Origin of the sequence: Neoalteromonas facilis (assembly GCF_002807665.1) — a bacterium.
In the GTDB taxonomy this organism is placed as follows: domain Bacteria; phylum Pseudomonadota; class Gammaproteobacteria; order Enterobacterales; family Alteromonadaceae; genus Alteromonas_E; species Alteromonas_E facilis.
This window is the reverse complement of sequence record NZ_PEAY01000003.1, coordinates 230687-288357: the sequence shown is the minus strand read 5'-3', so window position 1 is coordinate 288357 and position 57671 is coordinate 230687. Positions and strand designations below refer to the sequence as shown.

Sequence of the window (57671 nt, the reverse complement as noted above, 5' to 3'; positions counted from 1 at the left end):
AACTTGGTAATCATATTGTTTACCTGCTGGAATAGTCGCTTGCAAAAATGAAGAGCCTTCGGTTGGGTTCTCTTGAAACTGCAGCAGACTAGCTGACGTGATTTCACCATCGACTCCCATCAGCCACTGCATGGTGTCATCAACATCAAACTGCAAGCTGGACTGTAAGCCTAAGCTGCGTTGATCATTCTCTTCTAGCGGCTGTCCCGGTAAAAAATGCATTTTGAACTGCATATCTTGCCAACGAACATAAGGCGTCAACTGCCATTTTGCTTCATAGCTCGATAGCGCAGTATCACCGCTCAACTTTGTCCACACTCTTACAGAGCGAGCCTTTCTAAACGCTTCTGGGTTGCTGTTTGATTGCGCAAGCTCAGCATCTTTATAAGCGTCAAGCCCTACAATATAGCCTGCTGTATTCTGATCAAGGTTACTAAAACTAATCCCAGACTCAATGTTTACCCCACCTAAAGCATTGCGGTAACGGGCATGCAGCTTTTGTTGTTTGTAGCCTTCATCATCACGATATCCACTATCGTCGGTCACCGATGCATTGACGCCAACACCATGCTGAGATTGATTATTGCCGGTGGAAAATTTCAAACGAGCATAGCCAAAAGAGCCCCACTCCAAGCCGATTCGTTCATCATTCTCTATAGGGTCTTGGGTGACAACATTAACAACGCCATGAATCGCGTTGGAGCCATAGATCACCGTACCCGGCCCTTTTAATACTTCAATCGCGCTGGCATATTCAGTACCGGCTTCAAACAGTTCATTCACATTGCAAAAGCCCGCGGCCCGCAACGGAATATTGTCTTCTGTGGTCAACAATTCACCACAAGCACCTGCTCCCGTAAAAACAGGAGAACGAATAGCAGGTAAATACTCCTGACCATTGCCACGTTGTAAGTTAACACCCGCTATGCGGTTTGATACTTGCTGCACGTGTTGCGGACTCACCAATCCAATGGCTTGTTGATCTAACCAACCTATTGAACCATCATAATCATTCGCCACCGATGCAAAGCGGGAAGACGTTGTCGTGATCCGTTCGATCGATGAATTTTCATCTGAGGATTGAGCTTGTACTACAGTAGCGGAGACTAAAAAGGCTAATAAAAACTTTGCTTTCATTACATTCTCTAACGAAAAATCACATCAAACTCTAATGCGTGAAATAATAACAATGACAGAAAATTCAATGTGTGAATTCGTCTCAGGTCTAAGTGAGTTAGTCTACGAAGCAACCACCATTAATGATCAGTCTTTTAAAACCGCTCAGGTGAGAAACGGGCATGGTTTTTAGCGCCCCATTCCAGCGACGAGTGAATAGCCGTTGAAATGGGGTAAGGGTTTACTAGAACCTCAAGTTTGATGTTACACCGCAACTGCAGCATCGACTTCCAGTTCACCTTGATGATCTTTTGCTAATGTTTCATACAGCAACGGCAGCACAACAAGCGTAAAGAACGTGCCTATGAGCATGCCAGCCACTAAGATGATACCGATGCTGTTTCTCGCTTCTGCTCCCGCACCGGTCACCAGCACTAATGGGAAGTGACCCAATACTGTCGCACCTGTGGTCATCAAGATAGGACGTAAACGTGTTGCTGCAGCGCTCTTTACTGCCTCTAGCTTAGCAAGCCCTTGTAATTGTAATTGATTCGCAAATTCCACAATTAAAATACCATTTTTGGCTATCAAACCAATAAGCGTAATTAAGCCAATCTGACTGTAGATGTTGATTGAGGTTAGCGCCAAGAACGGCAACATTAACGCGCCAGCCAACGCGAGGGGTGCGCAGCCTAGCAACACAACCAATGGGTCACGGAAGCTGTTAAATTGTACCGTCAACAAGAAATACACAACCAATAAAGCCACCAGCAAAACACCTATCATGGTATTGCCTTCTTTGCGCAACTGACGGGATTCTCCAGCATAATCTACCGAATAGTTGGCCGGCAATAGTTCAGCGGCGATTTCCTCAATGGCAGCGAGTCCTTGCTCTTTGGTAATGTGCGGCAATACGCCCGCCAGAATACGAAATGAGCTTTGCTGATTAAACGAACCCAACACTCGAGGACTGGTAAAAGCCTCTAGCGTCGCGAAAGCAGAGACAGGTACCAACTCATTGTTATCAGTACGAACTTTCATGTTTAGGATATCTTCAGGGTTGTAGCGTTGCTGGTCGCCCACAATTGGGATCACGCGGTATGCTTTACCCTCTTTGTTAAAATAGTTGGCAAAATTACTCGACATCAGCACACTGAGTTGGTCATTGACCGATTGTAAGTTGAGCCCCAGATCGGCAAGCAATGACTTATCAATATTAAGCTCTGCTTGTGGCAAATCTATCTTCAGATCTGTATTCACAAACATAAAATTCCCCGTCGCAACCGCGCGCTGCAAAATTTCATCGGCGTATTGCTTCATGCTAACGGGATCTTCGTTTGCTCGAAAAACCACTTCAACATCAAACTGGCCAGCTGTCGGCAATGACGCCGGTAAAATTGGGAATAAAGTCAATCCAGTTACACTGCCCAAACGCCCAAATAGTTCCGGCAGCAATTCGTGCACAGATTTATCTCGTTGCTCAAAGGGGACCAACTCGACGCCACCAAAGCCAGCGGCCGCTGTAATAATTTGCCAGGTAAACTGCCCGCCTTCAGTTGCATTCATCACTGCCGCAGCATCATTCATTTTGGTAGATGTGTATTGCAGCGATGACTCAGGTGGCGCTTCCACCACCATCTGAATTGAGCTTTGGTCTTCAATAGGCGCTAACTCTTTTTGTGACAACACGTAAAAAGGCACGCTGAGCAACGAAAATACGATTGCGATAAAGAAAACCTGTGGGCGTAATGCAAACAACTTATCGAGGATACCCGTGTACCAAACTTGCAAACGATCAAAGACACCGTTTACTCTTTGGGTAAGCCGTCCCTCTTTGCCCCCTTCAGGATTCACATAGGCGCTCATAATAGGTGATAGCGTGACAGCAACGACGCCAGAGATTAAGACAGCAATTGCCAAGGTGAAGGCAAACTCTCTGAAGAGAAAGCCCGTCAATCCCGTTAAGAAACCTATTGGCGCATAGACTGCTGCTAAGGTGAGGGTCATGGCAATGACAGGTACCAGCAATTGTCTTGAACTTATCAAAGCCGCATTAAAACGAGATCTGCCAGCTCGCATGTGACGCGCGACATTTTCAACCACCACGATAGCATCATCCACCACCAAGCCGACCGACAATACAATGGCCAGAATGGTTAGAAGATTAAGGGAAAACCCCATCATCGAAATAACCGCTATCGCACCAAGGATAGAGATTGGAATGGTGATCAGCGGAACTAAAGCAGTACGAAACGAGCCCATCATAGCGAGGATGACGATACCGACTAACAAGACGGTTTCGACCAATGTGGTAAATATTTCTTTGATTGAATCGCGCATGTACAACGTACCATCGTAGCCTGTCGTGATGGCCATTCCGTCAGGCAGTACTTGATTAATTTGGTCCAGTTTTACATACAGTGCGTCGCCAATTTCGATTTCATTTGCACCCGGTAGTGCCCAAACCGCCAGAAATACCGTGTCACGATAGTCAAGTCTTGCTGTGACTAAGCCTTCGGCCTCACCAAGGGCAACGTCTGCCACGGCACCCAAGCGCAATTGCATACCGTCAGTTTCTCGGATGATCAGATTGTTAAAGTCCTCAACACTGCTCAGGCTCGTATTCGCTCTCAGGTCGATGCGTTGACGCCCATTTTCACTGTAACCAATTGTCGCGATGGTATTATTGGCTTGAAGTGCTGCAAATACTTCCGATGCGCTAACGTTATAGACCGCTAACTTATCAGGGTCGAGCCAGATGCGCATAGCAGGATTTCGACCACCTTCTAAAGTCACTTTTTGCACTCCGCTGATATCACTCAAAACGGGCACAACATTTCGTGTTAAATAATCACTGACTTCGCTTCTTGGCATTCCTTCTGATGCCACATCTAAGTAAAACACGGCAAAAGGGCTGTCAGCTCTAACAATTTGAATGGCTGGATCTTCTGTACCCGTTGGTAACTCAAATTTAATCTGATTCAACTTAGTGGTTAGATCAGCCAAAGCATCCGTCGTGTCATGATTTAGTTCTAACCAAGCGGTTACCTTGCTCAAGCCTGCTGTGGTGATTGAGTCGACATAATCAACGCCGGGAACGGTTGATGTAACCCGCTCAATGGGTTCAGTAACATACCCTTTTACTACCTCGGCAGATGCGCCGGTGTAGACGGTATCAATCACCAAAGATGCACTTTCAATTTTGGGATATTGCTGGACCGAAATGGTTCGTGCCGCGTTCACCCCTGCTAACACAATGATCAGTGACAACACGATCGCAAGTGCTGGACGGGAAACGAAAATATCCATCACCGATGGTTTATGTTCATGCAGTGCACTCATCCTTCACCTCCAAGCGTTGGATCAAGCTGATCGTCTGCGTCAGTGAAAACCAGTAAGCCTTTTGAAAGCTTGAACGCACCCTCTGTTGCAATAAATTCTCCGCCAGATAATCCGCCAAGTACGATATGCATATCTTCAACACGCTCACCCACTTCAACTTGGACTGGCTTGGCTCGCCAGTTCTGCTGCTCATCTTGTTCTAGCTCATACACAAAATAACCATCATGACTGCGAGTAATAGCATTTGTCGGCACAGCAACAGTGCTTTGAGGCATAGACGAAACACTAACGCTAACCACTTGATTGTGACTGTACAAACGCTCATTGTTAGGTAATAAAGCGCGATAACTGTGCTGGCGAGAGTTCGCATTTACTGTTGGCTGCTTGGCGATGATCTTAGCTTGGCCAATGGCACTATTTGACTGCATGAACTTTACGTTCACAGTCTCACCGATAGTCGGTTGTTTAAGTGTTTGGGGGACCGCAAAGTCGACCCAAATATACTCATCTATGCCCACTAATGTCGTGATAGGATTGTTTGCCATTAACATCTGACCGACTTGAAACTGCTCCAAACCCACAGCCCCCTCAAATGGAGCGATGACTGTCTTTTTGGCAATAACCGACGTAAGGTTATCGACTTCGGCTTCGGCAATGGTCACATCGGCTTCTGAAGCATCCACTTCGTTCTCACTCACGCGCTTCTCGCGAAACAGTTGGGCCAATCTTTGATAGTTGGTTTGAGCAAGCTTAAGTCGAGCTTTCGCTGCTTTCAGATTAGCTTGCTCTAGGCTCACATCTTGTCGTAATAGTACTTGCCCCTGTTGTACAACATCACCAGGGTTGAAACCTACATACGTTATCGGGCCATTGTATTCAGCCGTAATAGTCAGTAATTTTGGTGCGACCAGTTGGCCAACGACTTCATTGACTTGACTGTATTGCATAGTCTCCACATAGGTGCTTTTCACACTCGCTGATGGCTCAGGAAACGACTCCCCATACGCGATCGCTGCCTGAATTTGATTAAACTTCACAAAGCCGAGTGAGAACATTACGGCGAGTACAATGACGATGCTAATAAGCCAACGTTTGATATTCATAGTATTAATCCTTTGTTATCGAAGGTTGAGTTTGGCTAACTGAGACTCAACATTGAGCAGCGAATCTGGTGTTAAAGGCTGCTTCCATGGATAGCTATTAATGAGACGCACAAGGCTGCGGATCATGGGGTCATTTATGCTGAGAGGCTCCAACAAAGATGACGTCCCTTCGTTGATTTGACGTGTTTGCTTAATTCGAATGACCTGTTCATACCCCGATGTCATTGCCCACCCGCTGATGGTGATTTCTTCAATGAACTCGTGAACATTTGGAATTTCGCCAAGCTCACCCGACGTAATGCCTTCGGTTAGGGCCAGCTTGAAGGATTGTTCACAACTTTCACTCGCTTCAATTACCTTATTCGTCCACATTGGGGACGCTTTTCTGATAACCGCTTCGTTTGTTGCATATGATTCAAGCTCATAGGCGAATGGATACAGTTGTAATTTTTTGGGTGATATCAGGCAAACCGCGACAAACTTTTCTGGCGTACTAATAGGCAAATCTAATACTTGAGAAAACACACGAGAAATATGCTTAAACGAGCGATTCGCCAACGCCAATACAATATCTTCTTTGCATTGAAAAAACTTATAGATCGATCCCATCGACAGCCCTGCCATTCTGGCAATTTTCGCCATTGGAAAATCCGTCACAGACGTTTCTTGAATGCACTCAATTGCTGCATCAAGGATCATTTCCTGTTGCTTTTCAGCGCTAAACTTAGGTGCAGGGGCCATACTAGCTTCCTCATAATGTTGCTTCGAACAACGACGAACGCCATTCGAATACTATTCGAATGGCGTTACCATAATGATTTTCGACGCAGTGTCAATGGTTACATTTTGATCAATCACTTATATTTTGGTAGTTCAGCTTGTTGGAAAAGCGGGTATTTTGAACATATCCTGTAATGCGTGATTTTCGGCCATTCCTGCTAACGACGGGAGTCTCAGCGTTAGACAACTTTCTGCTCGTCATCCTCGAATGATCGAGGATCTCCTGAAGACAAAGAGCGAGCATTGACTTTGCTCTTTTTTAATTGGCATCTAAAAAGTGTGCAGGTGAAACCTACATTCATCTGCACACAATTTCTTTAAGACTCTTTAATGACAACCGCCATTTCGTCGGCATCTTCTTGCGGAGTACCGCAAAGATCCTTGTAGAAAGACACAATAGAAAGCCCATGTGCTTCAATTTCAGTTTTCAGCGTTTCCTGACTGAAGTGTTGAAGCCAATTGTACACATCCCATTGCCTACATTTCTCAATAACTGTGAACTTATCAAGCCACACTCGTTCATCTGTGTATCCATGAGACGTGTGAATACACCAATATTCATTGTCGCTCCAAAACCCTTCCATATAACCTTTTTGTAAGGTAATACTTTCTTGTAGCCCTTTAAATCTAGAATCTGTAAAGACATCGAGGGCAATAGCACCATTAGGTTTAAGCATGCTTTTAAATTTCTTAAGCAGATGACTTCGTTGTGAGGGACTCAATGCGCAAAAATCACACATTACTAATGTGATTAAGTCGTATTTACTATCGCTTTCAAAGTCCAAATAGTTTGCAAGGTGATACTCAACATCAAGCGCATCTTCCTGAGCGCGCTCTTTGGCGTAACTAATTGAGGACTGCGAAAAGTCCACTCCAACTACTTTACCTATGCCTTGCTGCTTAAATCGGTGGGTATAGAGGCCAGGCCCGCAACCAAAGTCGATGACCTTTGATTTCTTCCCTAAATTGAACTCTTCAATCATCCAATTCACAGACCTATTGATAAAGTTAAATGAACGTGAGGCCGCATTAATTTCTGGGTTAAGGTGGAAAGACAGCATTTGCTTGGCTATGTAAGCATCAGTCCAAAGCTTATCAGCGGTGTAACAATTCCACACTTTAGGTTTGGCGGTAGCGCCGTTTAATTCTTTGTACATATCGTAATTCCGACAAATAAATAAAAATGTCGTCCCTACGAGCTATGATTCTAAGAGTTGCTTTCTAAAACAGATAGACAAGTAAGGACGGTGTAAATTTTGATTTTGTTGATGAACGATACATACAAGACACCTCCTTAATAAGTGATTAGATACTTTACGGATCATACATCTTAACCCAGTAAATGCAAATTGCGAGGGGCCGCTTTAAGTGAATAGCTAAAGCATGGCTTTGTCTGGCAACAACAGACAATTACCGGTCGTTCATATTACTAGGGCTTTGATTGCTGTTTTAACAGGTTACACAGAACGGCGGACAGCTGAGTTCATTGCTCTTTTGAATTGAGAGCAGACTTTCTTACTTTCGTCTAATATCAATACTGGAAACACTATAAGTTGTAACAAAGAAGATTAAAATGAGTAGCCAAGAGCTCGACCTAAGATCAGAAATTGAACAGTTACGGATACAACTAAAAAGTACTAAGGCTGAAAACGCTAAGTACAAAAAACTATTTGAAGTCTCAGGTGATGCTCTTTCTATTATTGACTTGGAAACGGGACGGTTCATTGAGTGCAATCAATCCGCCGTTAACCTCCATGGTGTCAAAAGCAAAAACAATTTCCTACTCCTTACTCCTGCAGATATCTCCCCTGAATACCAACCATGTGGCAGAACATCACAAGAAATGGCAAGCGAGTACATTAGTCGTGCTTTTAAAGAGGGGCCGCAGCTGTTTGACTGGGTCCATTCGCGACTCGACGGCTCAACATTTCAGTGCCTAGTTTCTTTGACAGCTTTCGTATCAGGTAACGAGAGACTCATATTAGCAATAGGCCGCGATATAAGTGAGCTAATGCTTGCCAACGATAACTTAGATACCGCAAACCTAGAAATTGAAAAAATCAAATTAGCCTATCTAAAAGAAAAGGAAAAGTTCGAAGAATTTGTCAACCTAGCGCCTGTTGGAATTGCAATTAACAGGCTCAGTGATGGCTCGTTTGATTACGTAAATCAGGAGTTAAGTCGCTTTAGCGGCTATGGCATTGATGAACTCAATAAAATGGATTACTGGCAACTAACCCCAAAGAAGTACGAGCGGCAAGAACAGGAACAATTAGAATCCCTTTTAGAAACTGGTCGCTATGGTCCGTACTTTAAAGAATATATACATAAGACGGGATATACCTACCCTGTTCAATTATCTGGTGTAAAAATCACTAATACATCTGGCGAAGAATTTATCTGTTCTGTTATTCAGGACATATCACAGCAAAAAGCCATTGAGGAAAAACTAAGACAAGCTAAAGCTGAAGCCGAGACAAGCTCTTTAAGAACTAAGTTGGCGAACGACTCTGCAGAAATTGGTATTTGGGAGTGGGACGTTATTACTAATCAGCTTGTTTGGGATGAATGGATGTACAAGCTTTACGGCATCTCAGAGGATAGTTTTTCAGGTGCATATGAGGCTTGGGAGCAGTGCGTGCATCCAGAAGACATAGAGAAATCAAAGCAATTATTAGCAGATGCTGTGAAAGGAATTGCTACTTTCGACCCGGAGTTTCGAGTTGTGCATCCTGATGGGCAAGTTCGAACAATAAAGGCTAGCGCCGAGGTAATTAGAAACGAAAATGAACAAGCGGTCAAAGTGATCGGTGTAAATTATGACATTACAGAGAAAGTGAACGTCATAAGAGAACTTGAGTCCGCAAAACTCGTGGCTGAGCAAGCTAATAAGGCTAAAAGTGAATTTCTTGCCAACATGAGCCACGAGATCCGCACTCCCATGAATGCAATCTTAGGCGGCCTCCAGTTAGTTAATCGAGCTAAGTTAGATACAAAATCAGCAATTATGCTTGAGAATGCATTGTCTTCCGCAAGTTCATTGTTGACCATTATCAACGATATTCTCGACTACTCTAAGATTGAAGATAACAAATTGGATTTAGAACTAGAGCCTTTTGCGATGCTGGAAGTATTGAAGTCTGTTGAATTTGAGGTCAATAGCATAGTTAGCAACAAAGGTATTCAATTAATTAGTAGAGTTGATGACAACTTCATAGATGGTTGGCTTGGCGACATTGTTAGGGTAAAGCAAATATTATTGAATTTAGTTTCAAACGCGGTGAAGTTCACTGATAAAGGCAGCGTTAACATTAATTTGTCCACTATTGAAAGCAGTGGTATTGATTCGGTCTGCATAGATGTTGTTGATACTGGTATCGGTATGAGTAAAGAAGCCCAAGAAAAAATATTTGAGCGATTTTCACAGGCTGATAGCTCCATGACGAGAAGGTTCGGTGGTACAGGTCTGGGAATGTCTATAACGCTGAGCTTAATTCATATGATGCAAGGAACAATTCAAGTCAAAAGTAAAGCGAACAAAGGAACAGCTATAAGAGTCGTTTTACCACTTAAAAAAACAAATGAAAAAGCGCGTGCAGCCACTCAAAAGACATTGATGGCGCCTAAATTGAACGGGAAAAGAGTCTTAATAGCCGAAGACAATGAAATCAACCAAGTTATCATTCAATCGATGTTGGAAGACACAAATGCCGAGCTTATAACGGTAGACAACGGTAAATTAGCTGTTGAACTTGCTAAAAAAGAAAGGTTTGATTTAATCCTAATGGATATTCAGATGCCAATAATGGACGGTGTAACGGCAATGAAAGAAATTAAAAAACTAAGTAACGCTGCTCCAATAGTTGCGCTAACAGCAAATGCAATGCTGGAAGATGTGTCAAATTATTTGGAACATGGCTTCACGGCACATATTGGTAAACCAATTGACATGGCCACCTTGTATGGTCTGTTAGCTTCTTTGTTTGATAAAAGCACTGATTAAAATGCGACATTATCAAGAGCGATATAATGTTTGACTGCTATTTTTGCTTTAGCGGCCATTCACAATCAATATCTAGAGCGACAACCATCTACTCACTTTTCTTACTTGCAAGTTCTTTACCCGATGACTGCTATACGTGCCAAGAAGGTCCTGACTTTCATCAGGACGACGTGCTGAATTTGCCACAAACCTATTCCTTATTTTCGAGCAAATAGGAATACAGCGCATTTTTCTTAACGCCATAATGTGAAGCTACCACTGCTGCTGCCTTCTTCGGTGGCAGCAATGCCACCAGTTCAGAGAGCAAGTTTATTGCCTCAGAGGGTAATTCCTCTTCGCTGGTTTGGCGCGGCGAAATCATCAAAACGAATTCGCCTTTTTGACGGCGTTCATCTTCAAGCAACCACTCTTTAACTTCCTGCGGCGTACCGCTTGCGTAGTGTTCAAAGGTTTTGGAAAGTTCTTTTGCCAGCACAATTTTTTGGCTTTCGTGCAATGCGTCGCAGCAGGCTGTTATGGTTGCCAAAACACGTCGCGGCGCTTCGTAACAAACGGTAGTGCATTCAGATTCTGCGACCTCACGCAAAGCCGAAGTTAATGCCGCCTGCTTAACCGGCAAAAAGCCAATAAATTGAAACTTATCCGTCGGTAATCCCGAGCCACTTAATGCGGTGATCGCAGCACAAGCACCTGGCAGTGCAACGACGCGGATCCCTTTATCACGACAATGACTAACAAGCACATAACCAGGATCGCTGATCAGCGGCGTTCCTGCGTCGGATATCAGCGCAATACTTTGTCCGCCGAGTAAACGCTGGCTCAACATTTCTGCTCGCTGAGATTCGTTATGTTGATGCATCGATACCATTTTGGTCGAAATATCAAAGTGCTCAAACAAACGTTTGCTATGGCGGGTGTCTTCAGCCGCCACAACATCTACCGATGCCAGAATTGCCAATGCACGCTGAGTTATATCAGAGAGATTCCCAATAGGCGTTGGCACAATATACAAGGTGCCTCCTTCCGCCTGTTGAGACATTGGGGTATCTGAAGTTACGTCTGTAGACATATGAACGCTCATTTACTTGTTTGTAGACAATATTTTAGCGCGAGTGTAGCACGTGATACACATGACCCGAGCAGAATATAGCGGTTCTACCTGATCTTTGAGCCATTTTGCAGCATAGACTGTGGAACACTTTCAATACGTAGTGTTAAACTGCGTGAAAACGCTCTTTTAATGGCCGCTATGAATTTCGCAACAACACGCCCAACAGGAAAATTTCAAACGCTCTCTGCATTAGCGTTAATGTTAGGCTTGAGTGCGTGCGGCTCCACACCAACGCATACAACATCAAGAGCGGTTATAGCGCCTCCCCCTGTTGAAACGAAAGCCCAAGAAATAGCCACTACCCCAGAAAGCTTAATAGAAACAGCTAAAATCGCGTGGCAAAACAACCAATCAGAACCTGAAGTAGTCAGCCAACTATTAACGGCGGCTGATGCCTATCGTGCAGAAGAGCAATGCGACAAAACGCTGGCTTTGTTGAAGGCCATTAAAGACACTTTCTCAGTTCCACCGTCTGCCCACTTTAATTTGCTGTTGGTGGAATGCGCGGAAGAAAATGCGATTGATAATAAGACACGTATTGAATTGCTACAGAGCGTAACCAGTGATACCAATTTACGTGCACGCCAACAGCAAATGCTGGCAGCTGCCTACGCGAATGCAGGACAGTATGTAAATGCTGCCGGCACTTTAGCCCTTGGCCAAGCGTTGAGCAGTGAAGCGAATCACGCAATCTGGCAATGGCTAAATAGAGCGTCATTAGAAGAACGAACTCAAGCGTTCGATAATTCACCTCAACTCCGGCCTTGGCTTGCCGTAATCGCTATGCTGCGCAATTACGGCGATCAGCCACAGCGTCTATTGGCAACGTTTCAAGCTTTTTCGCAACAACATCCAAGTCACCCGATTGTAATGGAACCACCCGCAGAATTAGCCAGTGGGGTCCAAGTGCAGCAACAAGTGCCGCAAAAAGTGGCCGTCATATTGCCTTTTACGGGACGTTTGTCGGCGCAAGCCAACGCGATTAAGCAAGGGTTGTTGGCGGCCTACATGCAACAAAAACAACCCAATGGCGCATTTGCTGAACCTATTGAACTGCTATTCTTTGACACAGCTGAGGTTAATCCTGAGGTAGCTGCAACAGCATTAGCTGACGTTGATATCGTCATTGGCCCATTGTTACGCGAAGAGATTATTCGAGTTCAGGGTTTGCTCGGCCCACAAACACAATTGCTGGCGTTAAACAGAGTAACCGATGTTTTAGATAACGCAGTTGTACCGTCGCCAGCTCCCCCCATTGAAAACGATGAAAGTCGGGTAGTCAGTGAGACAACTAACACAATATCGCCTGATATTAAGCCTCATTACTTCTTTGCGTTAGCGCCTGAAGATGAAGCTCAGCAATTAGCCCAGCATGTTTTCGCGCAAGGCTATCGATTCCCAATCATGGTACATGCACAGGATACGATTAATCAGCGCATGGCCGCAGCTTTTCTGGCAAAGTGGCGAGAATTAAACGGGCTTACTGAAAATCAAGGTATCACCATTGTCAGCTATGACAGCATCAACAGTATGCGTGAAGGTGTTGGAGCTGCGCTTGATGTAGAACAAAGTAAGGAGCGGATCAAAACGCTAGAGCGTATTTTAATTCCTGAACTCTATAACGTTCCTCGCAACAGGCGAGATATTGACGCCATCGTTGCGTTTTCATCACCGGATCAAACGGAGTTACTAAACCCTGTTATCGAAGCGAGCCTTAGTCCATTCACCGATAAAGATGTACCGGTATACGTGACATCTCGCAGTATTCGATTTGATAGCAGTAAAAACCTGTTGCGTGATTTACAAAATATCCACTTTATCGATATGCCGTGGATGATGCCGAATAATCAGTGGCAAGCCTTATCCAATGAATACACTGCTCTTTACCCCAATCAGCGTGAATCTCTGAAACGCCTTTTTGCACTTGGCTTTGATGCATATCAGCAAATGACAAACATGCCACACATGGCAGTCGTTCCTCAGTTAAGCAAACAAAGCTTGTCGGGTACTTTGCATTTGAATGAAGCGCACGAAGTGGTGCGTGAATTGCCGCTGGCCGTTATCGACAATGAACAGGTTCGTGTGATTGCCAGCCCGCGGTAATAGCAATAAATCGATTGGGGATGAAGCCGAATCTCGCGCGCTAAATTACCTACAATCGAAAGGTTTAGAGTTTGTCGTTCGCAACTATCGCTGCAAATGCGGAGAAATCGACCTTATTCTTAGGGAACAAGAGACCTGGATATTTGTCGAAGTGAAATTCAGACAATCTGAGGACTACGGACTGTCTGTTGAACAATTAACGCCAAAAAAACAACGCCGCGTGCTTAATGCAGTGAGAGTGTTTTTAGTAGATAATCATCTTAATGAATTCCATACCCCCATTCGAATTGACTTGGTAGCGCTAACTGACTCATCGATCGAATGGATAAAAAATGTGACAGGATAAGCATGTTAGAAAAAATTAAAGCCAATTTTACCGAAAGTGTGCAAACGAAACTATCCGCACTGGAGGTTTTACCTGAGTCCATAGAAAAAGCTGCGATGATGATGACGCAATGCCTGATCAACGGGAATAAAATATTGAGCTGTGGAAATGGCGGTTCGGCTGGCGATGCCCAACACTTTTCATCTGAGCTGCTCAATCGGTATGAGCGCGATCGCCCAAGCTTACCCGCGATTGCGCTTTCAACCGATACGTCTACCATTACCTCAATCGCAAACGATTACAGTTACGATGAAGTGTTTGCCAAGCAAGTGCGTGCGCTGGGTCAACCGGGAGACATATTGCTGGCAATTTCAACCAGCGGTAATTCTCGCAATGTGATCAATGCTATGCAGGCAGCACTTTCCCGAGACATGACCATTGTTGCGTTAACAGGCAAAGATGGCGGTGAGATGGCAGGCTTCTTTGGTCCAAATGATGTAGAAATACGCGTTCCATCATCACGTACTGCGCGCATTCAAGAAGTACATTTGTTGGTTATCCATAACCTTTGCGAATGTATCGACGATACGTTGTTCCCTATCAGCTCGGACAACTGATCATGGGTAAAATAGGGAAGCAGGTTTTATTATCAGGATTGATCGCAACGGCACTTGTTATACAAAGTGGTTGTGCCGTTGTGGCTGTTGGTGCCGCTGGCACCGTTGCAGCGGTCAGCGCAAATGATCGTCGAACAGTTGGCACCCAACTCGATGATACGACATTGCAAGGGCGTATCGCGTTTGAGTTAGCGAAACAAGAAGCGTTGCGCAATGAAGCTAACATTCAGGTTAATGTGTACAACTCTGTTGTATTGTTAACGGGCCAAGCGCCAAGCCAAGCGTTGAGACAAATGGCGGTTGATGCGACTCAGCAAGTACCCAACATCAGCAAGATCCACAATCAAATCAGGCAAACACAACCCATTGGCGCAACAACGCAAGCAAATGATATTTGGTTAGCTTCAAAGATCCGCGCAAAGTTTGTGACTGATGACCGAGTCCCGACGTTGAATGTCTCGGTGATCGTTGAAAACAGTGAAGTATTTCTAATGGGCCGCCTGTCGATGCAGGAAGCCAACGCAGCTGTAGACATTGCTCGCAATGTGGAAGGTGTCAGCAAAGTAGTGCGCGCATTTGATTTGAAAAATTAGCGACAAATCCATTGAAAGTAACCAATATACCGTTACGAAATGTAAAGGGCATCAATACATCGGATGCCCTTTTTTGTGCTAGCCACTAACGCTTATATAGCGCTTCCAATGTAACGGATGCCAATGCGTGAGCATTCACCATAAAACCCGCCACAGCAGACGAAGCACCTTCCGGGATATCCAACTTGTCAGATAAAGCAAATACGGTAAATTGATATCGATGAGCAATATGTCCTTCAGGTGGACATGCACCACCAAAGCCAACCGTGCCGTAATCATTCGTCTTTTGAAAACTGCCCTCGGGGATATTAGCCGAGTCGCTGCTACCCGCACCAGTAGCCAGTTCGGTTACCGAGGCTGGAATGTTGATCAGTTGCCAATGCCAAAATCCACTGCATGTCGGTGCGTCAGGATCAAAACAAAATACGGCATAGGCTTTAGTCCCCTCTGGCGCACCAGACCATGAAAGATGCGGGGAAACATTATCGCCGTCTCCACCAAACACATCGGCCTCATGGCGCTTACTCATAAATTCGCCATGCTTAATATCTCGACTTTCTATTGTCATGGTCCCTGGCATTACTGATTTCAATAAAGCTGTCATTGGTTATCCTCGTTGAGTCTTGACGACAAATCTGAAAATGGTCTTTGTTAGTATTTAGGTCACAGTAGTGACCGTCAAGTCGCAAACCCTCGCCAAGCTAAAAAATCGGCCAAGCAAGCTTGCCATTCGACTATCACAACGCAAAAGGTATATTTTGATATACCAATGTATGAGCCTGGTTATTTTTTAATCATTCAACATACGGTTTAATTCGTCTGGTCAAACACATTAACTTTTAATTAATTCGAGGAATTAACCATGTTGAAAATAGTTAAAACTTCTATCGCTATCGCTGCCGCTTCTTTCGTTTTCTCTGGTACAGCTCACGCTGACGTTAACGAGGCTTTGGCTAACATCTGTAATATCGTACAAGCTGACGACAAAGGTGAGCTTCGTAAGAAAATGAAAATGGTTCAGTCTGATTACAACCTTCGTTTATCTGACTACTACACAGGTGTTTCTTGTGGCGGTAACAGCCTTATCCGTACGGCTATCCTTAACAACGCGGTTGAAGCCGGTGAGTTGTTGGTGAAGAAAATGCCTAAGAGCGCGTTAAACNTTAACGAGGCTTTGGCTAACATCTGTAACATCGTACAAGCTGACGACAAAGGTGAGCTTCGTAAGAAAATGAAAATGGTTCAGTCTGATTACAACCTTCGTTTATCTGACTACTACACAGGTGTTTCATGTGGCGGTAACAGCCTTATCCGTACGGCAATCCTTAACAACGCGGTTGAAGCCGGTGAGTTGTTGGTGAAGAAAATGCCTAAGAGCGCGTTAAACGAGCCAGAAGCTGACGGTAAAACGCTTCAGGCGTGGATCACTGAGCAAGGCCTTGCTGCTAACCCAGTAGCGTCTGTTCTAGTGGAACGCATCTAAACCAAAGAATTCGGTAGCCCCGGCTACCACCATGTTTCAACATGGTCGGCAGAGAAATCTGCTTCCTCAGAAAGGCTCCTTCGGGAGCCTTTTTGTTTTACTCCATTTAATTGGCAATTTAAAAGCAATCGCTTTGCATACGTATGTTAAATGCTTTGGCTAATATTTGTGCTATACCTGTGGCATAGATTGATGTTCACTATGCGGAGCGATTAAAAGAATGTTGATAAAAGCATGCGTTACTCGCACACTTTTAATTGTGCTGTTCGCTGCGCATATCGCTTCATCGTTCGCAACCGTTGCTCATGCTGAGCCTTTTCGTCCCTCTAACCATTTTACGCCTGAACGCGGATGGATGAATGATCCTAACGGCATGGTTTACTACCAAGGGCAATACCACTTATTTTATCAATATTACCCCGATGATACTGTTTGGGGCCCCATGCACTGGGGACACGCCACATCAAAAGACTTAGTGAATTGGATACACCAACCTGTCGCGCTTGAGCCAGATAACCTTGGCTACATATTTTCGGGCAGTACCGTTGTAGATTGGGAAAATAGCAGTGGTTTAGGATCCAGAGATAATCCACCTTTGGTTGCTTTGTTTACCTACCATAATCCAGAGCGCGCGAAGCGAAATACTCGAGATCACGAATATCAAGGATTAGCCTACAGCGTTAATAACGGTCAAACATGGATAAAGCATGCTAAAAACCCTGTACTGCCAAACCCGGGAGGTTTACAAGATTTTCGCGACCCAAAAGTGTTTTGGCACAAAGCCAGTAACAAATGGGTGATGGCACTTTCGGTAACTGATCATGTTCAATTTTGGTCATCGCCTAACTTACTTGATTGGCACTACATGAGCAGTTTCGGCCAAAATGTAGGCGCACACGGCGGCGTATGGGAGTGCCCCGATCTGTTTGAGCTTCCCGTGCAAGGCACCAATCAAACAAAATGGGTTTTGCTATTGAACTTGAATCCAGGAGGTCCACAAGGAGGCTCTGGCGTACAATATTTTGTCGGAGACTTTGATGGCCAATCCTTTACGCTCGATAAATCCTTTGCCACAACCTTGCAACAGCAAACCGCTCTCTGGTTAGATGTCGGGAGTGACAATTATGCAGCGGTTTCATGGTCTGATATTCCTGAAACAGACGGCAGACGACTCATTATCGGATGGATGAGCAACTGGGATTACGCGCAACAAGTACCCACTCAACGTTGGCGTAGTGCGATGACTATTCCTAGAGAACTCGCGCTTGCTCACACTCAAAAAGGTTATCGTGTCGTCTCTCGCCCGGTACAAGAGTTAGCCGTTTTGCGACAGCCACCGCTACAGGTGACAGCAAAGGATTTGAACGATGACGGCAAATTGGCGCTTCCTCAAGCGATTAACCTGATGCGCAGTGAGTTCATTCTTGAGTTTAATCTAAAAGATAATGACTCAACGGTTGGTTTTTCGCTTTCTAACGAGCAAGGCGAGCACTTTCGCTTTAGTTATGATCGCCAGCTAAACACCTTTATCAGTGATAGAACCCACGCCGGTATTGCCGATTTTTCTGATACGTTTGCTCAACCGCACCGTGCAATACGCGAGGACAGTGAAAACGATAAACTCAAAATTCACGCATTTGTCGATAGTGCCTCTATCGAGCTTTTTATTGATAACGGTCTAACAACCGTAACCGAAACGTTTTTTCCACACACGCCTTATCAACATTTAACGATCGAAGGAGAGGAATCGTTCCAACACGCAAGCGTATTTGCGCTAAAACCAGCCCAATTTTCCGCCCGTTAGCCATCTCAGATAAAGCAATAAACCAATTGCGGTTTGGCCACCCCCTAGTATTGGCGGGCCATTGCAGTGATAAGGCTTATTTACGCAGATATTTTAAGTATTATTTAAAATACCTATGTATCACCCCGGCTGTTTTTTAATCACCCAACATGGGCTTTAATTCATCTCGTCAAACACATTAACTTTTAATTAATTCGAGGAATTAACCATGTTGAAAATAGTTAAAACTTCTATCGCTATCGCTGCAGCTTCTTTCGTTTTCTCTGGTACAGCTCACGCTGACGTTAACGAGGCTTTGGCTAACATCTGTAACATCGTACAAGCTGACGACAAAGGTGAGCTTCGTAAGAAAATGAAAATGGTTCAGTCTGATTACAACCTTCGTTTATCTGACTACTACACAGGTGTTTCTTGTGGCGGTAACAGCCTTATCCGTACGGCTATCCTTAACAACGCGGTTGAAGCCGGTGAGTTGTTGGTGAAGAAAATGCCTAAGAGCGCGTTAAACGAGCCAGAAGCTGACGGTAAGACACTTCAGGCGTGGATCACTGAGCAAGGCCTTGCTGCTAACCCAGTAGCGTCTGTTCTAGCGGAACGCATCTAAACCAAAGAATTCGGTAGCCTCGGCTACCACCATGTTTCAACATGGTCGGCAGAGAAATCTGCTTCCTCAGAAAGGCTCCTTCGGGAGCCTTTTTGTTTTGGCAAGCACACTGCCCCCGGATGTCGGCGCTTAAATTATCCATAATTTACGCGAATTAAACCGCATACTTTTAAACTATGCACTATAGTCAACCGTAGGAGTATGTGTATCTCATAAGTGTTCCACAAGGATCGTTATGCATGTTGATATAGAACTTAACAAATCATGGGCTTACGTATCTGCTGCGCTTAGGATTAGCCGGAAGCTTGGCAGTATTGCGTTGTTTGTAGGTTTGGTTGTTATGATTGGATACTCCCTCGGTATCTCATTCCTCTATCGCCCAATTGAAGCAGGCGTCGCAACTCACCCCATTAGCGGCTGCTTGATGATTTTATTAGGTGTATTGTTGTCACTGGATCTGAGACATCAATTCCACAAACCGGTTATTTTCATAGTGTGTTGTGCGGCGATCTTGATTTCAATTACGCCTGTCCTTGACCATGTATTAAATACATCATTGCGTGATTACATCACGCCGTTTTTAAATACGGTTGTAAATGAACGCTCCACGCAAAACTACAACGATATTGGTATCAACACAGCGATCATGATGCTGTGTTTAGCCAGCTCAGTATTGGCATTTCTTTTAAGACATGGACGTATCGCTCAAGGGCTTGCCTTATTAGCAGTGATGTTTCCGTTGCTAGCTATATACGGATACGCATTCTCGCTCACCGACTATTATGGCTATATGTCATTAACAACCGCTACTGGGGGTTTCTTATTATCTTTTAGTTTATTATGCCTCACCGCAGAATATGGCATTGTCAAGGCCATTTTAAGCCCCTATTTCGGTGGTCGCGTAGCCCGACTGCAAATTGTATTAATTATTTCGCTGACCCTCATTATTTCATTCTTATTTATTAAGACTATCCAAAGTGTTAGCGGCGACATCGTCGGTGCAATGTTTGCGGCTTTTTACTGGTTTATGCTGTGCTTAGTAGGATTGACTGCCGTTGCGATTGAAAAAGTTGATAAAAGTCGCCGTGAGAAGTCTGAAATGCTGATAAATCTAGCCTCTACCGATTTCCTAACAGGGTTATCCAATCGGCGTGATTTCTTTGAAGAAGCCGAATATCTAATGAGCCACAACAAACGCAGTAAAGAACAAATGTGGTGCCTATTTATTGATGCCGACAACTTTAAAAGCATCAACGATAACTATGGTCATGACATTGGCGACCATGTGCTGAGGCAAATCGCCAAAATTATCACGCGAAATATTAGAGAAACGGATATAGCCGCAAGATTAGGCGGAGAAGAATTTGCAATTTTACTCACTCACACAGACAGAAGCGGCGCGCTATCAGTAGCGGAATTGATAAGGCGCAGTATAGAAGAGTACTCATTTAATGACAGTGACGGAAATTCATTTTCTGTCACTGTTTCAATTGGAGTTAGCTTATTCAAGGTAACGGAGCACTTCAAACATGCATTGGCCGCAGCCGATAGAGCGCTTTATCTAGCCAAAAGCAGTGGTAAAAACACCATACAAAGCGCTGAGTAATAATCCGTGACTCTATTTTCAACCGTTTCAATACCTCTCAATTGAATGCGACTTCCCCTCTTCACTTTTACAACGCTGCAAACATTAACCTAAATTAAAACAAATAGTTAAATCTACTATCGAGTTGATCTAGTCAGTTAGATAATCCTTACCACATTGACCTTTGGTATTATTTCACATACCTACGTATACAGCTGGTTATTTTCTAAACAATTTAATTCGTGTTTAATTCGCGCCGTCAAAAACGCACTGTTAAATTTTACGAGGTTACAATCATGTTGAAAATCATCAAAACTACACTTGCTATCACTGCTGCTTCTTTTGTTTTTTCTGGTACGGCTCATGCTGACCTAAATGAAGCGTTAGCAAACATTTGTAATATCGTAGAGGCTGATGATAAAGGTGAATTGCGTAAAAAAATGAAGCTTGTTCAGTCTGACTTTAATCTACGTTTATCTGACTACTATGCAGGCGTATCTTGCGGTGGTAATAGCCTTATTCGCACTGCAATTTTAAACAATGCAGTAGAATCGGGTGAGTTATTAGTCAAGAAAATGTCTAAAAGCGCATTGAATGAACCAGAAGCTGATGGCAAAACACTACAAGCGTGGATTGCGGAGCAAGGATTGGCTGCAAGCCCAGTTGCGTCAGTACTAGCGGAACGCATCTAATTTAAAGAATTGGGTAGCGCTGCGCTACCACCATGTTTCAACATGGAAAGCGAGCATTGCTCGTGAGAAAGCTCCCAATTAGGGAGCTTTTTTTATCCCCTTTCCCCAAAATTGCAATACACTTAACTGCATATACATCTATATTGATTTTGAATTCCAAAGTTGGTTATGCTGTATTCCACAATATTTGTCGCTATGGACCGGCGCGTAAATGCGTAATGGGGTGTAGATGCAACGTAAAGTCCATCAGTCTGGTTTAGTAGGCATAATATTCGTCATCTTAATACAGACGCCTTTCAGTAGCGTCGTTGCCAGAGCAAACGACACGCTCAGTGTCAACTTCTGTGTCCCGAATGCTGATGTTTACCCCTTTTTTATATACCAAGATGCCACATTAACTGGCACAAACCCTGACATAATGAAACGTGTATTTCAGCAAGAGACGCTGTCAAACGTGAATCTTGAATTTGTACCCCGTCCTTGGAAACGCTGCGATATCGAACTTAAAGCGGGGACTGTAGATATGATCGTCGGCAGTTATCGAGAGAGTAGAGATTCTGTTGGCATTTATCCAAAAGAGATTGGCGCTCCCTATGACAAGGCCGTATTTTCTACCGTCGAAGTCTGTTTAACCACCTTAAACAATACTGCCCATATCGAAAAGGTTCGAGCTGGTCTGAATGGAGAAGATAAGCTCACCGTTGGCGTAGAAGCCGGTTTTTCACAGCAACACAAAGAAAATGTAGTGTTCGAATGGCTCGTCTTATACAACTACTTAGAAAAATTTCGGTTGCTTGAAAAAGGGCGCGTTGATGCCATTGCGCAAGTGTGCAGTATTGACAACACCCCGATCAAAACCAAAGCCGAGGATGCTGGTTTACAAAACATTATCACCCTCTATCCACCGTACTTATCAAGTGAAGGGTATGTGATTTTTAGTGAACAATTCATGGCTCAGCATGCGGACATTGCGAAAACAATATTAGATGAACTGGGGCGCATCGATAAACAGGCCATTTTCCAAAACTATAGGCCGTCACAACCCAGTCAAGAGTAGCCAATAGCACTAGCTAGGCACAAAACCATGCCTAGCCAGTCATTGAGTTACTAAGGCTTCAATACCATTTTACCGCGTACTGAACGGCCCATCACTTTTTCCAGGGCCAGTTTAGCATCGGCCAGTGGTATGCATTCATCGACGATAACTTTGACCTTGCCTTGAACGTACCATCCCAGCAACTCCTGCATGTTCTGGGCAAAGTCTTTTGGCTGATGCTGGGTAAATGAACCCCAAAACACCCCCATCACTGAATATCCTTTAACTAACGCTAAATTGACCGGAAACTCAGGGATCTCTCCACCTGCAAAACCAATCACAAGCAAACGTCCATTCCAGCCCATTGCCCGGCTACACGCATGGAACGTATCACCACCTACACATTCGTACACAACATCAGCGCCCTTTCCATCTGTGGCTGTCTTTATTGCTTCTTTAAGGTCTTGCTCGGTGTAATTGATAAGTACATCCGCACCGTTTTGCCTTGCCGTTTCTAACTTTTCCGCTGTCGAACAAACCGCAATAACTTTTGCGCCCATTAGCTTACCAATCTGAACAGCAGCCAATCCTGTACCACCTGCTGCGCCTGTTACAACAAGCGTTTCACCCGGTTTGATTTGCGCTCTTTGCTTCAATGCATGATGTGCAGTTGCATGGGCAGTAACCAAAGCCGCCGCTTCCGTAGAAGGAATTCCATCCGGTAACGGCATGATGTGGGTTTGTGGCACTAACACCTGCTCTGCATAACCACCCAGCATACACAACGCAATCACACGCTGCCCTACTTGCCACCCTTGTACACCCTCTCCTACCTCTATGATAGTGCCTGCAACTTCATTACCAGGTACAAAAGGTCGTTCAGGTCGCATTTGATACAACCCTTGAACCAGCAAGCCATCTGGGAAATTTACGCCAGCGGCCTCTACTTGCACAACAACGTGACCTTTCTTTGCTTTTAAGTCTTCGATGTCTTGGTACACCAAATCGTCAACTGGCCCAAATTCATTACACACAATGGCTTTCATTTTTATTGTTCCTCATCTATTAGTGTTACCGCATGTGCGGCCAGCGGACGCATCATCGCCTCCAGAGAAGCGGCTTGTTTATTTGACGCGTTGCCCATTTTTGATCGTTTTACAACGCCTTGAACGATGGAGGCTAAGCGGAAAAAACTAAATGCTAGGTAAAACGGCCAATTATCAATCTTCTCTATTCCTCGGCGTTTACAATATGCCTCGATATAGGCTTTCTCATCTGGAATACCCAATGCGTGTCTATCCAACCCACCTAATCCAGGCGCATGGCCCATATTGGAGGGTAAGCGCAATTGCATGCATTGATAGGCCAAATCGGCAAATGGATGTCCCAAGGTCGACAGCTCCCAATCCAGTACTGCAATCACGCTAGGTGAATCGTCAGCAAACATAAGATTGTCCATGCGGAAATCACCGTGAACAAGAGACACCTGTCCATCATCGTCTGGTAATTCCTGTGCTAACCATTTGATCAATCTTTCCATATCTTCGATATGTTCGGTTTCGGCAGCCCGATATTGTTTTGTCCAACGCTCTAATTGGCGAGCGAAGTAGTTACCGGGCTTACCGTAATCACTTAAGCCAACTGCTTGGATATCGACGTTGTGCAAGTCTGCCATGGTTTTATTCATCGCATCATACATGGCGCTGCGTTCTTCATTATTGGAAATCTCAGGCAATGCGCTATTCCAAAAAATACGCCCCTTTTTGAATTCCATGATGTAAAACATCGCGCCTAGTACATCGACGTCGGTGCAAAGGTGAATGGCATTTGGCACAGGCACCGGCGTTTGCTGCAATGCTGATATGACCTTAAATTCGCGATCAACTGCGTGAGCAGATTTCAACAATGTGCCAGGCGGTTGTCGCCTTAGCACATATTGTGTGCCTGAATCTGACGTTATAAGAAACGTAGGGTTTGACTGCCCACCACTGAACTTTTCAGCCCCCACGATCTGCCCGACATCAGGCGCATTCGCCGCCAAATAGGGGTTTAACTTCTCTAATGAGACCAGAGATTGACTATCCATAAGCTTACTTGCCCAGTGTTGCGCTTGTTTCTGCAATAAGATTCCGCCCTAGCTGCATCATATGAACCTGATCCGGTCCGTCAGCTAGCCTAACCGTACGCGCATAAGCGTAGGCAGCAGCCAAGGTTGTATCTTGACTAGTCCCCATTGCACCATGCATTTGAATAGCATTATCAATAACGTTACAGGCCATACGCGGGGCAACAATTTTTATCGCCGCAATAATATTTTTTGCGACTTTATTGCCGTACTTGTCCATGCTATCTGCTGCTTTTAATGTCAATAAACGCGCTTGCTCAATGTCGCAGTGCATCTGAGCAATAGTTTCGCGAACAGATTGTTGTTTACTCAAGGGCTGACCAAACGCCACACGCTGCTCAACCCGCAGACATGCTTCATCTAGGGCACGCTGAGCAACCCCAATCAATCGCATACAATGGTGGATACGACCCGGTCCCAAGCGTCCCTGAGCTATCTCAAAGCCTTTCCCTTCGCCAACCAATAAATTCTCTGCTGGCACTCGAACGTTTTCAAATAACACCTCTGCATGGCCGACTGGCTCATCATAAAAGCCCATAGCGGCCATTGGACGCACTACGGTCACCCCTGGTGTATTCATCGGAACCAGTATCTGGCTTTGTTGTTGATGGCGAGCGGCCGATTTATCTGTTTTGCCCATCACGATCATGATTTGGCAATTCTCATTCATAGCGCCACTGGTATACCATTTGCGGCCGGTAATGACGTATTCATCACCGTCGCGCGTGATATCAGTTTCAATATTTGTCGCATCAGAAGAGGCAACCGCCGGCTCTGTCATGGCAAACGCAGAACGAATTTTGCCTTCCAGTAATGGTACTAACCATTGTTGCTTGTGTGCCTCAGAGCCATACTTCGCGAGTACTTCCATATTGCCAGTATCGGGGGCACTACAATTGAAAATTTCAGCGCTCCAAGGCACTCGCCCCATAATTTCGCATAACGGTGCATACTCTAAGTTGGTCAACCCTGCACCATAGGGTTTATATTCCTCAGGTAAAAATAGATTCCATAGCCCAGCTTGTTGTGCTTTTAGCTTAAGCGAATCCATCATTTCAGGGGTTTTCCAGCGATTTTCGCCATGTTCAACGGCGTGAATGTATTCTTGCTCAATTGGATAAACATGTGCTTCCATAAACGCCTGCATTTTGGCGATCATGGCTTGCGTTCTTTCGGTGTAATCAAAGTTCATAAAGGCTCCTGTGACTGCGATTAACTATAGCTAATTGCAGACAATTTGCTTGGCGTTTCCAAGTGTGGAATCGCATTGAATTGGTGTAAATGTGCGCCGCTCTGATTGGCAAACAGGCGTGACACGCTGGTATTTCTTATCTGAAGGTTCAAATTCACCATAGTTGCGGCATTTGCCCCAACAACTTGACTGATCATCATGGCAATAGCACCGCCGGAGGTTGCCATCAAAATGCGCTTATGTGGGCTCGCGATCGCGGCTTCTAAAACAGCCATCACGCGCGATTGAAACTCGCTCCATGATTCGGGTAATGTGCTGTCGTTTAACTCACCTTCTGACCACGAAAGCATGGATTTTCGTAGCAACCGGTAAAACACTTCAGGTTTCGCATTCGCCTCAGGTTTTTCATCAGGATATAGAGTGACAAAGGCATCCGCCACGGCTTTAAAGTCAAACTCATTGAGACCGGGGTATACACCTATCTCATCGATATGAGCGTAATTTGCCGACACTTGATTGAGCCCCTGCACAATCCCGTCTGCCGTTTCCTTATGTCGCACCATATCACCGCGCCATATGCTATCTACCTCGGCATTGTTTGTGGCCAAATGCTCACCTAACCATTGCGATTGCTGGATACCCAATTCACTCAATTTGTCATAATTCGCTTTACCAAAAGAGGCCTGACCGTGACGCACTAAGATGATTTCAGCCATAATGTTAACTGTTAATATTTTGTAATTACCTGATGGTATGGATAAGTGTTATATAATTGTAATTAATTATTTTGATGAATTTTTATCACAGTAACTAATAATCAAGCAGCCCCCTATAAAGCAGTACCTGCACCCCACTTTATTGAATGAGATCAATATTTCGTTTGGTTATTTGGAATAAGATGTCAGCACATCAATCGCAAAGGTTTATGCAGTGTCTACATTATTCGATGAAAGTTTGATAGCAAAATACAATACCAGCGGCCCTCGCTATACGTCCTATCCGACGGCGTTGGAATTTGACGTAGAGCTGCCTGATAGTCCCCTGCACAATGCTGTTCTCACCAGCGCTGGCAATGCATTATCACTTTACGTTCACATTCCTTTCTGCCACCAGCTTTGCTATTACTGTGGGTGCAATAAAATCGTCACTCGTCACCAAGATAAGGCTGACCGATATTTAGATTATGTACAAAAGGAAATTGCCATAAACCACACATGGTTTGAGCATCAAAAAGTTGAGCAATGCCACCTGGGTGGCGGTACCCCAAGCTTTCTGACGCCTGAGCAAATGCAGCGCTTAGTCGCCATGTTAAAACAAGCCTACACATTCCATCCAGAATGCGAATTTAGCATTGAAATCGATCCTCGCAGTGTTGATGAAAGCTATCTAGCCATGCTAAAAGCTGAAGGATTCAATCGCATCAGCATTGGTGTCCAAGATGTTGATGAAAACGTTCAGGAGGCGATCAACCGCCGACAATCCACTGCTCATATCCAATCGCTGGTTAGAACAGCAAAGCAACTCGGATTTTCATCGGTAAATCTCGACTTAATTTACGGACTCCCCCACCAAACACAAGAGAGTTTCAAACAAACTCTAGACGCCACCTTGGAGATGGATCCTGAACGTATATCGCTATTTAGTTACGCTCATCTACCGTCTCGTTTTGCCGCTCAACGTAAAATTAAAGATGATTGGCTGCCTGCACCTCATGCCAAATTTGAGCTGATGAAATTAGCCATTGAAACATTAACTTCCGCTGGCTATGTCATGATCGGCATGGATCATTTTGCTAAACCAAACGATGAGCTTGCAGTGGCACAACAACAAGGAACGTTGCACCGAAACTTTCAGGGCTACACCACCCGCGCCGATCTGGACATGTTAGGCTTGGGCGTGTCGTCTATCAGTTTCATTGGTGATTGGTATTTGCAAAATGCCAAAACACTGAACGATTATTATGGCGCTTTGGATGAGCATCAATTGGCGATTGAAAAAGGCGTGGGTATTAGTACTGACGATGCCATAAGACGTGCAGTGATAATGTCGTTGATGTGCAACCTGAAGGTTGATAAGGAGATTATCAATCAAACTTACGAAATTGATTTTGACCACTATTTCAAGGCAGAAGTAGCACTGTTGCAACCGTTTATTGATGATGGTCTGGTGACGATTAGTAACAGTCAAATAAGCGTTGTCGCGAGTGCAAGACTATTGATCCGCACAATCTGCATGGTATTTGATGCCTACATGGGATTAGCGAAAAACCATCAACGCTTTTCCCGTGTTATCTGACAGTGTTTAAATCAATCAATGGGCTTTAAAGCAGGCAAAAAGTTTAATGCCTGCTTTGATGTCGTTCTGCTCAATAAATGATTGAGATACATTCACAAACAGTTGTTGTTGTGAATCAGCAATATCCAACTTAATCCGACAGCTTGCTTGCTGAATCTCTTCAATTTCTACAACCGTTACAGGCAATTGATTATGAAGACTACTACTCGGTAGAAAATCTTTTGATAGAGAGACATGCTCAGCGTTGATACTCAGTCTCACTCGTTGATGCCCTATACAGTAGGAACGGCTGTAGACCTGGTGTCCAGCCAGCTCAAATACTTTTGTTGGTTGGGGAAAACTGATTTCGTCGTTACTGGGGACATCGTCAACCTCAATGACACTGTATAGCATTGGCTCGCTGTTTGCCGTGATGTTTGGCAATGCACGACTTGATAGCCAAGTTGATAGTGATTTTGTAGGGCCAGCTTGCATTACCTCACCCTGATCCATCATCAGCATAAAATCAGACAGCAACGCTAATTCTTGAATGTCGTGTGACACCATGATCACACGAACACCCATGCTAGGTAGTTTAGCAATATAAAACAGTATTTTTTCACGCAACCGTTTATCTAAAGCCGATAATGATTCATCTAATAGCAAAGTCTTAGGCTGATGCAACAATGCCCTGACAATAGCCACCCGCTGCACTTCCCCGCCTGACAAAGTTTCAACCGGCTGATTCAACAATTCACCCAGTTCAAACCAATCAATTAAATGCGACTGAGATAATGCTTGTACTTCATTCTGCCCTGCCGGTAAACCCGCATGTCGAGCGGCAAATGCGAGGTTGTTTCTCACGTTTAAATGCGGCAATAAGTGCGTTCGTTGAAAAACGAGACTAAGGCGTGAATGTACTGCTCTGTCATCGTTATCAGGCCCTACTTTAATACGTCCGTCCATATCCTTTTCAAGACCAGCAATGCAGCGCAGCAAAGTCGTTTTTCCCGCACCTGAAGGACCATAAACACCAATAAAATCAGCTTCATCAGGAATACGACAATCAACACTCAGGAGTTGCTTTGCGTTTTTATGCAGGCGAACATTTATATCCATGAACGCCCTCGCACAGCATTGCGTTTATACAAAAAGGTCAGTAGCACAAACGAAAATATAAGCAGTAGTAAAGCTAATTGATGGGCACTTGCATAATCCATAGATTCAACATGATCAAATAATGCAATTGAGACCACGCGCGTTTCGCCTGGAATATTACCGCCAATCATCAGAACGACACCAAACTCGCCCAGAGTATGAGCAAAGCTCAATCCCATTGCCGTCACAAAACCTGGTTTCGTTAAAGGCAGTATGATCTCGCGCCAACATTGCAACTTAGTCAAACCGATCGTTTTAGCATATTCCAAATGTTGCTTTTCTAGTCCAGCAAACGCATTCACCAGCGGCTGCACAGCAAAAGGCAATGAATATATCACTGAGCCTACCAATATCCCCCAAAAGCTAAATGCCAACGTAGTCCCCGTTACTGACAACCAAGCATGGCCTAAGGCATAGTTTGGTGAAAACGCGACGAGTAAATAAAAACCTAGCACTGTCGGTGGCAAAACCAATGGCAATGCAATTACAGCATACACAACACTTTTCGCTCGACTTTGCCAGTGAACCAACCACCACGCTAGCGGCGTTGCAATCCCGATTAAGATAACGGTTGTCATGACAGCTAACTTCAATGTTAGCCATATTGACTGCCAATCCATCCCTTGCATCACTGACTGAATCCTCGATTATGCAGATCGGCACGCACACTATTTGAGAGCAAATACTCCGCCAGCGCAAAGGATTCTGCTTGGTATTTAGAGCGCTTCAAAACCACGAGCTGTTGTTCAATGGGTAAATACAGATGGGTCGGTAATAATACCACGCCTTGTTTATCCTTAACCAAATGATAGGCCACTAGACTGCGGCGGGCATTGCCAGAGTCTATGTATTGAACCGCCTGCATAACGTTATTCGCTTGTACTAATTGCGTGATGGCGTCAGTTTCAATGTCTAAATGCTGCAATACCTGCAGCGCAGCTGCTCCATATGGCGCCGTAATCACGTTCGCGATCACCAAACGTTCAGAGCTGCGTAACCAATGTGCTATTTGTGCTTCTTCTAAACTGCTGGGTAGTCCATCCTGTGACCAAATCGCTAACAGCCCTTGTGCATAGGTCACACGGCTATTGGGTGCGATAAGGTCTTTTTGTTCAAGTGCTGCAGGACGCTTTGTGTCGGCAGCCAAAAACAGGTCAAATGGCGCACCGTGTATAATTTGAGCATATAGCGCACCAGTGGAGCCTATCGAAATTTCAATAGTAATCTCTCGCTGTTGAGTAAAACGGCTAAAAATGTCGTTCGCAACAGGCGCAAAATTGGCTGCTACCGCGACTCTAAGCGTTTCAGCTTGGGCCAAGGAAATATTCAACACACAGATTAATGGCAAAAGCCAAACCCAAAACTTTACCATTTACTTGCCGCTTGCTTGTCCGATCCTTTCATCGAGACCCAATCACTCTCTCCGCTCTGATAGTTCTCTTTCTTCCACAACGGCACGTCGGTTTTCAACCGATCCATAACAAACATAGTGGCATCAAACGCATCTTTTCGGTGCTGAGTCGCACATCCTACATAGACAATTTGCTCATTGGCAAGAATATGCCCCACCCTGTGGATTAACATAATCGCATTCAATGAAAAACGCCTTTTCGCTTGCTCTGCCAACTGTCTAAGCGCAGGTAGGGTCATTTCGGGATAATGTTCAAGATACAAAGACTCTATACGTCGTTCATTATGCATATCTCGAACCAGTCCAGAGAAGCTGACAATTGCGCCTGTTCCGGCAGCTTGTCTTAACCATTGATAACACTTCTCGATATCAAAATCCGTTGGCTGGACACTGACTTGGATCATAGGCTATCCCCCGGTTACAGGAGGCAACAATGCTAACTCGTCACCCGACTGAAGGCTATGCTCCATTCCGACTAACTTATGGTTAACGGCACAGAGCAACTGGCCCACTTGAACGTGCTCGGCTATGGCTGGGTTTTGCTGATATAAACCGTTTAATACATCTTCAACACGGCTGCCCGTTGCACATGTGAACTGCATGCTGTCGATGCCAAGGCGCTCACGAAAAAGCGCAAAAAATCGAACTTGAATGTCAATCATGCGGCGTCCAATGCCCCGACTTTCCGCCCTGTTTTTCTAGTACTCGGATCCCATCAATTGTCATGTCCGCCTGTACCGCTTTACACATATCAAATAAGGTTAAAGCGGCAACGCTGACTGCCGTCAGTGCTTCCATTTCAACACCGGTTTTGCCCGACAACTTACATTCACTTTCAATGCGAATACGCTGTCTTTCATGTTCAAAGGTAAATCGAACATCCACCTTAGTTAACGCCAGCGGATGGCACAATGGGATCAAGTCACTGGTGCGCTTCGCGGCTTGAATACCCGCAATGCGAGCCACTCCCAATACGTCCCCTTTAGCCATAGCGTTTGCCTCGACAAGCTGAAGTGTGTCAGGCGACATATGAACATACCCTTCTGCTATGGCGATTCGCAGCGAGTCGGCCTTGTCCGAGACATCGACCATTCTGGCTTGACCCTGTTCATCAGTATGAGAAAACGCCATGTATTAATGCTCTCCCTTGCCCGTCATTAAATGGTTAACAAAATTACACGGCTTATGTGTACTATCCAGTTGCTGTTCAATTATATTGCTCCAACCGGTTTTACATGCGCCCGTTGAGCCTGGCAAACAAAAAATGACGGTATGATTAGCAAAACCAGCAATCGCCCTTGACTGAATAGTCGAGCTGCCTATCTCATCAAACGATATCGCACGAAAAAGCTCACCAAAGCCTTCTACCTGCTTGTCGAATAACACGCTTACAGCTTCAGGGGTAGAATCACGCGAACCAAACCCAGTACCACCGTTTATCACAATTGCGTGGATCTGACTGTCAGCTATCCACTTAGAAATAACCGCTCGAATCGCGTAAATATCATCTTTAACGATACACTTGTCACTGTTGTTATGACCCGCGTCAGCAATTGCCTGGCACAAGAAAGCACCGGAGCGGTCTGATAACTCATCTCGAGTATCAGATACCGTTAATACTGCAATATTGAGTGAATGTTTATCCACAATGCTCTCTCTTATCGTTGTTCAGCGTGTTTTTATCGTAAAGTGCCCAAAAGCTCAACCCACGCCAGCAGAGATCCGTCGCCTGTACGATGACGAACATACAAAAGCGCAGTACTATAACCCTATAACCACTTACAAGGACCGCTTGGTTTGACAAACTCTTTCAGCAAAGAATACCTCGTCGTGGCTCAAAATGCCTCCGGACGAAACATGCAGGTACCTGTTTATCGCTTCAAAGGCGAACAACAAGGTCCCACGGTATACATTCAAAGCTCTATACACGGTGCTGAGGTACAGGGAAACGTCGTTATATATCATCTCATTCAGTGGCTGCAACGGCTCGACATTCGAGGTGAAATTATTTTAGTCCCCAATTGCAATCCTGTGGGCACAAATATTAAAGCGGGTGAATATACACTCGGCCGTTTTGATCCTGTAAACGGAACCAACTGGAATCGAGGTTACCATTTTGATCAAGAAGCCGTTCTTCGTTTCGCCGCGACTGTCGGTAAGGAAGAATCCGTCAATTCCATTAAACAACGTTTCCGTGAATGCTTGTCGCAGCAATTAGAAGCTAAGTTTGATGGTACCTGGGGCTTAGGTCTGGCAAACCAATTAAACCTAAAACTACAACGCCTGGCTGTTAACGCCGACCTCGTTTTAGATCTGCACAATGGTCCGGTCTCAACACGACATATCTATGTGCCAGAGTACGCAGCGTCTGCAGGTCAAATGTTTAATATTCCGCATATTATCTATATGCCCAACCGTTTCGCAGGGGCCTTAGATGAAGCCACTTTCTGCCCATGGTGGACATTGGCGGAAGAACTGGCTAAACGCCACCAGCGTGAGGTTAACTTTGCTGTCGAAGCGTTTACGGTTGAAATGGGTTCGCAAGAAGTCGTGGACTTCGCTGAAGGAGAAGAAGATGCCCAAGGTATTCTAAGTTACCTAAATAGCCGGGGCGTTTTAATCGACAGCGAAATAGCCCCCAAAATCATGAAACGTTATGCCACCCCACTGAGCCATTACAAGACTCTTTTCACCAAAACCGGTGGCATCGTTGAATACTGTGTTAAACCCGGCCAACAGGTGAAGCAAGGTGAATGTCTAGCAAAGGTACTGAATGTTGATGAATTGGAAAATGAGCGCGCAGTAGAGCTTATTTTAGCTCCCTGCGACCTCATTCCCATCTTACATTTTCCGTCCGCCTCAGTCTTGAGTGGAACTCAGTTGTACAAGTGCTTCACTGAATACCAGGTTCTAGATGGGTGAACCTGGTGGCAAGGCGACTGGCGTAAACTGACCTCGCCACTCGCCGGTTTGCCATAACAATTTCAAATTCGCTAGCAAGCCTTTCTCAACAAAGGAATCGTCCTTACGCTCTAACCAACGTGTAAAATCACGTAGTTTACCCTCTAGCATAAATTTGTTTTCTGGGCTCAATGACGCATGCTGCATCACACTGACCAGATTGTGCACAGTGACTAACCTGACGCGCATGTTGATTTGTTTAGCCTGCTCATCAGTGAGGTCGTTGCTGCCGTGAATACGCGTTTTCCAGGTAGCATCGATTAATGCATCAACCAGCTCTGACACGTTGGGAATATCGTCATCGAGTGCATGTTGCCAATTCAATCGATTGAGTCTTTCTGGGTGGAGTAGCAATGAAATGCTATTATGCGCTGCTGCCTCTGCCGCTGACAGAGGATCAAACATCAAACCATTACGTCCGTTAAAAGATTCTCGGCTTCTGCTACTACCGTAGACTTTAGGGATGATTAATTGGGTTACATCAGACGGAATAGACAGGAACTCCGGTCGCACGGTCGCAAGGATTGCATCAATAGCCGCACGCTGACGATCTGCGTCAACCATTGACTGCCCCTGAACAGGCTTATCCGATTTCACTTCATATTGATAATCAATCCCACCGATCAGCTTTACAACGGCGTCAACTTGATATCGGTGAGCAAAATATAATGGTGCGAGATATTCCTCTAATGCCGACAACGGCGTGTCATCTGGGATACTGTCTAGGCCAAACTTTGATAACGCTTTGGCTCGGACCGCAGTAATACGCGCTAACTCTTGCATAGCATCTGCACCGTTATCCCATAAATGACCGTCAGCACTCGGATGGCGTGCGCTGCGAGAATCAGGATCGGATTTGTAACCTATACCACTGGCATAACCGGCCTCAATCGTGGCTGCCAATCCTTCCATTTCAGTTTGCTCTGATGCGTAATCCTGATAGCCATAGGCAACCGTGTGAAGGTCCCATTTACCCATGCCGGTCGCATAGGCGTTTTGCAACGAGATCTCACCGTTTACTATCTCTGCTTTAGGGTGCGGATAATCCATTACAGAATCTCGCCCCGTTTCACTGGCAGCAAAATTATGGGCAATTCCGAGGGTATGTCCTACTTCGTGGGCTGACAATTGACGGATGCGCGCTAGCGCCATATCGAGCTGTGGCTGCGTATCGGTATTCCCTTCAGCAAAAGGACTGGTTAAGCCCAGTGCGATTAAATAGTCTTGTCTGACACGCAAAGATCCTAACGTCACATGGCCTTTGATAATTTCGCCAGTGCGTGGGTCAATGACGGAGGAACCATATGACCAGCCGCGCGTCGCGCGATGTACCCATTGAATAACGTTATAGCGAACATCCATTGGGTCTGCATCTTCAGGCAGTACTTCAACCCTAAACGCTTGTTTGTAGCCAATCGCTGCAAACGCCTCATCCCACCATTGTGCTCCTTCACGCAGTGCAGACATAACAGGTTCAGGGATACCTGGATCTAAATAATAAACAATGGGATCTTTTGCTTCACTGATCGCCGCCGTTGGGTCCACTTTTTCTAAACGATGACGTGGAATAAACTTCTGTTCCATATCGGCGGTAATCGGTGCCGAATAATCAATATAACTGTGTTTCCAAAAGCCACTAAATGGATGAAATACTCTTGGTGTGTAGCCATCATCGGGTAATTCAATAAAGCTGTGATGAGAATGTACAGAGATAATCTCTGCATCTGGCGATACCTGCCTCACATATTGCCCTGGCTTGCTGCCGGCGAAGGTCAACAATGCTTCGAGCTCGGTATTTTTGGGGAAAGCTTTAGAACGAGGCGTGAAAACACCACTGCGTTTCGGATCAGGCTTGAAGCTGCCTTGTTTGGTATCATCCAAACGCTTGCTGATGCCATGAATATCGCTGATCAAGAAATCGGTATAGTCGACTAATACTTTGCCTTCAGTTTCGGCCACCACGGGTAAACCCGCAATTACTGAATCAGCAAAGGCTTCATCTATGCTGGCGCGCTCTGCAGGGTTTTCAGATGAAGCTCTAAACGTGGTGTTCAACTGTTTTATAAATACCTGTTTTCCAAAACGTTCAAATTCAATCAGCCTAGTTTCCCCTAATTGCCCTCTATCAAGGCCAATATCGTTGGATCCAACGCCTTGTGGCAAACTGCTTTGGAACAGCATTTGCTGATCAAATTGAGTTATTGTGAGGTAAATCTTCCCCTCTTTCGCATCATAGTAAAATGGGACAAACCCATCTTGATGCTGCATACCTGCAGTAAATTCTGCGATGGTTTTCGCAACGATCATCGGGCTAAATAACAGCATGCCCATAACAAAAAGTATTCGTGTCACGTAGGTACTCCAGTTTGATTAGCATCACGCCGCAAGCGACAAGTTAAGATTAGTAGTATGACAAGCAACGCGGGTGAAACACAATGCCATTCGTTCGATTGATCCAAGTCAATGAGAATACTCAAGAATTGTATAGGCTAGCCTTATCGAATTTTGAGTGTGATCAACATGGGTCAGTCAATTCATCACCAAGCATTTTCAGCAGAGCATTACCATCAGTTTCATCAGAGGTTAGAAACTGAATTAGCGCTACTTAGACCGTTGTTAGAGGAGCCACAATTTGACCGTGTGGCACCATCATTGGGCGCAGAACTTGAAATGTACCTTGTTGATAGCGATTGGTTGCCCACACCACGCAACCAATGGTTGCTTGACCAACGTAAAAACCCGTTGGTTCAGCCTGAACTCAATCAATACAATATAGAGTTTAATTTAGCACCGGTGTCTGCCAATGGTCGTTCACTGCATGCATTGCATGAACAGCTGGAAAATGAATTGGCAGCACTGCGCACTATTGCGCATCAACAGCAAGTTCGAATTGTCCCTATTGGCGTGCTGCCAACCTTGGATGAGCGCCATCTTAGCCATGAGTACCTAACAAATAGACCTCGCTATCATGTGTTGGCTGATCAGCTACACAACCTCAAAGGCTCTGCATTTGATGTGGACATCAATGGGATCGATAATTTAAAGATGCGTTCGAATGAGGTCACACTGGAAGGCGCAAACACATCTTTTCAACTGCATTTACGCGTACGTTCCAGTGAATTTGTAAATACCTTTAATGCAGCACAACTGGTTACACCTTTAGTGCTTGCGCTTGCCGCTAACTCCCCCATATTAATGGGCAAACAACTATGGCACGAAACACGTATCGCATTGTTTAAACAATCGATTGACAGCCGAGATCATGCCTCAACACGCTGGCGACAACCTGCGCGCGTCAGTTTTGGTCACGGTTGGTTGCGAAACAGCGTATATGAGCTGTTTGCTGAAAATGTCGCATTGTACCCTGCACTGTTACCACAGGTTCCTGCGGAAGCAGCGCCTGACGCATTTAAAGCGATTCAGATCCATCAAGGTACGATCTGGTCATGGAACAGGCCTGTGCTAGATGTCGGTAATGATCCGCATTTACGCATAGAATTCAGAACACTGCCTGCTGGCCCAAGCAATATCGACATGATTGCAAATGCAGCTTTGTTGCTGGGCCTTACCACTGCCTTAAGCCACAACATTGATGGTTATATCAATAAATTGCCGTTTCAATATGCTGAGTTCAATTTTTATCGTGCAGCACAACAAGGGTTAAACGCGAATATTGTCTGGCCGCAACAGCACCAGCACCAACTAACAGAACGCAAGATCAGCGATGTTATTGCCGACCTTTTACCTTTGGCTGAAACCGGCTTACAGCAACTTGGCGTACATAAAGATGATATCAATTTATACCTCAATGTGATTGAGAGACGCTTAGCCGCTCGACAAACCGGCGCCAGTTGGCAACTAGCGACATTTAAAAAACTATCCGAAAAAGGCCGTGCAAATCCACTGGCTGAGTTAATTGAGCAATACACATTGAACAACATTGCCAACCTACCGGTTGCAGATTGGGACTAACATGAGTAAAGCAACATCGGGAAATATTGTCGTGGTTGATGCTGCTGTTGTAGAGACAGGAACAGTGCACAATTTCTTAACTCAATTAACGGGTCCTACCGCGTTCCTTTTTAAAGGTAAAAACAGTGGCAGTAGATGTCGTGTAATAACCACACTTTTGCATGCCAATGAACCCAGTGGCTTTCATGTGCTGCATCAGCTCATAAACGAGAAATTTGTTCCGCTATTCGACACTTACATAATTGTTGCAAGTGTTTCAGCCGCGCAACTAGAACCGCCGCTTACTCACAGACAACTCCCCGGTGAACGCGATCTCAATCGTTGCTTTCAGCCTCCATATGAAGATTTCAATGGCAAATTGGCAAAGTCGATCATGGACTTCATTATTGCCTTGCACCCGGAGTTCCTCATAGATGTGCATAACACATCAGGTAGTGGCCCCATTTTTTGTGTTGCAACCCGCTATCAGCATCAACAGTTAGCGCTGGCTTCGTTCTTTTCTCGCTGGTTGATCCACACCGACATTGAGCTTGGTGCTCTGATGGAAGTGCCCTTTGCTTTCCCTGTTATAACGGTTGAAGCTGGCGGCGTGCATGACCCACAGTCTGACTTCAATGCCTATAATGGCCTATGCCAGCTGCTGAAAAGCGAATCCCCTTTCAGCCTGCAACAACCCATCGATATTCTTCATCGCCCTATACGCTGCAGGGTGAACAACGACATCAGTATTGCATACTCGGATAGGCCCGTTTTTGGTGTGAATGTCACTTTTAATCAGGAACTTGAAAAATACAACTTTGGCATCAGTGATGAATCAGTCTGTCTTGGTTGGACGGACCATGGTGGCCTAGAAAATTTTGAACTCGAAGGCACTGACATTCATGTCAGTCGCTTTTTTAAAGTGGAAAACGGTGAATTGCGCCCATTAAGTGCAATGAAACTCTTTATGGCAACCACTTGCTCAGATATCGCGAAAAGTGATTGTGTATTTTACTTCGTCGATGCTGAGAGCCTTAACCCTTACACACAGGAATTCGAGCAAGAACAAGACAGCAATGCCTTGTTTGAATGTTAATGCAGTGGCGCTAAACCGCTCCAACGACTCTCTCCTCGCGCGATAGTCGCAACAAAACGATCTTGACTACTGACAATCGATAGGCGTTGTTTACTGCGTGTAATGGCCGTGTAGATCAACTGATTTGACAGCAATTGGTCACCGCCAGCTAACGGTAAAACCAGCGCAACATGGTTAAATTCACTGCCTTGCGATTTATGCACTGTCATTGCAAAAACAGATTCGATGGCTGTGATTCTTTGTAAGTCGACCGAACGAACTCGTTGTTTATCTTGCTGTTGGAAAACGATTTTCAACTGTCCCCCATCGCCTTGCCAGACAATTCCCGTATCTCCATTAAACAAATCCAACCCTGGCATATTTTGGGTGACCATCACAATCTGACCATGGAAAAAACGTTGTTCTAGTGATAAACCGAGTTTCCGTTTTAGCCGATGCTCTATCCATTCATTTATATGCTCAACACCATCTGTGCCGCGACGCAAACAACACAAAACGCGAAAGCGCATTGCTGACTCGAGTGCTTTAACGGGATCCGTTGTTTCATGGCTTACCGCCAGATAATATTCGCTGATCCAGTCATCTAATCGCTGCTCAAGCTCTGAGTTGTGCGTGAGATCGACAGGGATATCGTCATCACCAGAGTATACCGACAGTTTTTGCCATACATGTAACGCGCTTTGCTGATCACCTTTAGCCTTTAATGTGTCTTGCGCAAGTTCAGCCAATGCGCCACCAAAGCGATGCGTTTGCGTCAGACTGATCGCATAGGCGGGTATCTCGGCAACCTCAGCCGGCACATTGCCCCCTATCAATTGCGTTACCCATTGCCATTGCTGCTCATCCAAACTATTGCTCGAATGAGGCATAATCATCGGCAGCACGTTACCGCTTTCTACTGCCGGTAATTGGTGAGAGTCACCGACAAAAATGAGTTTACAACTGTCCTCAAGTGCACGTAGGACTCGCGCAAATAGCGCGATGTCCAGCATCGAGCTCTCGTCCACAACAAGCACATCCAGCGGTAAACGATTTTCCTTGTTAAATTTTGTGCTAACTTGCGCTTCTCGCAGGCCTAGCAAACGATGAAGCGTGACCGCTTTGGTTGGCATACCCACAACCGTCTTCGCCAGCTCGGGGGAAGAGCTCAACGTTTCATAGTTACTGATCAATGATTCACTTAGACGCTGAGCAGCTTTTCCTGTCGGTGCAGCCAGACCAATTCTTAACGGTTTTTCATGCGCTATTTGCATCGCGACAAGCAAGCGTGCAACGGTGTAAGTTTTGCCTGTTCCTGGCCCCCCGGACAACAATAACAATTGTTGCTGAACAGCAAGTGCGACCGCCGCTTGTTGCCAATCCATTGCATCATCACGGTTGTCCTTAGGAAACAAACTCGGCCAAACAGCACTGACACGCTGTAATGCGCCATCATCGGTACTAGAATGCTGATTAAACTTCTTCAACTGATGTTGAATTTCTTGTTCAAAATAGAAAAAACGACTGGAATACAGCCGATTCTGATACAAGACTATGGGCGTTGGCGCTGGCAATACCGATAACAGTTCTTCGAGATCCTGCTCAACAGTCAACAGCGACGGAAAAGTAACACCACCTTTACCGGCTTCTCGATTTTGCCACCACGTGTGCTCTGCCATTTCATTCAATGGCACACAACCATGTCCATTTCGCTGAGCCCAGACGAGCGCCATTACATAAGTAAAACAACGCTCATATAGACTGTCTGAAGAAAGGCTTCGCGCATGTGAAAATAGGGCTTTTGCGGCAAAATAGTCGAGCGACGAAATGCCATCACACTGCTGCATGTATTGATTGAAATCGGCGTTAGTCACTGACGTTAACCTCTTTCAACCGCCCTGCGAATAAATCATCTAATGTGATTATAGTTTCTGCGTTCAACTGGCAACTAAACACGCCTTCTCCCTGCACATTACCCGGATGCATACCGCGCAGATACAAATACGAAACACCACCAAAATGCGTATCAAAATCATAGTCGGTGAGTGTCACTTTTAGATAGCGATGTAAAGCAGTGGCGTAAATCAAATATTGCAGATCATACAAATGCTCAGCATTGTTGGCAGCCAACAAATGCGGCTGATAGTTCTGCAGTTCATTCCCTAAATGAGTCGACTTGTAATCGGCCACATAATAACGCCCGTCCACTTCAAATATTAAGTCAATAAAGCCATGCATCATCCCGCGAAGAGAGCGCTGCAAAGAAAAGTCTGATGCATTGGCATAACTAGACATCAGGCGCCCATCATCAACGAGTTGTTGTCTGTGTTGTTCAAGTACACGTCGCAAAACGGTAAGGTCTACTTTATCTAAGGGGAAGTAGAACTCCGCTTCTCTTAGGGTTTGATGCTGCGCTAGGTCACACAGTTTTATCGTTTGCCCTGAGTGGTTTTGTATCACAGGCGTTTGGACAACTTCTGATAACCAATCCGCCATGTCTCCGAATGATTCAGGCTTTAATAACGGACCATATTGCGGTGCAACTTGGTGGCATAGCTCAGGCCAGTCTGCATGACTAAAATCTGCAAGCTCAAGTACGTCGTGTAACAAGTTGCCTGCACTGGCACCTTTTTCGAAGCTAAACCTAAATGCATCGGCCTGGCCTTCTTCACTCTGCGCAGACAATACAGCCTCAATTGACGTTGACTCAACTTCCCGCGTTGTAACATCTAGCGTATGAGACATGCGTGTGAGTCCACTGAACGAATGGAGTCGCCAGTCTCGCTGGATCTTGCCGTTGAACTGACGACAGCGTAACGGTGCAGACTCTTCACTCTGCGTAATTAACGTCTCTTCCTGCGGCGTATCGTCAGCTGATAACATCGCCGCATGACTTTTCTCATGTGTATGTTGATGCCGCAATAATGCCTGCCAACTGTCACATTGAGAGTCATGCATACCTAGGGCAATACCCAACGCCGAGTCATGCGCGCTTTGCGTTTCATACACCCCTAGGTAGCAGCGATACTCCGCCCGCGTGATAGCCACATAGAGCAATCGTACAGTCTCTTCGTGACTCTGTTGCGTTACCCACTTGTCTGCATTTTGCGTTTGTCCCAATTGGCAGATCCGTTTATTTCGCGTCGGGTCAAAAAAGTTGTAAATCCTAAGCGAGCTATTGCCTCGTTTGGTCGGGTTGCTGTATTCATTGGCAAATGGCACAAACACAATAGGATATTCGAGCCCTTTCGATTTGTGTTGAGTCACTATTTTAATCAATTGCGCATCAGATTCGAGTCGTTGTTGATACGCTTCACTTATATCCGGTTGATTGATTTGCTCACGTAACCATTGAATCAGCTGCAACGGATGGGATGATCGCTGTTGTAGCTGCTGTAGCACCTCTGCTAAGTGCACAAAATTGGTCAGCGCACGTTCACTCATGGCGTCTGGCTGATAATCATGACGCAACAAACTAAAAATAAACGCCAGAACCCCCTGTTCCTGCCACATTTTGCGCAGCTCTACGATGCGCGAGCGCTGCTGGGTCCAGTCGTCTGCCAACGGATCCGCTTGCATTTGATGCAGCACGTGTACGGGCGTATTGAGCAAAGATGTAGAAAGTGCGGTGATCACCAAACTGTCTCGCTGATAATGCCAAACACCGTCAAATACGCGTAATAATTCCAGTGCTTCTAGACTTGCAAAGAGTGGGGTTTTGTCGCTCAAGTAAACAGCATTGAGGTTTACTTGGCGAAGCGCATTGCTGATCAGTTCAGCTTCGCGCCAATCACGCACTAATATCGCTATATCACTTGGATTAAGAGGGTGTTCCCCTATTTTTACGGTCGCCAACAAACGCTGAATTTCAATGCTGCACCACGCTGCAATTTTCTGTTTATTGATAGGCTTTGCCTGCGCTTCCGTTAGAGACTCATCTTGCTGATTAGCATAGATATAAGTAATGGCACCACGCTGCGACTCATATGGATCGCTCAGTGGTCTGGCAGCCGCTGCAGAGGACTCGGTTGAATTTACGCGCTCATAATGAATATTTTCACCAAATACGGCGCGGGTTTTGCCGCTTATTGCATGGCCATCAAAAACATGATTATAGGCATTAACCATCTCTGCGACTGAGCGCCAATTGGTATCCATCAACCATAAATAATCAGCATCAGAACGGGCTTTTAAGTAGGTGAAAATATCACCGCCTCTGAACCCATAAATGGCTTGTTTAGGGTCCCCAATCATCATCAGTAAACGAGTAGAGTTAGCAACGTTTTTCGGTGATACATAGATTGCCTGTAGCATTTGATACTGGTGCGTATCGGTATCTTGAAATTCATCCACCAATGCCGCTGGAAATTGTTCACTTAGCCGGGCCGCAAAATCTGCTGATGACGTTACACTTTTCGCCATATTACTGATGAGGTCGTTAAACCCCATTTCACCTAATTTTCGCTTTTGTTCGGCAATACGATGACGTATCCACTGCACAGCATCTGCGACATGCTGATATACACGACTCTCTTCCAATAGCTTTTGACGTTTATCCTGCAGAGCACTGACTTTTTTGATGAGGTTTTTTCGTTCATCAGCCAATGGCAGTAGAATTGCTTTGCTATTCGGCCGGCTCGAATAACGTCTCCCGTTTAAGAAGTCTCCAACGGCTTTGGGAATATCAATAACATCACCGGTCGCTAGCCAATCCAATAGCACCTGCCATTCCTCTTCACGGCTCTCTTGTGCCGCCCGTGTCTTTTGCGAGGCAATTAAGTCCTCCCAAATAATTGGCTGCTGGGATTTTAGATGCTGATAATGTGCCTGTAATGTAGGCTGTAATTGTGCGCTAATCTTTGCAATCTTTTGTTCAAAGTCTTGTTGGATATCAGTTTCAGTTACGACAACAAGTTCTTCGGTTGTAAAAATAAGCTCATAAAACGTCTTTAGAAACGCATCTGGTGTATGCCAGCCAGATGAGGCTAAAGACTCAAGTACAACATCATTACGCTGCTGCAATCTAAACCAATCCGCTACAGCTTGTTCCACTAATGCACTATGATCTTGTTGCAGCGTCATTGAAACCGGGCTTGCGGTATCAAACGCCATGGTCTGTAGCATCCTTTGGCAAAACCCATGGATGGTGAATATCGCTGCCTCATCCATATGCAATATGGCTAGCCTTATCCGCTGTTGTGCCAGTTCACTATCAATGCGCGAATACAGCTCAGACAATACAGGTTCACCGTTTGATGTCTGAGTTTGGGGATCCGTCCAAAAGCGCAATGCCAACTGCAACGTTTCGGTTATTCTGCCACGTAACTCTTGCGTGGCGGCATTGGTGTACGTCATCACCAATATCTGTTGAACGTCTAGCCCCTGCTCAATGATAAGTCGCAAGTAAATGCGTGTAATATTATAGGTTTTACCCGTGCCTGCACTTGCCTCAATTAAATGTATTCCGCTCAAAGGTAGCGTTTCAACGCTCAACGCTTGTGGATGGGCCTTGCTTGAAATCGTCATGCGCCCCCCCGCTTCGCTTTAACGTTAACGACTGCACTAAATATCGGTGAATACAGGGCATGGATCTTCTGCAATTGACTAAAATCAGGCAAATCTTGAGTTGGATTAAACCAGTGCCAATAAGGGCTATCGGCAAGTGACATCCCCATCATCTGAGGCCTGCATAACTTTTCCACAGCCCCCCACAATGATGCAGAATCTTCAAACGGTACTTGTTTGTGCAGCACTTCCCCCAGATCGACAAAGCTAAATGACGGGCTGCGAACTATTTGTTGATATTCAGCCAGTATACTGTGCAATTGCTCGCTAGCTTCCTGCGGCGTAATCGGTAAATAGTCAACCTGGCGAATATTTATTTGCCCCTTATTGTCGGCGATAAAAAAGGCCTTCCCGCCAACCGTTCGCTGACTATTTACACTGCATATCAACTGCTCAATACGATGCTTAAAATGGTGTTTAGGTCGCAACTCACTGATGTGCCAATGCAGCGTGTTAAGTACCTCAGCGTTCTCATCAGCATCAACTAACACGGTGCGACCATTGATCGCCACCCCATCGATAAGCGCGCTAATAGATTGGATTTGTTGAGGGGCGTCCGCGATTTGGGCTAATAGCACTTGGGCTTGCGTTTGCCAATCGGCGACCACCTGCTGCGTAATACTCGTACGCGGAATGTCGCCACTGGCAAAATATGCTTCAACAAAGGCATCGTCAGTTTCGTGTGCTAGCTCTGATGCTATTGCATCATGCAAAAATCGATATCGCGTTAATCTATCGACAGTAAAAGGCTCAATGTCATCCAAAAGTGGAGCCGGCTGTTCCAGATAAAGACCTAATCGATGATTGGCAAAATATTTAAGCGGATCAGCAAAAGCCCTTTGCAGTTCTTCCACTGATACTGACTCCACAGCCATCTCATCTAATGCCCAGTCAGTATCAGTTGATAACGCTCTTTCTGCGCTGGTATGGAGCGCTTCAGCCAATCGACACCATCCTTGATCATAGCTCTGTATGACATCGTGCCGTTCCGCCTGATAATGGCTAGTTGAATAGGCATGTAATGGCAATTGATAGGCTTTGTAAGGCGTTGCGCTGACACTTTCATGAGGTGTAAATCGGGCTTTAACGTAATCACAAAACTCTCGTAATACGAGACTTGGCTGGCGTTCGCTGTTGTCCTTTACTTGATTCGCTTGATAACTTAAGTATAGCTTCTGTCGGGCTGAAATTAGTGCTTCCAGAAACAGATATCGGTCATCCCCTCGTCGCGAACGGTCGCCTAAACGTTTTTGAGCATATGACATCAAATCTATCGACATAACGCTAGAAGGACGCGGAAAATCGCCATCATTTAATCCCAACATCGCGATCATCTTAAATGGAATACTGCGCATCGGTAGCATTGAGCAAAACGTAATTTGCCCGGTCATGAACTGATTAATTGCGTCGGGTTGAGTAAAACTCCGGTTAATGGCTGTTCTCAGTACCGCAAGACTAATCGTTTCATCATAAGCCGCCATACTCAGATGGGTATACAGATCAGCGATTGCTTTATCGATCTTACTCGCCGCTTTAGGTGCGTCTTGCATGTCACCAAACACACTTTGTTTCAGCGAATGTAAATAAACTTGCCACCCCTCAATTGTCCGATCACGTTGTAAAGATTGCCGATGCGCCTGCAATTGCTCTAACAACCAACATAACTTGCCTAATGATTCGGCTTTGCCACCTTCAACATCTGGCACGGTGTAAACGCCATCAAACAATACATTCTCATCAGTATGCAAAAAGCCCAAGAGCAAGCGTTCAAGCCCCCAAGACCAGCTATAAATACCATCCCGCTGCAATGCACTATCTTCTTCATTTACCAGCAAGAGTTGCTGATGTTGAGCATCTAGACCCCAGCGAATATTAGCGGCTGATAACCACTGCTCAACTAAACCCAGCTCTTCTTCTTTAAAGTTAAAATGCTGACGGATCGCATCTACACGCAAATACTCAATGATGGCACTTACTTCAAAACGGCTATCTGGCAACTCTAAAAGGCGCATGAACATCGCCACTTCTTGGATGCTATCAAGCGGTGCACGGTCAGCAACAGAACAAGGTAGCCTGACTTCAGCTGACCCACCGCTTGCGTGTGTATCAAATACCGATGAAATATAAGGTGCATAGTCTTCAATAGCTGGACACATGACCAAAATATCCTGCGGCGATAGCGACGGATCTTGCTCACATGCATCAAGTAAATGATCGTGTAACGCTTGTAACTCTCGCAATGGACTATGAGCCTTAACCACTACAACTGAGTCATCATCACTGGTTTCACAGTGCTCACTGGGTACACTGGCCCCCTCAAAAATTGCTTGCTGAACTTGAGTCAATAACGTGTCTTTTTCAGCCGCTCCCTCAATACCATTACGCGGACGAGGCGTTTCAAACGCGCTTATTTCAAACACCGGCTGCTGTTGCAATAAATTAAACAGATCACGTCCTTGCTGACCCATATTGGCCAACATTGGGTTATGTGACTGTTCATCAAGCCAACGCGTAAGTTGCGCTTGACGCGCCAGTGCTTTATCGGACTGCACATCTCCCCAATAGTCCATACAGGGGTTTAAATGAAAGATATGAATATCACAATAGCTCCCTAGCGCGTTGAAAAACTCTACTAGCTGGGGGGCCATCGTATTGAGTGCAAACACGTAGATATGCTGGGGCAGAAGGGAGCGCTGGTTTGCCTCTAATGCAGCCAGTTTATCAATTGCCATGCGATGCAATTTTGCTGGATGAAGGGGCTCCTCTTCAACTAACGCTCGCCAAATATGGGCTTGCCAAGATTCGTGACTTTTTCCATTGTGATCGGAAAACACCGATGCACCCGATTCCCATGATGCTAACCAATCGGGGCGATACAACATATATTGTTCAAACACATCCGCAATTGAGCGGCTCAATTCAAACTGATCGAGGTCGAGGTGCCTCCCCTGCTCATTGCCTACTCGTTGGAAATACTGATGCAGCGCTTCACACTCTGGCTGTTCAATAAAGCGACCTGAGTTAATTAACCGGTAGATACGCCATGTTAGTACTTCACGTTTATAGGTTGACTGCTGAGGAACAAGCTCCTCACCGAGTAAAGTACGGGCAACTTCCCACATAAACCGGGTCGGCATTGGAAATTGCAAATTCATCGCAATACCCGTAGTTGAGGCAAGTTGCATATTCAGCCAATGCTGCATTCCAAGGCTTTCGACAAGCACGGTTTGTGGACGTAATACAGCTTTTACATGCTCATCACTGCACCTTGACGCTTGCATTACCGCGCCTAACAGTTCAGCTAGATGTTCGAGTTTGTTTGAAGGGTATAACCTGAGCAAAGTGCTTGAATAATAAATCGATATAACGACATGTTAAATGATAGTTCAGGGAAAGCATAGGGAGAAAAAGCCCGTACGAATTTCAGGACACGTAAAATTCGTACGGGTAAGGTTATTTTGTTTAAAGCTACTCCGACAATAAAGCGTTGCCTGGCACTTTATAATCATCCATGTAACTTAAAACTCAGTTAACACTTCTACATAGCACTATTGATACCAACTTTGTTTTACTAGCATTTTCAATGCGTTACAACTTTCACGCAGACACTCTCGTTGAGTTGACAGTCTCAATTGGTGCAAAGCTGCTTTAGGATAGTGCAACGCTGCCTAAGGTATGTTTTGTATAGCTTTTCGGATGCAATATCCGAAAAAAACAGTAAACTTGACGCCTTTCCAAAAAACAAAGAAAACTATTCATGCAATCAATTGAACTTAAGATTTTAGACAAGCGAATTGGCGACACTATTCCATTACCGACCTATGCGACGGATGGCTCGGCAGGTGTCGATTTGCGTGCATGCCTTGATGAAACGATCACGCTAAATCCCGGCGAGACATTTCTAGTGCCGACAGGGATTGCCATACATATTGCTGACAACAGTCTAGCCGCCACAATCCTTCCCCGCTCAGGGCTAGGTCACAAACACGGCATCGTATTGGGCAATTTGGTGGGTCTAATAGACTCTGACTATCAAGGGCAGTTGTTTATATCGTGTTGGAACCGCGGCCATGAGTCTTTCACCATTGAAAGCGGAGATCGAATTGCGCAATTAGTATTTGTACCAGTGGTACAAGCGGCATTCTCGATTGTAAATGAATTTGGTGAAAGCCAGCGCGGTGAAGGTGGTTTTGGTTCAACTGGCGTTGAGTAAGTCATCAAAGAGTAATTTGCAGTAGCGACTCTTTATTGAGTTAACGTTACTTCGCTTGTTTCCATGCACTGATTTGCTCAAGGAGCAATCAAAAAGGCCGAACGTGTAAGTTCGGCCTTTTTATAACGTTAAACTCAACGTTTCTAGAATACGTAATTCACGGCAAAACGCACCAGAGAAGCGTCTTCAGAGTCATCTAGATCATCCGAGTATCGACTAAAATCTGCCTTTAATGACACGTTGACATCCAAGTCATAACGCACGCCAATAGAGGTAGTAGAGTTTTCAGTAATCGCTGGTGCTTGAATACCTGCGACCAATTGACCTAGAGGCCCTCTAATTGGCTCAGGGAACGCGCTAACTTGTGATTGAAACTTCAATCCACCATTTAGATCTTGTTTCTCATAGGTGATAAAGGGCGTCCATTTTCCATGTCTTAGGCCTGCCGTGACATAATAGTTAGTTTCATCTGGGTAGAAGCTATCTTCTATTTCAACACCTGTGTATTCAGCACCGATAAACCAATCAAACGCATCATATTCGAGGCTTATGCCATAGAAAATACCACTATCATCTTCAGCCGCGAGCAGGCCTTGCAACTCCGAACTTATTTGTCCTAATTGCGCCAACGCAGGCGCTAATGCTGGGATATCAAAGGTTGCATCACCACGCGCTACCACCCCACGTAACTTCCAATTTAAATAGGAAAAGTCAGCAGTGGCTACCATGACGTTATTCACCTCTAATCGCGCACTCTGCCCCGCTAAGGTGAAATCACTGTCTATTTTACCGCCCGTAAACTGAAGTACATACTCAAGATCACCGCTGTAACCGCTGTAATCGACTCGTACACCATCAATATTATTGAAAGGCACATTGTATACCGACGCAGGAGCCACAACCCAATGATACGAATAACCAACGTCCAGTGAATCTGAGTAGCGAAACAAAGGCATGCGCAAACGACCGGCTGATATGCTGGTGTTGTCGGTTGCCTGGTAAGTCAGATATGCCCATTCGAAATCAACATCATAGTCCTCTGAGCCCCGAGACACGAGCTGACCAGTGGCGGTCATTCGTTCATTTACGTCACCGCTGATTTGGACTGCAAATAGGCTTTGCTCACTAAAACTAATATTGTCATCGTAGCCATAAAGTGAATCATCACTGCTAGTAATACCGCCAACTAAGTTAGCAAACCCATTAATACGAACTTCAGCCAATGCTGATGGTGCGGCAATCAATGCCAACAAACTTAATCCAATTGTCTTTTTCATATTGGTCACTCCTAACCTAGTTTAAATTGACTGATTTAACGGCGTCGGTTAAGGAGGCCGAATCTATGTATCCAATCGCACTTGGATTTTTGGCCACCAACTCAATGACTTCCGCATCACTGGATACTTCTTTGGGTGGTACGCCCTTTCCTGTAAAGACCAACTTGGACCAATAAGCCGAGACTTGTGAAGAGCTTCTCCCTAATATGTTGGTATCAAAGTCTGCCCGCACTGCAGATTCGGGAACTTGATTGACAGGAATCGATTCACCTCCATCAGAGAACTTCTTTTCCTTGCCGAGAAATATGCGCTGGACACTTTTTTCATCCAACGCGGCATTGTTGCTTGGATGCACGATAACAACCGTCTCGGCAAGCACCGCCCCAGACAATCCCATAAATGCACATGCCAATATCGCTGATCGTATTGCTTTCATTGAAATTCTCCTAATTCAATGGTCCTCATAAAGCGGGGACTCCCCAGCTCTGTCTAACTTAAAAAACGTAGTTCACTCCAAACCGCACCAAGGTCGCATCTGCAGATGCATCGACATCATCTGAATACCGACTAACATCAGCCTTGATGGCAATATTGGTATCAAAGTCATAGCGAATAGTCGCAGTCACAACATCAAACTCATCTTGCTGTGCCATTTGCGACCCTATGGCAACCCCCATTAACTGTGCAATCACTTCAGCGGGTAATGGTGCAGCACCTATCGCAGCAATCTTATTCGCGTATTTAACATCGCCGCTAGATTCGAAGCTTTCGTACGTAATCGACGGAGTCCACTTTCCAAAGCGTTTTCCAGCCGTGAGATAAAATGCATCATCATCATTGGCAAAACTGTCATCCACTTTGACATTGGTGTATTCAGCGCCCCAAAAATAGTCAAAGTTGTCATAGGTCACACTGACCCCAACGAACTCGCCGGTGTCCTCTTCAATTTTTAAGTTACCAGCTAGCTCTGCAAACCCCAGGCTTTCGAGTGCGGCAAATCCCTGGCCGACCGACAGACCAACAGGATCCGTAGAGCGGGTCAAATCGATAGTTGTACTGGTACGGCCATACACGCCACGCACAGTCCACTCGCCATCACTGAATTGCAACGAGACTAAACCGGTATTGTCACCAATGTTATCTGCACCAAAGGTTTCGCCTTTGAATTGGCCAAAATTTATATCGAGCAAATAGTCCCAATCTCCAACCAAACCGGTTTTAGCAATCTTGATACCGTCCATATTGTTAAAGGGGACGTCATATACCACTGATGGCACAGACAACCAATGATAGGAGTATCCAACATCTAACGAAGAGGAATAGGTAAATAAAGGCAATCTAAAACGCCCAGCAGTAATGGTAAGGTTGTCGCTAGCCGCGTAGGTTAAATATGCCCATTCAAAATCCGGATCATAATCCTCAGCTCCGCGCGCCAATAATTGCGCTGTTGCTGTCATTTTATCGTTAATGTCACCGCTGATCTGAATGGCGAATAAGCTATCTTCACTGAAGCTGATATTGTCATCATAACCATACAGGGTGTCATCGCTGCTCGTCATTCCGCCCACTAGGTTAGCGAACCCGTTAATTCTCACTTCTGCATGCGCCGCTGAACTCAAGGCCAATGCAATTGCTGTCATTGCGAAATATTTTTTCATAGGAAACCCCAACCTTAGTTAACTGATATAGCTTTAACGTCACCAGTAACAGAAGCGCTATCAACATAACCGATAGCACTTGGATCTGCTGCGACTGTAGCGATTACTTCTGCATCATCTTTCACTTCAGTCGGTGGAACCCCCTTACCTGTAAAAACTAGCTTAGACCAGTATGCAGAAACTTGTGCGGAACTCCGGCCGATGATGCTGTCATCAAATTGTCCTCTCACATCGGACTCAGCGACTTGGTTGATCGGCGTTGCTTCAGCGCCGCCGGGGTATTTTTTATCTTTACCCAAGAAAATACGCTTAACCACCTTGGCATCAATTGCCTCTGCGTTACTTGGGTGAACGACCATCACGACTTCTGCCAACACAGAGTGACTGACAACAGACAGCGCTATCGCCATTCCCATTATTATCATGTGCTTTTTCAACATGCAATTCCTCATTTATTGAGTGTTATCATTAAGTTAGCGGCGCGCAATGTAATGATGACGAATCACTTCAACAACCATTATTAGTTATTTAAATTCATACGCCAGTATCCTTTGAGACAACCATCTCCCTATATTTGCGTCTAGGTCCTAAAAAAAAAGGAGGCCATTAGCCTCCTCTTTTATGCTGCCGTCTCGATAGTCTTATATCGACTATTCGATGAACAAAACCCTGTTCTTAATCAAGAGTTTAGTCGCTCCACACAACCTTGCCAGTATATTTTTTCTGAATAACGTCAACAAACCGATCTTCTAATATATGACGTTTTACTTTTAACGTTGGCGTGAGCAGATCATTCTCAATTGACCACTCATCCTTCATGACAACCATGCGGTCCATGCGTTGGTGACTTTCTAGCCCCGCATTAATCTTCTCAAGTGTTGCAAGCAATGATGCTTCAACTTCTTCTTTTGGTTGCTTTGCAGCATCTGCTGATAGCACCAACAGTGCGATAGGTTGCGGCAAGTTGGTACCCGTAACGCACACTTGTTCAACAATTGGGTTTTCCATAATTTTGGCTTCTATCGGAGCGGGTGTTACGTACTTCCCTTTAGCCGTCTTAAAGATATCCTTTAAACGCCCTGTAATACGTACATAGCCGTCGCTATCGATAGTTCCTTTATCCCCTGTACGCAACCAACCATCTTCGGTAAATGCCTCAGCGGTTTTCTCCGGATCTAAATAGTACTCTTTCATATTACATGGGGAATTAACTTGTATTTCCCCTTCATCAGAAATACGAATTTGTACCCCTTCATAGGCATGACCAATACAGCCAATTTTATCAGAACGATACGGAACACTGCTGGTACCATAAGCGCAGTTTTCCGTCATCCCCCAACCTTCGCTGATTTTAACGCCGATACGTTCGAACCATTTAATAACTGCAGGTGCCAAAGGTGCAGAACCGCTGGCCCAAAGACGAGCCTGATCAATGCCCAAACCTTGACGTATTTTGCGCGCAACCATTCCTTTAACAATTGGAATACTCAGCAATAAATTAAGCTTTTTCTGAGGCATTTTAGACAAGATGCCCATTTGGAACTTAGTCCACAAACGCGGTACAGAAATAAACAAGGTCGGCTGGCACGCCACCACATCTCGCTGGAAGGTATCCAACGATTCAACAAAACTGACTTGCGCAGATGAATACACGCTCGACAACTCCAATAACACCCGCTCCGTAATGTGAGCAAGCGGCAGGTAACTAATGATGCGGTCTTTTTCACATACCGAAAGCGTATTCAGTGAATTACGCGCCGCCCAACAGATAGTATTAAACGTATGTACAACACCTTTTGGCATACCCGTACTACCAGAGGTATAAATAATCGTAGCCATCGCATCCATATCAACGTCGGGCTCACCTTGCAGTGGCTCAATATCAATAAAGTCGTTCCATTGCTCGTCCACATTTATATTCGGGTATGGAAAGGCCACCGATTTAATATGGCTTGGGATAGCTTTTATCTGATTTTCAGTGTCGTCAAGCTTGCCTACAAAAATTAGCTTAGTGTCGGAATGATTTAGCACGTATTCGATAGTTGAATGGCCGGCCGTAGAAAAAATAGGCACGGACACATGCCCAGCCATCATGATAGCGAGGTCTGCAATAAACCACTCCATGCAGTTTTTCGACAAAATACATATGCGACTTCCCGGTTCTAGGCCAAGCGAAACCAATCTATTGGCAGCTTTGCGAACCAAAGTAGCGACATCAGACCATGTATACTCATTAACAACACCGTTCACCGGTTGTTTAAGATAAATTGCTTCGGGACGTTCCTTTTCCCATTTATATAACATTGCCAATGGTGAGACGGGGGATTGAATAATAGTCATAAGTGCTTCTTTCTGTAGTGGCATATTCATTTATGTTAGACCAATTAACATCGCATTTACATAGGCTAATTAAGACTGTTAGCTTTGCCAAATTCAATATTAATAAGTCGACCTATAAGTCATGTTTATTCGAGCAATTGGTAGCCGCTCTTCGCACAACAATATTATCAAGCCTCAATGATGATCCGACCTGACTTAACCGCTGCACGTTTAAGCATAGGTTGAGGCGCTAATTGATATAGATCGCCATTTTGCCCGGCGAATGATTTTGTCACCCCTGCTGTTTTCGCCACCTTAGCATTTGCTTCAATATGCTCGGCTTCACCATGAACAGGTATCGCGATTTGAGGCCTAACCCACTGATACATTTCAAATAATTCATCTTTACAAGGATGCCCAGAGGCATGGATAACGTACTCACTCTTTTCAGACAAAATGACACGGATATTGCGTTTTTCGAACTGAACGAGCAACCGTTCAACCTCAACTTCATTGCCAGGAATAATCATTGCGCTAAAAATCACACAATCATCGGCGTCAAGCGCCAGATCCATGTGATTGTCCAGCGCTAATCGCGACAATGCTGCTCTTGGTTCACCTTGGCTTCCTGTCGCGATAGCCAGAACTTCATGTTTAGGCAAATAACCAATATGAGACGGATCAATTAGCTCAACATCTTCCGGCCAGTAACCGGTATAACGCGCAACGCTTACCATATTTTGCAAACTTCGCCCCAACAACGCGACATAGCGCCCTGTCGCTTTCGCTACCTTAGCTATGGCAATCAAACGCGCTATATTACTGGCAAAGCAAGTTACCACTACTCGCCCTTTCTGTTCGGAAACACACGAATATAAACCTTTATAGCACTCATATTCAGACACTGAACGACCAAATTTAAGCGCATTGGTTGAATCGCAAACCATGGCTAAAACAGGATCCTGCGCTAACTGTTTAAAAGCCGCTTTATCAAAAGCACTGCCGACCCCGGGTTTATCGTCAATTTTCCAGTCGGCTGTGTGGAAAACTTTACCGACGGGGGTTTCGATCAGCAATGCACTTGGCTCCGGTAGTGAATGGGTTATTGGCAACCAACGTAGGTGAAAATGCCCAACAGTCGCAGCTCCATCAAGCGGTAAAATAGTAATCGGCACTTGACCATCCAACCCTTTTTGCGCGAGCTTTCTGCGCAGAACCTCGGCGGTAAAAGGTGTGCAATAAACTGGCGCGCCCAAACGTTTCCACAAGTGAGCCAGTCCACCAATATGGTCTTCATGGGCATGTGTTATCACAATCCCAACTAAGGCTTCTTTTTGCTGACTGATAAAACTGGGATCGGCCGCCACAACTCTGAAGCGGTCACTGGCGTGAGGGAAAATAGGTTCGTCAAAGGTAATGCCGCAATCAACCATAAGCCACTGTCCATTGTGGCTATACAGGTTCATATTCATGCCAATTTCACCAGTGCCTCCTAGCGGCAAAAACCACAATTGCTGCTCATTTGCGACCAAAGAAATCACCAACTCCTGAATATTTAATGTTGTATGAAGAATACGCTAACAGAAACAATAGGCGATGCATATTCGACTATTGGTATATCTGACAAGGTAAAAAAAAGGGTGTCTATGACACCCTTTCGATTAGCTATTAGAAGAAATAGCGGAAGGTTGCACCAATCGTTCTAGGTTGATTAGTACGGTACGCCAATCGCGCTCGACCACCACGTTCACGGTCAAATGAAAGGTCTGCATTTTCATCCAGTACATTGTTGATGTATAGCAATGCTTCCCATTGATCGTATTCGAAGCCCATATTTAGATTCAGCGTCTGGTAGCTACCAAGCTCTAAGTCTAAGTTCGTTTGCTCAAGACCACTGGCTCCGCCAAACGGAAGATTCGACACAAACTGTCCCGCGCCCGCAACTTGGTCACTTGGCTGGGTAATGCGATCGCCTACGTATTGCAATGATGCAGACATGTAAGTGTTAACCGAATCAAACAGTGGCGTTGGGAACGTGTAAGTCGTTGCAAACGCAAATTGTAGTTCAGGTACTGACGCCAAGCGATTACCTTTCGCTACACCGCCAATCACATTACCATTGCTGTCTAAGACCGTTGAATCAAACTCTGCTTGAATAAGTGAACCCGCAAGACTAACAAATAAGTAATCTGTTGCCTGACGTGTAAATTCAAATTCAACACCTTGAGTAAACGCTTTTTCAACGTTGAATGAAATACGTGAAGAACAAGAGCCTGCGTCAAGCGTGACTTGTAAATCATCAATATTATTGCGGAATGCAGCTACGTTAGCCGTCCAACCTTTAGCGGCAGCTTTCATACCCAATTCATAGTTGATGAGGGTTTCATCATCATAATCTTGGAAACCACCGAATACGGCTCTGTCGCTATCGTTACATAACGTTTCGTTCAGTGGATCGTTTACACCACCAAGACGGAAGCCCTGCGAGATTTGCGCATTCAGGTTAACCGTATCGTTCATACTGTAGTTCGCAATGACACGAGACGTGAAGCCATCTGAAGTCGTTGAGTCTACTTGGTCATCACCGTTTGAGAATAAACCACCAGTGGTAAAGCGACGGCTTTCTTCGTAATCATAGAAGCGAGTCCCCGCTGTGATGGTTAAATCATCATTCACATCATAGTTAACTTCACCAAATACTGACGTTTGTTCCAAATCATACGGAAGGTCGGCATTGTATGGAGAGTTCAATGGAAAACCATTCGCCACTGCAGCCGATACACCTTCACCTAGAACTGAATCGGTGAAGGCATCATAACCAGGGGTTGGCAAACGCTGAGAGTACACACGTTGCGTATCTGAGAAGAATACACCCGCTAACCATTGGAAAGGACCTTCTGTCGTAGAGGCCGCTCGAAGTTCCAACGTATCTTGTTCAACTTGAGTACGATCCTGAAGGTTAGACGGTAATAATACCGCAGCATCAGGGTAGCCGAGGTCAACACTAACTGAACCGGTTAGAGCACTGGCGTCTCGGCTGACAAGAATGTCACGGTCTGTATAGCTATATACCGCTGTCACATCGAACTTATCAAGTTCCCATGCAGCCGTTACGTCAAATATAGTTAGATCGTCCTCAAATCCTTCATCCAACAGCAAATACTGTTCACGTTCACCTAACTGAATGGCTGGGCGAGTAGTGGTATAAGGGTTAGCAAACAGGTTAAACACTTCCTGACGGTTAAAACCACCCATATCAATTTGTTGGAAAATAACGCGTGGCGTAATCGTTAGGTTTTCTGTTGGTTGCCACTTAAGTGCAACACGTCCACCGGTACGATCACCATCGTTAACGTCCTTCTTACGCGTATTATTTTCACCTAATGCATCAATGAAACCTGCATAATCAGTGCGATACACAACCGCACGAAGTGCCAGAGTATCATCAGTTAACGGTACGTTAATCATGCCTTTAATATGATTGCCTGTACCGCCATCCGTGACTGTATTCAGGTTCGCTTCAAAAGACCCTTCAGTAAAACCAATTTCAGGTTCATTGGTAATATAACGCAAAGTACCGCCGATAGAGCCGCTACCAAATAGTGTGCCCTGAGGTCCGCGCAAAGCCTCTACGCGATTTAAATCGTATAAATCTAGGTCTGGGGTAAATAATGATAATGAGATAACACTCTCATCTAGGTATACACCCACTTGTTCTTTAACACCGGGTTGGTCACGTACTATCTGTCCCGCTGACACACCACGCATAGCCACTTGGCTTTGTCCAGGCCCTAAGTTTTGAATTGAGACACCGGCTACGCTACGCGTCAATTCTTCTAGGTTGGTTGCCCCTGCCCGCTCTATATCATCTTGTGTTTGAGCGTTTATGGAAAAAGGGACTTCTTGCAAAGAAGTAGAGCGTTTTGTTGCCGTTACCATAATGACTTCTATATTTTCATCATCTGGTGTTTCTTGTGCTAACGTTGGCGCAGCAAACAAGCCTGATACAGCCAGCGCTAACAACGATTTTTGCATAGTTGAGTTCGCGTTTTTCATTCGTGTGTTCCTTAATTTAACATCCAATGTTCTTTATATTTTATGGAAAGCAATTACTACGCGCAGGCGATCGTAGGCCTTGATCCCCTGCGCATTCCAATGTTTATCAATAATCCAGTCAAGTTACAAGTTATTGAAC

At 45.1% G+C, this 57671-nt stretch carries 45 protein-coding genes (1 of these 45 cut by a window edge); 16 read left to right on the top strand and 29 right to left on the bottom strand.

Annotated elements, in window-relative coordinates:
• The 5 genes from CSH93_RS09635 to CSH93_RS09615 all read right to left on the bottom strand — a co-directional run.
• Window positions 1–1137, bottom strand: partial view of a TonB-dependent receptor gene (locus CSH93_RS09635; protein WP_100643033.1) — the 5' portion only. The gene continues 933 nt to the left of window position 1, outside the view; 1137 of the gene's 2070 nt are visible here — the first part of the coding sequence; the start codon lies at window positions 1135–1137; its stop codon lies off the left edge, out of view.
• Window positions 1138–1380: 243 nt separating this feature from the next.
• Window positions 1381–4458, bottom strand: coding sequence for an efflux RND transporter permease subunit (locus CSH93_RS09630; protein WP_100643032.1), 3078 nt, complete (start codon window positions 4456–4458; stop codon window positions 1381–1383).
• Window positions 4455–5561 (bottom strand): efflux RND transporter periplasmic adaptor subunit, encoded by a 1107-nt coding sequence (locus CSH93_RS09625; protein WP_100643031.1) that lies wholly within the window; start codon window positions 5559–5561, stop codon window positions 4455–4457. The genes CSH93_RS09630 and CSH93_RS09625 overlap by 4 nt, the downstream gene beginning before the upstream one ends.
• A 15-nt stretch (window positions 5562–5576) precedes the next feature.
• The gene (locus CSH93_RS09620) at window positions 5577–6302 is read right to left on the bottom strand and encodes a TetR/AcrR family transcriptional regulator (protein WP_100643030.1); all 726 of its coding nucleotides are present in this window, start codon (window positions 6300–6302) and stop codon (window positions 5577–5579) included.
• A 356-nt stretch (window positions 6303–6658) separates the two neighbouring features.
• Window positions 6659–7498, bottom strand: coding sequence for a class I SAM-dependent methyltransferase (locus CSH93_RS09615; protein ID WP_100643029.1), 840 nt, complete (start codon window positions 7496–7498; stop codon window positions 6659–6661).
• Window positions 7499–7914: 416 nt separating this feature from the next.
• Between CSH93_RS09615 and CSH93_RS09610 the strand changes: the two genes are divergently transcribed.
• Window positions 7915–10344, top strand: coding sequence for a PAS domain-containing hybrid sensor histidine kinase/response regulator (locus CSH93_RS09610; RefSeq protein ID WP_100643028.1), 2430 nt, complete (start codon window positions 7915–7917; stop codon window positions 10342–10344).
• Between the two features lie 190 nt (window positions 10345–10534).
• Here the strand turns inward: CSH93_RS09610 and rsmI are convergent, their stop codons facing one another.
• Complete coding sequence (rsmI, locus tag CSH93_RS09605) at window positions 10535–11413, bottom strand: 16S rRNA (cytidine(1402)-2'-O)-methyltransferase (RefSeq protein ID WP_240615562.1); 879 nt, start codon at window positions 11411–11413, stop codon at window positions 10535–10537.
• A gap of 180 nt (window positions 11414–11593) precedes the next feature.
• Here rsmI and CSH93_RS09600 point away from each other — a divergent pair, with 180 nt between their 5' ends.
• The 4 genes from CSH93_RS09600 to dolP are packed head-to-tail and all read left to right on the top strand — an operon-like array spanning window position 11594 to window position 15093.
• Window positions 11594–13558, top strand: a complete 1965-nt coding sequence (locus tag CSH93_RS09600; protein WP_164078339.1) for a penicillin-binding protein activator — start codon at window positions 11594–11596, stop codon at window positions 13556–13558.
• Window positions 13542–13904 carry a YraN family protein gene (locus tag CSH93_RS09595; RefSeq protein ID WP_100643026.1) on the top strand — a complete coding sequence of 121 codons (363 nt, stop codon included), beginning with the start codon at window positions 13542–13544 and terminating at the stop codon, window positions 13902–13904. The genes CSH93_RS09600 and CSH93_RS09595 overlap by 17 nt, the downstream gene beginning before the upstream one ends.
• A gap of 2 nt (window positions 13905–13906) precedes the next feature.
• Window positions 13907–14500 carry a phosphoheptose isomerase gene (locus CSH93_RS09590; RefSeq protein ID WP_100643025.1) on the top strand — a complete coding sequence of 198 codons (594 nt, stop codon included), beginning with the start codon at window positions 13907–13909 and terminating at the stop codon, window positions 14498–14500.
• A gap of 2 nt (window positions 14501–14502) precedes the next feature.
• Window positions 14503–15093, top strand: a complete 591-nt coding sequence (gene dolP, locus CSH93_RS09585; protein WP_100643024.1) for a division/outer membrane stress-associated lipid-binding lipoprotein — start codon at window positions 14503–14505, stop codon at window positions 15091–15093.
• Window positions 15094–15178: 85 nt separating this feature from the next.
• Here dolP and CSH93_RS09580 read toward each other — a convergent pair whose 3' ends face one another.
• Window positions 15179–15697, bottom strand: coding sequence for a YbhB/YbcL family Raf kinase inhibitor-like protein (locus tag CSH93_RS09580; RefSeq protein ID WP_100643023.1), 519 nt, complete (start codon window positions 15695–15697; stop codon window positions 15179–15181).
• Between the two features lie 258 nt (window positions 15698–15955).
• Here CSH93_RS09580 and CSH93_RS18215 point away from each other — a divergent pair, with 258 nt between their 5' ends.
• From CSH93_RS18215 to CSH93_RS09550, 6 genes are all read left to right on the top strand, one after another.
• Entirely contained in the window at window positions 15956–16576 is a 621-nt protein-coding gene (locus CSH93_RS18215; RefSeq protein ID WP_100643022.1) for a DUF3718 domain-containing protein, read from the top strand.
• A gap of 220 nt (window positions 16577–16796) precedes the next feature.
• Window positions 16797–18380: a glycoside hydrolase family 32 protein gene (locus tag CSH93_RS09570; RefSeq protein ID WP_100643021.1), complete on the top strand. Its 1584-nt coding sequence runs from the start codon at window positions 16797–16799 to the stop codon at window positions 18378–18380.
• Between the two features lie 208 nt (window positions 18381–18588).
• Window positions 18589–18984 (top strand): DUF3718 domain-containing protein, encoded by a 396-nt coding sequence (locus tag CSH93_RS09565; protein ID WP_100643020.1) that lies wholly within the window; start codon window positions 18589–18591, stop codon window positions 18982–18984.
• Between the two features lie 235 nt (window positions 18985–19219).
• The gene (locus CSH93_RS09560; RefSeq protein ID WP_100643019.1) at window positions 19220–20590 is read left to right on the top strand and encodes a GGDEF domain-containing protein; all 1371 of its coding nucleotides are present in this window, start codon (window positions 19220–19222) and stop codon (window positions 20588–20590) included.
• Window positions 20591–20865: 275 nt separating this feature from the next.
• Window positions 20866–21261 (top strand): DUF3718 domain-containing protein, encoded by a 396-nt coding sequence (locus CSH93_RS09555; RefSeq protein ID WP_100643018.1) that lies wholly within the window; start codon window positions 20866–20868, stop codon window positions 21259–21261.
• 229 nt (window positions 21262–21490) lie between these two features.
• Complete coding sequence (locus CSH93_RS09550) at window positions 21491–22318, top strand: substrate-binding periplasmic protein (protein WP_100643017.1); 828 nt, start codon at window positions 21491–21493, stop codon at window positions 22316–22318.
• 50 nt (window positions 22319–22368) lie between these two features.
• Here the strand turns inward: CSH93_RS09550 and CSH93_RS09545 are convergent, their stop codons facing one another.
• Genes CSH93_RS09545 through CSH93_RS09530 form a run of 4 tightly spaced genes read right to left on the bottom strand, consistent with a single transcriptional unit; the run spans window position 22369 to window position 26330 of the window.
• Window positions 22369–23343, bottom strand: a complete 975-nt coding sequence (locus tag CSH93_RS09545) for an NADPH:quinone oxidoreductase family protein (protein WP_100643016.1) — start codon at window positions 23341–23343, stop codon at window positions 22369–22371.
• Window positions 23344–23345: 2 nt separating this feature from the next.
• Window positions 23346–24383, bottom strand: coding sequence for a phosphotransferase family protein (locus tag CSH93_RS09540; RefSeq protein ID WP_100643378.1), 1038 nt, complete (start codon window positions 24381–24383; stop codon window positions 23346–23348).
• 4 nt (window positions 24384–24387) lie between these two features.
• Window positions 24388–25614: an acyl-CoA dehydrogenase family protein gene (locus tag CSH93_RS09535; protein WP_100643015.1), complete on the bottom strand. Its 1227-nt coding sequence runs from the start codon at window positions 25612–25614 to the stop codon at window positions 24388–24390.
• Window positions 25615–25634: 20 nt separating this feature from the next.
• On the bottom strand, window positions 25635–26330 hold the full coding sequence (locus tag CSH93_RS09530; RefSeq protein ID WP_100643014.1) for a histidine phosphatase family protein: 696 nt from the start codon (window positions 26328–26330) through the stop codon (window positions 25635–25637).
• Between the two features lie 238 nt (window positions 26331–26568).
• Between CSH93_RS09530 and hemN the strand changes: the two genes are divergently transcribed.
• Window positions 26569–27909 (top strand): oxygen-independent coproporphyrinogen III oxidase, encoded by a 1341-nt coding sequence (gene hemN / locus CSH93_RS09525; protein WP_164078355.1) that lies wholly within the window; start codon window positions 26569–26571, stop codon window positions 27907–27909.
• Window positions 27910–27924: 15 nt separating this feature from the next.
• On the opposite strand, the gene CSH93_RS09520 is transcribed toward hemN, so the two are convergent.
• From CSH93_RS09520 to moaB, 7 genes are read right to left on the bottom strand one after another with little or no spacing between them, the layout of a single operon-like run.
• Window positions 27925–29007 carry an ATP-binding cassette domain-containing protein gene (locus tag CSH93_RS09520; protein ID WP_100643012.1) on the bottom strand — a complete coding sequence of 361 codons (1083 nt, stop codon included), beginning with the start codon at window positions 29005–29007 and terminating at the stop codon, window positions 27925–27927.
• On the bottom strand, window positions 28998–29675 hold the full coding sequence (gene modB / locus CSH93_RS09515; protein ID WP_100643011.1) for a molybdate ABC transporter permease subunit: 678 nt from the start codon (window positions 29673–29675) through the stop codon (window positions 28998–29000). Before modB ends, CSH93_RS09520 begins: the two co-directional genes overlap by 10 nt.
• Window positions 29675–30418 (bottom strand): molybdate ABC transporter substrate-binding protein, encoded by a 744-nt coding sequence (modA, locus tag CSH93_RS09510; RefSeq protein ID WP_100643010.1) that lies wholly within the window; start codon window positions 30416–30418, stop codon window positions 29675–29677. The genes modB and modA overlap by 1 nt, the downstream gene beginning before the upstream one ends.
• The gene (locus CSH93_RS09505; RefSeq protein ID WP_240615561.1) at window positions 30412–30861 is read right to left on the bottom strand and encodes a molybdenum cofactor biosynthesis protein MoaE; all 450 of its coding nucleotides are present in this window, start codon (window positions 30859–30861) and stop codon (window positions 30412–30414) included. Before CSH93_RS09505 ends, modA begins: the two co-directional genes overlap by 7 nt.
• A gap of 3 nt (window positions 30862–30864) precedes the next feature.
• Window positions 30865–31119: a MoaD/ThiS family protein gene (locus tag CSH93_RS09500; RefSeq protein ID WP_100643009.1), complete on the bottom strand. Its 255-nt coding sequence runs from the start codon at window positions 31117–31119 to the stop codon at window positions 30865–30867.
• The gene (gene moaC / locus CSH93_RS09495) at window positions 31112–31588 is read right to left on the bottom strand and encodes a cyclic pyranopterin monophosphate synthase MoaC (protein WP_100643008.1); all 477 of its coding nucleotides are present in this window, start codon (window positions 31586–31588) and stop codon (window positions 31112–31114) included. Before moaC ends, CSH93_RS09500 begins: the two co-directional genes overlap by 8 nt.
• Window positions 31589–31591: 3 nt before the next feature.
• Entirely contained in the window at window positions 31592–32104 is a 513-nt protein-coding gene (gene moaB / locus CSH93_RS09490; RefSeq protein ID WP_420807251.1) for a molybdenum cofactor biosynthesis protein B, read from the bottom strand.
• A 150-nt stretch (window positions 32105–32254) separates the two neighbouring features.
• Here moaB and CSH93_RS09485 point away from each other — a divergent pair, with 150 nt between their 5' ends.
• On the top strand, window positions 32255–33379 hold the full coding sequence (locus CSH93_RS09485) for a M14 family metallopeptidase (RefSeq protein WP_240615560.1): 1125 nt from the start codon (window positions 32255–32257) through the stop codon (window positions 33377–33379).
• Here the strand turns inward: CSH93_RS09485 and CSH93_RS09480 are convergent.
• Window positions 33368–35743: a zinc-dependent metalloprotease gene (locus CSH93_RS09480; protein ID WP_240615580.1), complete on the bottom strand. Its 2376-nt coding sequence runs from the start codon at window positions 35741–35743 to the stop codon at window positions 33368–33370. The two genes, CSH93_RS09485 and CSH93_RS09480, sit on opposite strands and share 12 nt — an antisense overlap.
• A 195-nt stretch (window positions 35744–35938) precedes the next feature.
• Between CSH93_RS09480 and CSH93_RS09475 the strand changes: the two genes are divergently transcribed.
• Together CSH93_RS09475 and CSH93_RS17920 are read left to right on the top strand one after the other, a co-directional pair.
• Complete coding sequence (locus CSH93_RS09475; RefSeq protein WP_100643006.1) at window positions 35939–37390, top strand: glutamate-cysteine ligase family protein; 1452 nt, start codon at window positions 35939–35941, stop codon at window positions 37388–37390.
• 1 nt (window position 37391) lies between these two features.
• The gene (locus tag CSH93_RS17920) at window positions 37392–38465 is read left to right on the top strand and encodes a M14 family metallopeptidase (protein WP_100643005.1); all 1074 of its coding nucleotides are present in this window, start codon (window positions 37392–37394) and stop codon (window positions 38463–38465) included.
• On the opposite strand, the gene recD is transcribed toward CSH93_RS17920, so the two are convergent.
• The 3 genes from recD to recC are packed head-to-tail and all read right to left on the bottom strand — an operon-like array spanning window position 38462 to window position 47350.
• On the bottom strand, window positions 38462–40318 hold the full coding sequence (gene recD / locus CSH93_RS09465) for an exodeoxyribonuclease V subunit alpha (RefSeq protein ID WP_100643004.1): 1857 nt from the start codon (window positions 40316–40318) through the stop codon (window positions 38462–38464). The genes CSH93_RS17920 and recD overlap by 4 nt on opposite strands.
• Window positions 40311–43970, bottom strand: a complete 3660-nt coding sequence (recB, locus tag CSH93_RS09460; RefSeq protein ID WP_100643003.1) for an exodeoxyribonuclease V subunit beta — start codon at window positions 43968–43970, stop codon at window positions 40311–40313. Before recB ends, recD begins: the two co-directional genes overlap by 8 nt.
• Window positions 43967–47350: an exodeoxyribonuclease V subunit gamma gene (recC, locus tag CSH93_RS09455; protein ID WP_164078338.1), complete on the bottom strand. Its 3384-nt coding sequence runs from the start codon at window positions 47348–47350 to the stop codon at window positions 43967–43969. The genes recB and recC overlap by 4 nt, the downstream gene beginning before the upstream one ends.
• A gap of 416 nt (window positions 47351–47766) precedes the next feature.
• Between recC and dut the strand changes: the two genes are divergently transcribed.
• Window positions 47767–48222, top strand: coding sequence for a dUTP diphosphatase (gene dut / locus CSH93_RS09450; RefSeq protein ID WP_100643001.1), 456 nt, complete (start codon window positions 47767–47769; stop codon window positions 48220–48222).
• A 143-nt stretch (window positions 48223–48365) separates the two neighbouring features.
• Here the strand turns inward: dut and CSH93_RS09445 are convergent, their stop codons facing one another.
• The 7 genes from CSH93_RS09445 to CSH93_RS09415 form a co-directional block, all read right to left on the bottom strand.
• On the bottom strand, window positions 48366–49499 hold the full coding sequence (locus CSH93_RS09445; protein WP_205663271.1) for a topoisomerase IV: 1134 nt from the start codon (window positions 49497–49499) through the stop codon (window positions 48366–48368).
• A gap of 16 nt (window positions 49500–49515) precedes the next feature.
• On the bottom strand, window positions 49516–49935 hold the full coding sequence (locus CSH93_RS09440; protein WP_240615558.1) for a type 2 periplasmic-binding domain-containing protein: 420 nt from the start codon (window positions 49933–49935) through the stop codon (window positions 49516–49518).
• Between the two features lie 58 nt (window positions 49936–49993).
• Window positions 49994–51157: a porin gene (locus CSH93_RS09435; RefSeq protein WP_100643000.1), complete on the bottom strand. Its 1164-nt coding sequence runs from the start codon at window positions 51155–51157 to the stop codon at window positions 49994–49996.
• 14 nt (window positions 51158–51171) lie between these two features.
• Entirely contained in the window at window positions 51172–51597 is a 426-nt protein-coding gene (locus CSH93_RS09430) for a type 2 periplasmic-binding domain-containing protein (RefSeq protein ID WP_100642999.1), read from the bottom strand.
• Window positions 51598–51844: 247 nt separating this feature from the next.
• Window positions 51845–53521, bottom strand: coding sequence for an AMP-binding protein (locus tag CSH93_RS09425; protein ID WP_100643372.1), 1677 nt, complete (start codon window positions 53519–53521; stop codon window positions 51845–51847).
• Window positions 53522–53664: 143 nt separating this feature from the next.
• Window positions 53665–54948, bottom strand: coding sequence for a ribonuclease J (locus CSH93_RS09420; RefSeq protein ID WP_100643371.1), 1284 nt, complete (start codon window positions 54946–54948; stop codon window positions 53665–53667).
• Between the two features lie 196 nt (window positions 54949–55144).
• Entirely contained in the window at window positions 55145–57532 is a 2388-nt protein-coding gene (locus CSH93_RS09415) for a TonB-dependent receptor (protein WP_205663269.1), read from the bottom strand.
• Window positions 57533–57671: the final 139 nt, after the last annotated feature.

Bases quoted from the DNA above. Each gene is read 5' to 3' on its own strand.
- CSH93_RS09550 (WP_100643017.1), top strand. From the start codon at position 21,491: ATGCAACGTAAAGTCCATCAGTCTGGTTTAGTAGGCATAATATTCGTC.
- CSH93_RS09615 (WP_100643029.1), bottom strand. From the start codon at position 7,498: ATGTACAAAGAATTAAACGGCGCTACCGCCAAACCTAAAGTGTGGAAT.
- CSH93_RS09420 (WP_100643371.1), bottom strand. From the start codon at position 54,948: ATGAATATGAACCTGTATAGCCACAATGGACAGTGGCTTATGGTTGAT.
- recB (WP_100643003.1), bottom strand. From the start codon at position 43,970: ATGACGATTTCAAGCAAGGCCCATCCACAAGCGTTGAGCGTTGAAACG.
- CSH93_RS09445 (WP_205663271.1), bottom strand. From the start codon at position 49,499: ATGAAAAAGACAATTGGATTAAGTTTGTTGGCATTGATTGCCGCACCA.
- CSH93_RS09630 (WP_100643032.1), bottom strand. From the start codon at position 4,458: ATGAGTGCACTGCATGAACATAAACCATCGGTGATGGATATTTTCGTT.
- CSH93_RS09480 (WP_240615580.1), bottom strand. From the start codon at position 35,743: ATGCTGTTATTTAGCCCGATGATCGTTGCGAAAACCATCGCAGAATTT.
- CSH93_RS17920 (WP_100643005.1), top strand. From the start codon at position 37,392: ATGAGTAAAGCAACATCGGGAAATATTGTCGTGGTTGATGCTGCTGTT.
- CSH93_RS09430 (WP_100642999.1), bottom strand. From the start codon at position 51,597: ATGTTGAAAAAGCACATGATAATAATGGGAATGGCGATAGCGCTGTCT.
- CSH93_RS09620 (WP_100643030.1), bottom strand. From the start codon at position 6,302: ATGGCCCCTGCACCTAAGTTTAGCGCTGAAAAGCAACAGGAAATGATC.
- CSH93_RS09440 (WP_240615558.1), bottom strand. From the start codon at position 49,935: ATGAAAGCAATACGATCAGCGATATTGGCATGTGCATTTATGGGATTG.
- moaC (WP_100643008.1), bottom strand. From the start codon at position 31,588: ATGGCGTTTTCTCATACTGATGAACAGGGTCAAGCCAGAATGGTCGAT.
- modB (WP_100643011.1), bottom strand. From the start codon at position 29,675: ATGCAAGGGATGGATTGGCAGTCAATATGGCTAACATTGAAGTTAGCT.
- CSH93_RS09625 (WP_100643031.1), bottom strand. From the start codon at position 5,561: ATGAATATCAAACGTTGGCTTATTAGCATCGTCATTGTACTCGCCGTA.
- CSH93_RS09505 (WP_240615561.1), bottom strand. From the start codon at position 30,861: ATGATCCAAGTCAGTGTCCAGCCAACGGATTTTGATATCGAGAAGTGT.
- CSH93_RS09610 (WP_100643028.1), top strand. From the start codon at position 7,915: ATGAGTAGCCAAGAGCTCGACCTAAGATCAGAAATTGAACAGTTACGG.
- CSH93_RS09600 (WP_164078339.1), top strand. From the start codon at position 11,594: ATGAATTTCGCAACAACACGCCCAACAGGAAAATTTCAAACGCTCTCT.
- CSH93_RS09535 (WP_100643015.1), bottom strand. From the start codon at position 25,614: ATGAACTTTGATTACACCGAAAGAACGCAAGCCATGATCGCCAAAATG.
- CSH93_RS09500 (WP_100643009.1), bottom strand. From the start codon at position 31,119: ATGATTGACATTCAAGTTCGATTTTTTGCGCTTTTTCGTGAGCGCCTT.
- CSH93_RS09475 (WP_100643006.1), top strand. From the start codon at position 35,939: ATGGGTCAGTCAATTCATCACCAAGCATTTTCAGCAGAGCATTACCAT.
- CSH93_RS09555 (WP_100643018.1), top strand. From the start codon at position 20,866: ATGTTGAAAATCATCAAAACTACACTTGCTATCACTGCTGCTTCTTTT.
- modA (WP_100643010.1), bottom strand. From the start codon at position 30,418: ATGGTAAAGTTTTGGGTTTGGCTTTTGCCATTAATCTGTGTGTTGAAT.
- CSH93_RS09520 (WP_100643012.1), bottom strand. From the start codon at position 29,007: ATGGATATAAATGTTCGCCTGCATAAAAACGCAAAGCAACTCCTGAGT.
- CSH93_RS09580 (WP_100643023.1), bottom strand. From the start codon at position 15,697: ATGACAGCTTTATTGAAATCAGTAATGCCAGGGACCATGACAATAGAA.
- CSH93_RS09425 (WP_100643372.1), bottom strand. From the start codon at position 53,521: ATGCCACTACAGAAAGAAGCACTTATGACTATTATTCAATCCCCCGTC.
- dolP (WP_100643024.1), top strand. From the start codon at position 14,503: ATGGGTAAAATAGGGAAGCAGGTTTTATTATCAGGATTGATCGCAACG.
- dut (WP_100643001.1), top strand. From the start codon at position 47,767: ATGCAATCAATTGAACTTAAGATTTTAGACAAGCGAATTGGCGACACT.
- rsmI (WP_240615562.1), bottom strand. From the start codon at position 11,413: ATGTCTACAGACGTAACTTCAGATACCCCAATGTCTCAACAGGCGGAA.
- CSH93_RS09545 (WP_100643016.1), bottom strand. From the start codon at position 23,343: ATGAAAGCCATTGTGTGTAATGAATTTGGGCCAGTTGACGATTTGGTG.
- CSH93_RS09530 (WP_100643014.1), bottom strand. From the start codon at position 26,330: ATGGCTGAAATCATCTTAGTGCGTCACGGTCAGGCCTCTTTTGGTAAA.
- CSH93_RS09560 (WP_100643019.1), top strand. From the start codon at position 19,220: ATGCATGTTGATATAGAACTTAACAAATCATGGGCTTACGTATCTGCT.
- CSH93_RS09415 (WP_205663269.1), bottom strand. From the start codon at position 57,532: ATGAAAAACGCGAACTCAACTATGCAAAAATCGTTGTTAGCGCTGGCT.
- CSH93_RS09570 (WP_100643021.1), top strand. From the start codon at position 16,797: ATGTTGATAAAAGCATGCGTTACTCGCACACTTTTAATTGTGCTGTTC.
- CSH93_RS09540 (WP_100643378.1), bottom strand. From the start codon at position 24,383: ATGGATAGTCAATCTCTGGTCTCATTAGAGAAGTTAAACCCCTATTTG.
- CSH93_RS09565 (WP_100643020.1), top strand. From the start codon at position 18,589: ATGTTGAAAATAGTTAAAACTTCTATCGCTATCGCTGCAGCTTCTTTC.
- CSH93_RS09590 (WP_100643025.1), top strand. From the start codon at position 13,907: ATGTTAGAAAAAATTAAAGCCAATTTTACCGAAAGTGTGCAAACGAAA.
- CSH93_RS09435 (WP_100643000.1), bottom strand. From the start codon at position 51,157: ATGAAAAAATATTTCGCAATGACAGCAATTGCATTGGCCTTGAGTTCA.